Raw genomic sequence first — 47596 nt, 5'->3', positions numbered from 1 at the left:
CTTTTCAATACCCCTCGGGTACAAAAGAATGCGTTGGGCCAATAGCTCAATCAGGTTGAGCGCTCGGCTGATAACCGGGAGGTTCGCGGTTCAAATCCGCGTTGGCCCATACCGAGTTCTTCCCGTTGTTGGCTTTACCGAAACCGGAGCTACAGCGCTGTAGTTCGCTGATTTCGGCGGAATTGAAAAGTGCCGTTGAAGGAAGTATTTATCAACTCGCAAGGGAACCTTGCGGACCCTGCCGCCGTCTGGCGTTTACTACGGCTCAGGCTGTTATCACGGGTGAGCCTGCCTTCGCGATTCCGACCGGCAAAAACACACCCGGAAGGCTTTCCTTCCAGTTGTCTGTCAGTAGCTGTATGCGACGACGCCAGTTCCTCGCGGGCGGCACAGTCCTCCTCTCGGCTGCTGTCGCTGGTTGTGGCCATCCCTCCGACGTGCTGGACATGGACGACGCGACAGCGGCCGACATCGCCGACGAAGTTTCGATATCGCCTGACTCCGAATCGGCGGAATACACGGTTGTCTCAGCGGCCATCGAAAACGGCTCCGCGACGCGCCGGGGCCGAAACGAACTGTTCGACCAGATAGATACCGTCCGGATCGATGAGACCTTCTACGAAGTTTCGGAGACGCCACTTGAGAGCAACGAAGTGACAGTGTACGAGGTGCGAATCGATTTCGACCCGGCTGATTCGACGGCTGAAATCGGTGAAATCGCCTATGAGGAGCTACCGGCGGTGGACCGCCAGCGCCTTGACCCAATTATTTCAGACGACAACCCGCCCAGCGGGGACGGATACGATGTGGGTATCGGATACGGAACCGCCGCGGAAGTGGGTGACGGGTCGGCGTTCGTTCCGGAGCGCCAGTACGATATTATCGTCCACGACGGCGACCGCTACCGGGTGACGGTCAGCACACGAACGACAACAGAGACGAAATACCGGTACGAAGCGACGGAAGTTGCGTCGGGTGTCGACTCGTTTGCTGACCAGATCCGAGACCAGTACCTGTTCACCCTTACGGGCCTTTCCGAAGCCGAACGAGAAGTCGTTGAAGAAGCGATTGACGGCGGCTACTTTCAGGATGACGAGGCCTTCCGGTCAGTCACTGACCGCATTCGGGAACACGAAGGGATCGAGGTCACAGATAGCTACGGGACGTGGCTTCTGGCGTACGAACAGGTCGAGTATCTCACGTACGTCGAGTGATAGTCAGCAGTCAAGGACTAAGGCGACTCGGCCGGCGCATCGGACCGCTCTAACTTCAGCGTCTGCAGCAGGTATCGGTTATAGTAGCCACTGAAATTCAATGTACACCTGATCGCACGAGAGCAGTGCGCTCAATGTGTCACTCGTTTCAACTGATACTGCTGTCGGTGAATTCGTCGAACAGGTCGGCGACACGCTTTTCGATCGCATCTCGGATTTCCCGGACCTGTTCGATTGGCTGCCCGTGCGGGTCCTCTAGCGCCCAGTCGCGCACTGCGACATCGGCGTCGAGTTCAAGCGTCGAACATCCCATTGTCGCAACGACGGTACACTCGTTGAGTTCGTCGTTCGAAACTGCCTGCGGAACCCGGTCAGAGAGGTCCATATCGAGTTCACCCATCGCTTCGACGACCTCCGGGTGCACTTCGTCCGCGGGGTCTGTGCCTCCGGTCAGGATTTCGACCGCATCTTCGAGTCCGCGACGGGTGCGCTCCCGCTCGGCAAACGCTGCGGACATCTGGCTTCGGCCCGCGTTCTGGACGCAGACGAATCCGAACTTCAGCGGTGCATCAGTCATCGTGTAACCGTACCGAGCGAGTGGAATAATCCTTCCTAAGACCACTATTGTGGGCTATATAACTGAGACCGTCTACCGTACGGCAGTCGCGGCTGGCGAGCGGGACGCTCTCACGTGCGTATAGACCCTTCACACTGAGGGGACAGTTCCTTCGGCTATCCAAGTCCGTGCCTGAGTATATGCCGGAGTACCGCTTCACGTGCCCGAAGTGTGATGCGTGTGCAACGGTCGACGGTGGCGTCCGCGAGCGCCTGTTGGTTGTTGGATGCCCAGTTTGCGCTGGAGGTGTCGATACCCCGGCGTTTGTTGAGGTCTCGCCACACGGGACCGACCGACCCTGAGCCACGCCGTTGTCCGTGCTGAATTGGTCCAAGAGCTGCGATGTCTGGGTCGCAGCTTTCAATCATTACACAACTTATTTGAACCTATCTCAAGACTGACTGAACATGATAGAGGACGCACTTCGCTACCAGACACAGGGCGACGACTGGGTCAAACGCGTTGCCCTCGGTGGGGTTGTACTGTTTTTCGGCTTTTTGATCGTTCCGCTGTTCACGTTTCAGGGATACATGCTCAAAGTGATGCGCCGGGTCCTCAGGGGCGAGACTGACACGCCGCCGGCCTGGGACGAACTGGATCTGACCGACATAACCGTTGACGGAATTCGACATACCGTTGTCGTTATGGGGTACGGTTTGTTGCTCACGCTCGCGCTTGCTGTCCCGGGCCTGCTGGTGATCGGCGGTGGACTCGGCGGCTCTGAAGGATTGCTGCTCGTGGGCTTTCTCGTCGCCGCCTTGCTCTACCTTATCGGCGTTCTCGCAATGGCAGTGATACTGCCCGTTGCGACGGGGAACTTCGTCCGGGCGGACAGTATCGCTGCGGGCTTTGACCGTGATGTTCTCTGGTCTGTCGGCACGAGCCGAACGATGCTGATGGCTGTGGTGATGGCGTTTGGGGTCAACATCCTCATCTCCGTTGGAGCGACCGTTCTGGGATTCACCATCATTGGCTACCTTGCAGTTCCGTTCCTCGCGTTCGTCGGTCAGTCCGCGATCATGTACGTCTGGGGGCGTGGCTTCGCGGACGCATACGAGGAGGAGTACGGTGAACCGCCGCTTGCACCCACGACTGGGACTGGCGGGACACACAGGTCCGGACCAGCCACGACAGGCGTGGATGAGCCGACGGGAGACAGCTACGCCGATGACTCGAGCTGGAGTAGCGATACCGACGATGACGGATTCGGCACTTCGGCCTGGGACGATGTCAGTGACAGTGACAGCGGGCAACGCTGATAGCAGTCACCCGACATGGCTGGTCACCTGTAACGCAAAATATCGTCAGAAGTCGCTCAACTGCGACTGCAACCCGGCGACGAGTTCGGACTTGCGCCGTAACTGTCCGAGACTGACGGGGAGTTGGTCGGCAATAGCTGTCAGTGTCTCCCGGAAGGACTGTGCGGTCCCGGGTTCGCCGTCAAACGCATTCCGGACGCCCTCACGCACCTGCCAGACGCCGACTGGTGCCCAGTAGTCGTCGGTGATTTCCCGCAGTACCAGACACTTCGCCTGTTTGTCGCGCTCCTGCAGGTGTTCGAGGACACCGAGGCGTGCCGCGTAGTACGCTCCCGCAGTCTCCTCGACATAGGCGGTCCGTCCCTCGTAGCCCTCGTGAGCGCTAGACATGTAGTAGCCTGTCTCGGGACGGGGGTTCCAGACGCTCTGGGGGGCTTTCATCTCGACGAGTTCGAACTCCCAGCGGCCGGGCGCAAGCACCACCCAGTAGCGGTTTCCCATGTACTCGTTGTACCACAACTCCGGCTTGTCGATGGTGTCGGCGTTGCGTAGCGTGCCGCGGACGTACTGCCCGACCGTGTCGTCGACGGCGGTAATCGACCACCGTGTCGGCACCAGCGACCGCTCGCTGGCCTGCCCGAGCGCGCCTGCCGAGAGGATGGTGTTGATATCGTACACGTCGAACCCGCGGCGGTACAGGTACGCCATTGCACCCTCCGCGCGCCAGTCGTCGTCCGACAGCGTCTTTTCGACGGGCCGGGGGACGTGGGGGTTCTCCGCCAGGTCCGCACCCGTCGCGTGTGCCCGTGGCCCCGTTGGCGTCCCAACATCGTCGAAGTTCACATCCATCTCGGGAGTGCCGTCGAGACCGACCTCCACGTCGACGGGATGATCCGCGATGGCGACTTCCCGCTGGACGCCGACGAAACCGTTCCAGACGTCGTGGACCCCGCTGGTACCGCGCCCACCACCGGCGCTGACCGAATCGACTGACGTGGTCTGGGTGGAGTTCACCATGCCGGTCCGGCGCTGGAGTACGTCCTCGATGCCAAGCCCCTCCTGATACCAGTCGCCGCTGGTTGCGAACCCGGCAGCGGCGGCGTCGGTATCGACTGGAGAGAGCAGGCCCGTTGAGACGTTGGGGTACCCCGACCGACCGACGAATATCTCGGGGGCCGTCGATCCGAACAGGGAATCGCCCTGCACTGCTGCCTCGAACTGCTGCTCGACGTCTTCAAGGTGGTCCGTGATGGCGTAGGATTTCTCCGCCGCAAGGCGGCGCCGCTGTGCGGCTTCGTCCTCCTCGAACCCCTCGATGAACTCGTCGAGTTGCATCTGTCACGCCTTCGGCCCTCCCCGATAAGAACCTTTCCGGCGGTCCGTGAGAGAGCAACTCTTACAGGGCCGGATTGAGTAACAACAGGTGATATAAATCATGACAAATACAACGAAGTGGTTCCTGCTCGGCGCGACGCTGGTCAGCATGGCTGTCGTATTCGTCTCGGCGGTCATTCCAGTCGCGTATGAGCAGGCGCTGGTCAACCTTCTCGTCGGAGAACTTGCGGCCCTCACGCTCGCACATTCCACCTATCGGGTCTCATCGGGGAAACAGGCAAGCCCTCTCGCAGCGGCGATAGCTGTCCTGTCCGGTATTGTCCTGTTTCTCTCACCCGTCCTCATTGAGCCTGTCGACCCCATTCTGTCAGTAATGTTCGCCGCTGGTGCCGTCGTCACTGTCGGCGGGCTGGTTGGTGTTCTGGGTCGGGTGCTCGGCAGTGAGGAGAGTCGACAGACTGGTGCTGAGCGAATCAGCAGAAACGCCGGGAACTGACGGGCCGACCACAACGTCTATACCGACGGGTCAGCCACCCTCGGACGATGCCGGTTATCGAATGCGACGAGACGACGGCCCGCGAGCGACTGGCGGACGCGGGACTCGACATCCAACAGGGGAACACTGACCACGAGCGCTGGCGCGTCGAATACGGCGGCGCGACAGCGGTCGCCTACGACGGGAAAGTCGTCGTGCAGGGTGAGGGGACCGCACGACTTGAGGCCCTGCTGCGCGGCACTGACGGCGGGCGCGTCCATGCATATTTTGATGGCGCATCGCGGGGTAACCCGGGACCAGCCTCGGTCGGCTACGTGCTGGTCAACGACAGCGGGATTGTCACGGAGGGTGGAGAAACGATAGGAACGGCGACAAACAACCAGGCGGAGTACAAGGCGCTCATCCGCGCGGTTGAAGTCGCACGCGATTACGGATTTGACGATGTCCATATCCGGGGTGACTCAGAGCTTATCGTCAAACAGGTCCGTGGCGAGTGGGATACGAACGACCCCGAACTGCGCGAGCACCGTGTCCGTGTCCGCGAGCTACTGACAGACTTTGACGACTGGCAGATCGAGCACGTTCCGCGGGAAATAAACGACCGTGCAGACGAACTAGCTAACGACGCACTCGACGATGACTGACCTGCCGACAGATGTGACCGAACAGGCCGAACGGCTGACCAGGCTCGCTCGCGAAGTAGTTGATGATGCCGAGGCCGACGCCTACAGGACTGAACGCGACGAAATCCTCGCGGAGTACGACTACACTGCCCGTATCAGAAACGACGAGACGGGTGACGTACTCGTCTGCCATCCCGTCGAATGGGTCGATGATGACGTCATCCGTCCGGAGCGGGTCGACGACATCGACCGAGGCGTCGAGATACGGCTTTCAGGCCCCGGCGACCCGGACGAGTGGGCAGAGATCGACGCTGCAAACCGCGCTGTCGTTGAAGCCGTTACCGAAGCACACGGTGAGACACACGGCGCCAACGCGGAGTTGCTCGCTGATTTCATGGGTAATCACTACGCGAAACCGATCTCGGAGGCGACGCCGGACGAAATTCAGGAGTTTCGAGACGACTATGTCCGACGAAATGCGTGGCCAACTGCGGAACAGCGGTCGGTTCTCGACCAGTCGATCCGTCTCACTGTCGAAGAAGCCGGTGGTCGCGCTCCTGACGCATAATCGTCTGGTACACCTGCCGGTGAGCAGTATTTGTCTGCTGTTAAGAAGTGGTTAACAGTAGTTCGCAGGTGCCCAGGTGCGAATCTACTGCTGCGCCGCGATCAGATCACGGAGTTCGTCGGCTCGGCCGTCATCGGAGATGAACTTTCCGAACACCCATCCGAGCTGGTCAAGGACTGCATCCTTGCCCGACTCTGTCAGGGAGTACTGGTTCGTTCGCTTGTCGAGTTCGCTCTTCTCGACGAGACCCATCTCGACGAGGTCGTCGAGGTTCGGGTACAGGCGACCGTGGTTGACTTCGTCGTTGTAGTATTCTTCTAGTTCGCGCTTGATAGCGAGACCATACCGCGGCTCTTCAGCGAGTATTACTAGGATATTCTGCTGAAAAGCGGTAAGATCTTTTGCGATGCCCGGACTGTCAGTAACTGTTTGTGCCTCTGACATAGTTGAGTAAATGTCAGCAAGCTATTTAACACTTGTTAACTCTGGCGCACAACGCCTGCTGTGGGGCATTAACCACCATACAACTAGCAGCTACAGTAGTATCGGAAAAATTATATTATGCGCCCTCAGTTGAATTGAGTTTCCGATTAATTTGCTTTCAGATTGTCGTTTACAGGTGGTAAGTGTAATCTAAGAATATATCTATAGTTAGATATTATTGGGTTATATAGGGCATAATACCGAATAGCTGCGGCTATTACGAAAGGACTTTTTGACGGCGTCGCGCAGTCGCCGGTGATGACGAACCTCTGGGAAGACCTCGAAACCGGACCGAACCCCCCCGAAGAAATCTACGCCGTTGTTGAGTGCCTGAAAGGCGAGCGTAACAAGTACGAGTACGAGAAGGACATTCCCGGTGTCGTCCTCGACCGTGTCCTTCACTCGAACGTTCACTACCCGTCCGACTATGGTTTCATCCCGCAGTCGTACTACGACGACGAGGACCCGTTCGACGTGCTCGTCCTCGTCGAAGACCAGACGTTCCCCGGCTGTGTCATTGAGGCCCGCCCTGTCGCCCTGATGAAGATGGACGACGATGGCGAGCAGGACGACAAGGTCATCGCAGTCCCGACTGAGGACCCGCGCTATGACCACATCGAGGACCTCGACGACATCCCACAGCAGACCCTCGACGAGATTGACGAGTTCTTCTCCACGTACAAGAACCTCGAAGAGGGCAAAGAAGTCGAGACGCTAGGCTGGGAAGACAAAGAAGCCGCAAAGGACGCTATCGTCCACGCGCAGGAACTCTACGACGAAGAGTTCAACTGACGCGTCCGGGACCATCTTTTGCGGTTTTTGTTCCGTTGGCGGTGTATTTCCAGAAGTAATACCGGCAGGTACCTCCGATTATGTATGAGCATGGGTAATTTTTTGTCCGTGTAACCGCTATCGGTACGTGTATGGCTACTGATGACACCGACGCAGCGCTGGACCACACGACTGTTGTTCCGCGAGTCGAGCGACGGTCGACACCCGGAATCGCACATCTGACGGTGGTTCCGGAGAACGCGGACCAGTCGTCCTGACCGTTGGGCTGTGTCGATTATTTTGCCGCTTTCGGTGACGCGGCGCCGAAAAGAAGTTTCTTGTTCCTGACCTGACTAACAGACAGTATGGGATTATTCGACCGATTGAAGGGCGACGACGCACCGCGTGTTGCCTTCTTCGGCATTGACGGCGTACCGTTCAGTCTTATCGACGAACACCCCGACGTGTTCCCGAACCTCACCGAGATGGCGTCGGACGGAAGCGCCGGCCCCATTGACAGCATCGTCCCTCCCGAGTCTAGCGCCTGCTGGCCAGCGCTGACGACCGGTGTTAACCCCGGCCAAACGGGTGTCTACGGGTTCCAGGACCGCGAAGTCGGTTCGTACGACACCTACGTCCCAATGGGACGCGACGTGCAGGCGACGCGCCTCTGGGACCGCATCACAGACGATGGCCGCAATGCCACGGTCCTGAACGTGCCGGTCACGTTCCCACCCCAGCGGAACGTCCAGCGGATGGTCTCGGGCTTCCTCTCACCGGGCGTGGACAAGGCCGCTTACCCGGACGAACTCCGTGACAACCTTCAGGACAGCGACTACCGTATCGATGTCAACGCCAAACTCGGCCACGACGACGACAAAAGCGACTTCGTCGAAGACGCTCACAAGACGCTCGAAAAGCGCTACGAGACGTTCAAACACTACGTCGAACAGGACGACTGGGACCTGTTTTTCGGCGTGTTCATGACCACGGACCGGGTCAACCACTTCCTCTTCAAGGACTATGAGCGCGACGGCGAGAACCAGGACGCCTTCTTTGAGTTCTACAAGCAAGTCGACGCGTATCTCGGCGACCTGCGCGACCGGCTCCCCGACGACGTGACGATGGTTGTCGCCTCGGACCACGGCTTCACCTCGCTCGACTACGAGGTCCACTTCAACGAGTGGCTTCAGGACGAAGGGTGGCTCGACTACGCGACTGATGACCACTCCGAACTCGGCGACATCAGCGAGGACACCAAGGCCTACTCGCTTATCCCCGGCCGCTTCTACATCAATCTTGAGGGCCGCGAACCGAACGGCGGCGTCCCCGAAGACGAGTACGAGTCTGTCCGCGCGGACCTCAAAGAAAAACTCGAAGCGCTCGAGGGCCCGGACGGCAAGCCCGTCGCAGACCGTGTCGTCACCAAAGAAGACGCCTACCGCGGCGACCACGACGACATCGCACCGGACCTCACTGTCGTCCCGAACCACGGCTTCGACCTGAAGGCCGGATTCAAGGGCTCCGAGGACGTGTTCGGCGTCGGGCCGCGAAACGGTATGCACAGCTTCGACAACGCGACGCTCATGGTCGACGACCCGGATGTTCGCATCGACGACGCCGACCTCTACGACATCGCGCCGACCATTCTCGACCTGCTCGACCACGACTTCGACCGCGCAAAGTTCGACGGCAGTAGCCTCGCCTGAGGCTCCTGTTGCGACCGAGAAATTCTGCTATTTAAACCGTTAGAACAGTCCGTCCAGCTGGTCGTTCGTGAACTCGTCCGGGTCGGTCGTTCCACCCTGTGAGTTCGCCGCTTCTGTGGCGCGCTCCATGAACTCGTTGACCCGCTCGGACCGTTCGACGCCCGAAAGGACGATGAGCGACGCGATTTTATCGGAGCCGAGCGGGAAGTCCCCGCCCCGGACCTCCATACTCCCGGTCTGGTCTTCCACCCAGCGGCGCGCTCGCTCGACGCCTTTCCGCGAGAGGCGTTCGGGGTCACCCGCGACGACGAGGAGGGCGGAGTCAGCCTTGACCGCGTTGGGTAGACTCATGCTCGTAAGGAGGGCTTTCCGGGTAACGCTGGTGATAGTGTTGACGTTCTCGCCGGCATCCTCGCTGGCCTCGGCGCTGGCGTAGCCGATAGAGGCGATGCCGCCGCCCCTGAGTGTGTTGATGATCTCCGAGGAGTCGACGACGCTCTCGCCGACCCCCTCAACTGCTTCGCCGGAGGCGAACAGCAGGCCGACGCGCCGTGAGATGGCGTCATTGACGCGTTCAAAGCCGGCGGCGACGCTGTCGCCGCTGCCCCGCCAGGCGTCATTGTCGACGAGGAGGAGGGAGTCTGCCTCGCGGGCAGCGGTCTTGAGCGAGCGACCGGCGTTGGCCTGGTAGAGGCCGCCCTCGTCCCGGCCGGGAAGAATGCCGAGGACGTACACCGGCTTCTCGTAGATGCGCTTGAGTTCGCGGGCGAGCATCGGTGCGCCACCGGAGCCGGTGCCACCGCCGAGTCCAGCAACGACGACGATGGCCTCGGCTTCGGTCGTAATTCGACCGTCGAGTTCGTCGAGCACTTCGGTGGCGTTCTCCTGCATAACCTGCGCCCCGAGCTCGTTGTCACCGCCAACGCCGTGACCTTTCACGCGGTCCTGTCCGATGAGGGCCGTGTCGATATCGAGATTCTGGAGGTCGGCTCGCGCCGTATTAACGGCGAGGGCCCCCCGGACAGCGTCGAACCCCATGTCGTAATCGAACTGGGCAAGCGACTGGGTTACTTTCCCGCCAGCCTGCCCGACACCAATCAGGACGACTTTCATATCAAATGTCTCGTGAGGGTGACTAATCAACGTTGTCCTCACACTGTGAACGGGCGACAAAGAAGGTGAAGCGGCCCTTGGCGTGGAATGGCGGACGTGGTTCCTTAACCTGAAGCGCGTCGGGTGGTTACTCGACCCGGAGCGTGTAGATCCGCTTACGCGCGTCGGAAAACGAAAACCGGGAGTCGATGACGCCGACATCTTCGAGGCGAGAAAGAGCGTACCGGACTGTCCGCGGCGGCAACAGGGTCTCCTCGGCGAGCTGGCTCTGGGTCAGGGTCTCGTTGTACTCCAAGACTTTCGCGACGAGTTTTGCGCTCGGCGGGAGATCGCGGACGGCGTCCCATCCACTGTCCTCGTCCTCGCTGTCAGCATCAGCGGATTGGATATCGGATGCGCTCATGGTACTTCCATTGTATCCAATACAGAGTGATAATATTTTCTGTTCGCTATTATGCTCTGTGGAAATGTTTCGGCAAAAAACGCGGCCGCGGACGGAGTCTATGCCCGAAAGTTTACCTTCGGTACATCCGGTGTCACAGACGTGGACGAAGTCGAGGTCAGCACAGTCGTGTATGCCCCACCCGAAGAGGTGTACGAGTTTCTGCTGGATTTTCCGGGCTACGCACGATATTCCGAATATCTCGACCGCGTGGTACAGGACGGCGACGGCTCGCCGGGGACGAACTACGACCTCGTATTCTCGTGGTGGAAGCTCTCCTACACCGCTCGGTCGGAGGTGACTGACGTTTCGCCGCCGACGCGTATCGACTGGCGGATCGTCAAAGACATCGATGCCGAAGGGTACTGGGCGGTCGAGCCTGATCCGGACGACGTTCTGGCGGACGAGCAGACGGCCTCACGGGTGCGATTTCACGTTGCGTTCGACCCGGGGTCGGCCTCAGACAGCGCTATCGACCTTCCCCGACTCGTTTCGATGGACTGGGTAATCGAGAAAGTCAAGCCACTCATCCGCAAGGAGGCGACCAAAATCGTCGAACGTGTCGTCGAGGATCTTGAAGGGCAGGAGCGGGATGTCGATCTGGAGATTCATGCCGGTCCGGATTCGGTATAACGCGGCGAGGGACCGCTACTCGGGCGTCTCGTAGTCGCCGCCGTACCGGATGAAAAAGTACGCGAGTCCGAGCGTCGCGACCATCACGAACGAGGTTGCAACCCCGAGCGTCTTCGCGCTGTTTGGCACTTCGGGAGGGCCGGAACTCCCACTACCACCGCCGCCGCCGCCGGAAGACTTCGTCGGGTAGTCCGTCCCGACGACGATGGCTCCCTTCATGCCGAGCCCTTCGTGTGGCACGCAGACGTAGGGGTAGATGCCGTCCTCCTCGAAGGTGTGCTCGTAGTTGACGCCGGCGCTAGAGACGGCGCTCCCGGAGTCAAGCGGACCCTCACCGTCCGAGACGACGTTGTGGCCGCCGCCGTTGCCCGTCCACTCGAACTGGACCGTTGCACCGTTGTCAACGTGGATCGCGGGTGGGCCGAAGCCGAACGCCCCGCCGTTTGCCTGCACGCCGACTTCTACCGTCGCCGTGTCCTGTCCGGTTGCATCGGCGACTGAGCCATCGTAGTTGCCAACCTGGTCGAGGAACCCACCAAAATCCGGCGGCCCGCCGCCGCCACCTTCGGTGCCTTCCTGTGCGGTCGCGGTGCCTGCTGCGGCCGACGCAGCCGTGGCCCCTGCCGCTGTCCGCAGGAAGCCGCGACGGGACACGTCCGCTCTACCGTCTGTCATACCTGACCGTTTGGGACTCCCCGTCCTGAATATGTCGGTTTCGAATCGGGGCCGTACTTTTCACAGTGGCATCACAACAGCCGCGGGTGCCGTGAAACATTTAACGCCGGTAGACCGAAACCACCGGTATGTCTACCGGAAGCCAGGGGGTCGTCGGCGGGATCCGTATCGACCTCAATCGGTTACACGAAACGTGGATGGAGCTCGTGTATCCACGCCAGCGAAACGCTAACGACACCGTTCTCGGGACGTGGACACCGGACTCCGCGTTCGGGATGGCCCTCTACCGTCTCTGGTCTGCGCTCGGTGTCCCAGTCATCGCGCTGGTGTATCCGCTGGTACTGTGTGGCGTCGTCCTGCGCTACCAGACCCGCCGCATTGACGGCACGGCGACCCGCCTGGGCGTTGTCGGTGTCGTTCTACTTTCTGTCCTCGCCTGGGGTGGCTTAGCGGCCCTTGCCCGGTTCGAGCCTGGGAGTATCGACCTCGTGTCGGGCGGGTTCACCGCTGTCGCTGTCGCCGGCGGGGTTGCGACGCTGTCGGCCGCGCTCGCTGTCACGTTCCGGCGGGTCGGCGGTCGCGGGACGACGGTCGCGCTGGCATATCCGTTTGCTATGACGGCCATCTTCCTCCCGCCGGTCGTCGCGGCGCTGTACTCAACGACTGTCGCCTCGGTCGTCATCCCCGCGAGCGACTCGCTGTCCCGGTGGTTCCTCTACGAAGTGCTGGCCACTGTCGGTGTCGCGGAGTTCTTCATCGAGAACTTCGATCGGGAAGGCATCGCCTACGTCATCATCTGGCTCGGTATCTCCATCCCGCTGGGGTGGGTGCTCGGCCTGCTGGTGACGCTTGCGGACTTCGTCCGCCCAACCGAGTGACTGCAAAGCCACCGTGTAGACGACCCTGGCTCCTGTTCTTGATGGGATGGAAGCCGGCAAGATGTTTCTGAAATAGTGGTGTATGGCCGGAACTTGTCCGAACCGCGCGTGATGGAGACAGAGGACGTACTGGGTAGTACAGTGACCAGCATCAGCAGCCCATAGTTGTAGAAACTGTCTGAGAATCGATGTTTCCGGTGTCGTCAATACGGACTTCTGCAAACCGGGAATTACAGTCGAAATGATCAGTCGTTACTGGGTACGTACCAGTCGTCTGTGTTGATTCGTCGGTTATCTTGAGAAGGTAGCCCGGAGACCGAATTTCTAACCAAAGTGTCCCGTTCGGTGGAAGTGTTTCTGTCTGGGTTACGACTGAGGAGGAACTCTCATTATGCAGTAATTCGACAGAGACAGTTCGGCTCGCCGGGCTATCATTCCAGATCTGAATTGGCAACCTATCTCCAGCTCCATCAACTCGGATGACGGTCGTGGGTTCCGCTTTCGTTCCCTGATACGGGGCTGGAACGGATGGATCAATCGTTAGCGTGTCAGATGTCGTTACGTCGGGCGGGCCACTGAGGTGTGAGAGAGCGGGAAACAAGAACGCTGAAACGACGATGCCGGCAACAATGATGAGAATGACCGTAAGAAGCGGACGGATATTCACACTACAAGGGACTTCCTTCTGTGCGTATCTGCCTTCTGGTTGTCACATCGACGGCGCGTACCGGTCACATCAGTCACTTTGAATCGGCGCAACTCGGGGTTGCGGTGACTTGCCCTGCGGGCTGTGTGAACCGAAAAAGACCGCTACGGACTGGCGCGGAATTCGCCGTGCTTCATTCCGAGGAAGAACGCGACGACCGAGAACACAATCATCGAGGGCAGAACCATCATCAAGACCGTCGAGAGAGTCATCACAGACGTGAGCCCGACCGTTGCGATAGCGACGATTACGACGAGCGGGGCCACTGCGGGCACAAAGTCAAAATCCATACATCCGATTGTAGCCGGACAAATAAATTCTTTAAGAAAGCAACAGCGTCGATCAACTGACTGGCCAGCGGTTCGGTTCTTCACCCGCACCAACACGATGAGTACTGCGTACCCGTGAAGTACACTGCTGACGAACGTCTGCCCGGTCGCTACGACGGCGTCGCGTCGTCCGGCCGAACAACGGTTTCCTCGGGCGCGTCTCCATCGGCAACAGCGATATCCGCAGTCTCGTTGCCGCCGAACACAACCGTCGCACCGGTCCGCATCGGTGCAAGCAGTCCGACGACAACCGCGCCCGCAGTCGTCATCGGTGCCCGAAGCGCGACGGTCGTCTCCGCGTCGATATCGTAGTCGGCAACGACACGGCCGCTTTCGGCCATGAGTTCGCCGTGCGTGTATGTTCTGTCGGCCGCCAGAACAGCGTCGTCGGGCGCGACCTCGCCCGGCGGCTGAAGTGGGTTCTCGCTCCACAGTTCTCGCTCGAACTGGGCAATGGTGGGGTCATCGACCGGGCCACCGTAGGCCAGCCCCTTGGTCCCCGGTCCCTGCGTGTAGCGGTCGAGCCACGCCGCTGGCGCGACGAGCGCCGTCGCGTCGACTGCATTCGGCGGGTCCATATCAACGACCGCGCCGTCGAGCGCCGCTGCGAGAAAGGCAAGCAGTGCGTCCGGGGCGTCCCGAAGGTAGCCCGGTCGGTCCTCGTCGGTCGGCTCTTTCGGACCGACGACGACGGCGACCCGCGTCCCGTGCCGGACCCCGTAATGTCGCAGCAGATTCCCGCCTTTCCAGGCGTTCGTGGCGAAATCGGAGTAACTGTACGGCGCCGCCCGCTCCGGCGAACGAAAGAGGACGCCGTCGCGGTCGCGGGCCTGCGCGACAAGGTCACCGAGTACCTGCATATGTCGTCGTTCGGCCCCACCGATGAAAAACAGCGCGGCCACAAAGCCGATGTGGGTGGCTATCCCCACGCTCTAGAAATGAAACGACAGCAACAGGTTGCCGACGTGCTCAGGCACAGCGACATCGACACGCCGCCCGCGTACCGGTTGCTTGACGTGGTGGCTGAACTCGGCGACATCGCGGCACAGGTCAACGAAACGACCGGCTACGGCACCGATTTGACGGCACTATCGATACGGGAAGACGAACTCGGCGACGCTCTATTTGCACTACTCGCGCTATGTGAACAACTCGATGTCGACGCCGATGCCGCGCTCTCGTCGGCGCTGGCGAAATACGAGGGACAATCAGGCACAAGCGGGACGCCGGCAAGCGGGGACTGACTACAGCGAGTTCTTCAGTTTCTCGAAGAAGCCTTCATCGACATCGACCTCTTCGCCGCCGGCCTCCGCGAACTGTTCGAGGGCCTCCTTCTGTTCGGCGTTGAGGCTGTCGGGTGTGACGACCTGTACCTGCACGTAGAGGTCGCCGTGGCCGCGGCGGCGGAGCCGCGGCATCCCCTTGCCCTCCAGTCGGAACACTTCGCCGCTCTGGGTGCCGCTTGGCACGTCGACTTCCACCTCGCCGTCCAGCGTCGGGACGGTGATGGTGTCACCGAACACTGCTTGCGGGAACGAGATGGCCTGCTGGTGTTGCAAGCTGTCGCCGTCGCGCTCGAAGTCCGGGTGGTCGCGGACCTGTACCTCGATGAGCAGGTCGCCGTTCGGGCCGCCGTTTTCCCCGGGCGCGCCCTCGCGCTCCATCCGGAGTGTCTGCCCGTCGGCGATGCCGGACGGAATCTCGACTTCGAGGCTCGCATCGTTCTGGACAACGCCGTTGCCCCGGCAGGTCGAACACGTTTCGTCGTACAGCGTCCCCTCGCCGTCACACCGGCGGCAGGTCGTCCGCTGCTGCACCCGCCCCATCGGTGTCTGCTGGACCTGCGTCGTCTGGCCCTGGCCGTTACACTCCGGACAGGTCTCCGAGTCGGCTCCCGGCGGATGCCCGGCCCCGTCACAGTCGTCGCAGGCTTCCGGCCGGGTGACGTTCAGTTGCTTCGTCGCGCCGTTGTAGGCCTCTTCGAGGTCGATTTCCAGTCGCGTCTGGAGGTCCTGCCCCTGCCGCCGTCGGCTGCCACCGCGTCCGCCGCGGCCGCCGCCCCCGAAGAACTGGTCGAAGATATCCTGCATATCGAAGCCGCCAGCGCCGCCACCGAACGGGTCTCCACCCATCCCACCGCGGCCGCCGCCACCACCAGCGCCGCCGCGCTTCTCGGCCTGTTCGAAGCGCTCGTGGCCCATCTGGTCGTACATCTGGCGCTTCTCCTCGTCGGTGAGGACCTCTTTGGCCTTCTTGGCCTGCTTGAACTTCTCTTCGGCGTCGGGGTCGTCGCTCACGTCCGGGTGGTATTCCCGGGCTTTCTCCCGATAGGCCTCCTGAATCTCGTCTTCGGAGGCGTCTCGAGAGACACCCAGTATCTCGTAGAAATCCTGACTCATTCGTTGTACAAGGCTTAGACGATTGAGCTACTTCAAAAGAACGGGTTGCCGACTAGTCGTGTTCGACCCGTACCGGGGCGCTTATTTTTGTGCCGGGGGAGGATTCGAGCAATGAGTCCTGAGTCGTCTCGTGGGCATCGGGGTCTCGTCACGGTCGAGCGAGTCGCAGTCTGGGGGCTCGCGGCGCTGGCTGTCGTCGGGCTTGTTGCACTCGTCGTCGGCCCCGGTGCGGACCTGCGGACGGCGTCGCCGTCGGTCACCGTCGACAGCCAGTTCGACGCCGAGGCGGGAACGGTCACGCTTACCCACGCCGGCGGGGACCGGCTCACGGACACCAGTACGCACGCGCTGGCGCTCATCGTCACTGACGCTGACCGGAACCGCTCTACCACACTAACGTGGGCCGAGGCAGAACGGCTGCCCGTCGTGCCCGGCGACAGCGTCGTTGTTGACGACCCGCGCGTGGACTCGAATGGTGACGGAAATTATCTCGACGGCGACGCCTCGGTCGGCTTCTACCTCGACAGCGGCGACACCGTTGCGGTCCGCTGGACTGGCCGGCCACTCGGTGCACCGGACGAGCGGACAACGACGCTCGATACAGTAACGCTCGGTAACAAAACTGGCTGACTGTTCCCCCTCCTCAGGTGGCCCGTTATGGCATTTCTGGGAAGCGTCCCCGGCCGTTTGCGGCGGTGCTCCTGTTCCGTGTGTCGTCACGGACCGACGGGTCCAGTGTGGACATACACGTCTCCGGTTCCGGTCACAGTCACTCCGTAATCACCCAGCTGAAACGAGAGTGATACGGCGCTGTCCGGCCCTGACGAATGGACAAATAGCTGGTCAAGCGCGTCCGGATCGAGCGTTTCGATGAGGGGTGATAGCTCTATCGCCTCTTGCCCAGCTGCGATTGCAACCGTTTGTACGACCGCTACTGACGGTGAGACTGTGTTCCAGTCGAACTCCGCGTGGAGCGTGTCCGGATTGTCGGATGTCCCGTCGGGCCGCCTGTCGGACCCACTCATTACTAGCAATATGTTGACCAAACAACTTAATTCTACTGTCAATCAATAAGTTGTAATTATGATATGTGAAGTGTCTACCTAATTATCGAGTAAACGCTGATAGAAAGCTTTCACTGCTGGATGTGAACAGTCCTTTATGATTGCAAGCTGATACAGTAGCTGTCCGCTAAACTTGTATTTCTCTGTCGGCCGTTTCCGCCAAGAAATGACACTACAGACGAAATACTGCCAGTGAAATAGCTGCTGTAGCGTGTCTGACACGACTGCGTCCGGCTGAGTATCACTCTAAACGCACTCCCTGATGCCTGTCTGGGCAGTTTTTCTGAAAGAGGCACGCAGCAGATGTGGTTGGGACACATAGGATGCCGCGTGCCAAGTACCTCTACTCCGGACCGAGGTATAACAGTTGTGTGATTAACTGAGTAAACAAGGGCAGGACGCCGACGCGACCGACACGTGGATCAGCACGTGCGACAACCGAGTCCGGACTGCCACAATACGCTCTGTGGCCCCATCAAGCAGCGCTAACTCCGATGAGAGCCGGCAATGTAGCAGTAACAACGTCTTTTACCTGTGGGCGTCATCTTCCTACATATCCTCGGCTTCCACCGAGATGAAGGTTGGGACACATGACATCTGATGCAACACACGAAGAAGCGGTAAGTTTACTACAGGAGTTGGGTTTGAAAGAGTACGAGGCGAAGTGTTTTGTGGGGCTCTCTCGGATGTCCAGCGGCACGGCGAAAGGATTGAGCGAGGTAACTGAAGTCCCGAGGACGCGTGTTTACGATGCCGTTCGGATTCTCGAAGCGAAGGGGCTTGTCGAAGTCCAGCATTCGAGCCCCCAGCAGTTCCGGGCCGTCCCGCTCTCCGAGGCCACCGAAACGCTCCGCGATCAGTACGAAGAGCGTATCGAGCGCCTCCAGTCCGCACTGAGTGAGATGGGACGCATCGAAGCCGACAATGACGAGGCTGAGCTACAGGAGGTCTGGTCGCTTTCCGGGTCCGACGCTATTGAGAACCGCGCTGCGGCGATCAGCGCGGACGCGACCGACGAAGTGGTCCTCGTCATCGGCTCCGAAGCGGTCCTCACCGAGCCGCTAATCAAGCAACTCAATTCGCTCGACCCGAATGCAGACCTCATTGTCGGGACTGGGTCCGCCTCGATACGGGACCGCGTGGAACAGGAAATCCCACGCGCCACTGCGTTCCTGTCCGAACTGGACTGGCTCCACAGTGAAATGATACCTGAGGAGGACGCTGCTGTCGGACGACTCCTGCTTGTCGACCGGTCGACTATGCTCGTCAGCTCAATCAACCCACAGACTGGCGACGAACAGGCCATCTTCGCGACCGGGCTCAGAAACGGGCTCATCGTCATCGCACGCCGTCTCCTCTCGCAGGGCGTCGTGGAGATGACCCCACTAGAGCAAGACTAACAAGCCATGTGCGCGGGCCGTCACCGCCCGCTTCTCTCACTCGTCGTAATGATCGGAGAGAAACGCAAGGAGCGGCCGGACCCGGTCGTACTCCGGGCCCCGTGTTACCCAGTGCGTTTCCCGGTCCCACTCGATGAGCCCCATCTCTGCCAGTTTCGGGAGCTGCCGATGATAGAGTTCCGCCGGGATTGCCGGCTCTCCCACTGGCGTCCGACCGCCGTCAAACTCGGAGACAGTTGGCCGCCACCGCTCCGCATCACATAACGCGAATAGTACCTGACGGCGGTCCTCGTGTCCCACCGCGTCGAGTTGCGCGCTCAAACACTGTGGCTGAATCTGTTTTTGATTGCTCACTGCGCGGCCGTACGCTCGGCTATCGAATATATGTGTGACATTTTCATTATGTCTTATTGTTTTGAATATCAGGGTGAACGAAACGAATCCGGGGCTTCTGTGTCCGGATCACACAATAGAGGCTCGGAACGGCCGCTGTTACCGATTCACCGCATGCGTGGCAAATGTCGATCCCTTCCGAGAAAGATAGTCTGTCTATTCTGCGAGCTCGGCGATTGGGTTACACCGCTGAGCGGACGACGCCGATTACCCGTCGTCGCCGTCGTCCGCGCCTTCAGCCGACGTCTACCGGGGGAATGAAACCGACTTACTCTTCGTCGTCTTCGTCAACGTCCTCGAAGTCGGCGTCGACGTACTCCTCGCCCTGCTCGGCCGCGCCGCCTGCTGCGCCGCCCGGTCCGGCAGCGCCACCCGGACCAGCGCCCGCGGCACCGCCTGCGGCCTGCTGGGCCTGATCCTGATACATCTGCTTGCCGATCTCCTGCAGTTCTTCGCTCAGGGTCTCGGTGACCGCCTCGTAGTCCTCTTTCGTGGCGTCCTCGTCTTCGAGGACTTCCTCGACGTCCTCGATTTTCGCCTCGATATCGGACTGGAGGTCCTCGTCGATCTCCTCCTCGTTTTCGTCGAGGAGTGTCTCGGCGCGGCGGACGGACGCCTCGGCCTCGTTGCGCGCTTCGATGCGCTCGCGGCGCTGCTCGTCCTCTTCGGCGTGCTGTTCGGCCTCCTGTTGCATCTCCTCGATCTGGTCGTCGGAGAGGCCGGCACCGCCTTCGATGGTGATGTCCTCCTTGTTGCCCGAGCCCTTGTCCTCGGCTTCGACGTTGACGATGCCGTTCTCGTCGATGTTGAACGACACCTCGATCTGAGGCGTGCCTGCGGGGGCCGGTGGGATGCCCGAAAGCGCGAACGCGCCGAGCAGTTCGTTCTCCTCGGCGATTTCACGCTCGCCCTGGAAGACACGGATCTGGACCTGTGTCTGGTTGTCCTGAGCGGTTGTGAAGATCTTCGATTCCTCGGTCGGGATGGTGGTGTTCTTGTCGATGAGTCGCTCGAACAGGCCGCCCTTGACCTCGACACCCAGCGACAGCGGCGTCACATCGAGCAGGACGATGTCGTCTACATCGCCCGAAAGGACGCCAGCCTGAATGGCTGCGCCCAGCGCGACGGCTTCGTCGGGGTTGACGTTCTTTTTGGGCTCCTGCCCGGTCATCTCTTCGACCTGGTCCTGCACCTGCGGCATCCGCGTCGAGCCACCGACGAGAATGACTTCGTCGATGTCGCTTTTGGTGTAGTCCGCGTCGGCAAGCGCCTGCTCCGTCGGGCCGACGGTGCGCTCGATGAGATCCTCTGTGAGGGACTCGAACTTCGCGCGCGTGATCTTTTGCTCAAGGTCCAGCGGACCGTCGTCGGTGGTCGCGATGAACGGGAGGTTGATTCGGGTCTCCTTGCGCGAGGAGAGCTCGATCTTGGCCTCCTCGGCAGCCTCGGTCAGGCGCTGGAGCGCCTGCCGGTCGTCGCGGAGGTCGATGCCGTGTTCGGCCTCGAACTCGTCTGCGAGGTAGTCGATGATGGCGTGGTCCCAGTCGTCGCCACCGAGGTCGTTGTCCCCGTTGGTCGCGACAACTTCGTAGACGCCCCCACCGAGGTCGAGGATGGAGACATCGAAGGTGCCGCCCCCGAGGTCGTACACGAGGACGGTCTGGTCGGATTCATCATCGAGCCCGTAGGCCATCGCGGCCGCCGTCGGCTCGTTGACGATTCGTTCAACCTCGAAGCCGGCGATCTCGCCGGCATCCTTGGTTGCCTGGCGCTGTCGGTCGTTGAAGTACGCCGGGACCGTAATAACGGCCTTCTCGATCTCGTCGCCGAGGTACTCCTCAGCGTCGTGTTTGATCTTCTGGAGGATCATCGCCGAGACCTGCTCGGGTGTGTACTCCTCCCCGTCCAGTTCGACCGAGTAGTCGTCTTCGCCCATATGGCGCTTGATCGACTGGATGGTCTCGTCGGGGTTCTTTACCGCCTGGTTCTTCGCCGGTTTCCCGACAAGCCGCTCACCGTCGTCGAACGCAACGACAGAGGGTGTCGTCCGCTCGCCTTCACCGTTGACAATGATTTCAGGGTCGCCACCTTCCATGACCGCGAACGCGCTGTTCGTGGTCCCAAGGTCGATACCCAGAATCTTGTTGCTCGCCATCTTACCCGCTCATAGCGGATTGGGCCGGTTAAAAGTTGCTAGATGTACTGATTGGAAAAACGGACAAAGGGGCCTCCTCCGGGCGGTTTTATACTCGGTGGACTTCCCTGACCGGTGATTATTTAATGTACCGCAATACGACCGCTATACCGCCGGAGTGCCCGCTACTCCTCGCTCTCGCTGACGGTCACCTGTGCCTCGCGCAGCACTTTGTCGGCCATCTCGTAGCCCGGCCGGTGGACATCGGCGATTGCCCCGTCCGGCTGGTCGCTGTCGACGCGGGCGAGCACCTGATGCTGTGTCGGGTCGACGTCTCCGCCGGGGTCGGGGTCGATGACTTCGACGTTCTCGGCATCGAGGACATCGTCTAGCTGGCGAAGCGTGGATTCGACTCCACCTCTGATATCGGTGTCCTCGTCCTGTCCGAGCGCACGCTCAAGATTGTCTCGAACGTCGAGCAGGCGCGTCACGAGGTCCTCGGTGGCACGCTTCTGTTCCTGTTCGCGGCGCTTGTCCATCCGCTTCTTGTAGTTCTGGAACTCCGCTTGCTTGCGCTTGAGCTTCTCCTCTAGCTCCTCGATGTCACCGTCCTGCTGTTCGACCTGCGATTCGAGACTGTCTACGCGCGTCCGTAGCGCGGAGAGTTCCCGAGCGATGTCTTCGGGGTCCGATTCGGCGACCCGGTCGACCAGGTCCTCGTCGGTGTCGAACTCGCCTAGGTCAACCTCGTCCGCGTTGACGTCCTCGGGCACGTCCTCGAGATCCGCGTCACCGTCCGCTTGCGCCTCGCTCGCGGTCGACTCCTCCGTCGCGGCCGTGTCGTCGGCTGCGTCCTGCTCGGTCATACCCGATAGAAGTCGTCACGTGGATAAAAGGATTCAGAAACGGCGTGACGCTGACACTCCGAACCGAAGCTGGTGTCACAGGAGGAAGCTAACGACCATCAGAACGAGGAAGACGACGACGAGGATCTTCGCGATTCGCATACTGAGCCCCGCAACGCCACGCAGCCCGGCCAATCCGGCGACAACAGCGAGGACGAGAAACAACAGCGCCAGTTCGAGGAACCCGCCGCCGGACTGGAGCGGGACCACTGTTAGTATGTGCTTCATGACGGTATGTAGCGCCCCCATCTCAGTTTATTATATATCCCCTAATCAGGGACCAACAGCAAACGCGCTTGGGTCGTACTGGAACCGCGTCCGGTAGGTCGCCCACTCGTCGAACTCTTCGAGACGGTACTTGCTGAACGACGGGTTCCGAACTAACTCCAGTTCAGCGAGCCGTTCTTGCACCGGGTCGAAAAGGGCTGTCCAGTCGAGTTCCCGGAGCGACTCGTCCGGCTCCGCCTCGTTCTTCGTGAAGGTCAATCCGTCGTCAGTTCGCTCGATGGTCCCGTACTGGTACCGACTCCAGACGGTATATTCCCCGAACGGAACGGTCTCAGTCGGTGGCGGCGGTCGGCGGTACTGCGCCTGGAACCGCTGGTGTGTCTCACCGCCGCCCCACAGCACTCCGCGGGTGAGGAGTTTGATCCGCTGGTTGGCGTCTACGCCACTGTTGTAGATGATACGTGCATGCTCGTACTCGCTGGACCGGAACTGTTCGGCGACGCCGTCGTCGTGGTGGATGTCGACCTCGTGTTGATACGGCAACGGCGTCCGGAAGGCGCGTTCGAGCACCGAGACCGTCTCAGCGCCCCGGCGCAGGTCGTCGTACGGCCCCGTTCCACGCCACTGCGCCGGGTCGGCCTCGTTGGGATCGACCCATCGGTCCATGCTAGCAATATGTGGGAGACGGTCTTAGTTTTTCCCGCGGGGCGGCTGGGGCCGCCGTTCTCACACCAGCACGCGGTCGAGTTCGACAACGAGGCCGCTGTCGGCGTCTGGGTCGCTGACGAGCGTCCCCAGGCAGACCGCAGCCCCGTCGGGCGTGACAGAGACGACCTGTGAATCTATCTCAGGCGTCGCGTCGCCCACTTCTGCCGGGCCGGTCTCGATGACGCCCGGCGCATACACCGGCGCGCCTTCGGCGACTTCGCGGGCGGCGCTGGGCGCAATTGTGACCCGTGGCAGGTGGGACAGCGCACGCTCTGCGGGCTGGATAATCTCGCGCAGTTGCGCTTCGTCCCCGTCTGCAGCAAAGGCCAGCGCGTCCACGAGGTCGTGCATCGTCGACAGCGATCCGTCGTCAAAGGTGCCGGTCGCCGTCCGGCGGAGGTCGCCCATGTGTGCGCCGGTCCCCGCCGCCAGCCCGATATCGTGACACAGCTTCCGGATATAGGTCCCCGACGCACACCGGACCCGCAACAGCAGTCTCCGGTCCCCCTGTTCGAGGATACCCAGTGAGTGAATCCGGCGGGAACGCAACTGGCGCTTCACTGCGCTCTTTCGAGGAGGTTTCTGATAGATGTCTGTCTCGAACTCGGCGACGATATCCGCAATATCGGCCGGCGCTTGGTCGTGGAGTTCGAGCACCGTCACGTACTCCTTGACGGCGTTGTCGAACACTTGCGCCATCCGAGCGGCGTCGCCGAGCAACACGGGCAGACAGCCGGTCACCTTTGGGTCGAGCGTTCCGCCGTGGGCGACCCGGTCCTGGCCAGTGGCGTCGCGAATCCAAGCCGCGACCTGATGGGCTGACGGGCCCGGTGGCTTATCGAGGTTGACGACGCCGAACGAGCGAAGCGAATCGAGGTCCCGTTCGTCGGGCGGGGCACGGAGTGTCATCGGCTCAGAACTCGTACCGGACGTTCTCGACCGGTGCCTTCCCCTCGTCGCCATCGGGGCTGTATGATTCGACAGCGTGGAGCGTCACGCTCAGGACTCCCTGTGGGTCCCAGCGAGCGGTGTTGACCGACAGGTCGTAGATAGAGAGGTCGTCGAAGTCGATGTCGTAGTAGTCGCTGTAGCGCTGGGCCTCGCTGTCGCCACGCTCTCGGGTTTCGGTCTTTGCCTGTTCGAAGGGCTTGTTCTCCCGTGTCGCGATGCGGTCGGCGCGTACGTCCAGCGGCGCAGTCAGCCACAGTTTCATGTCGGCGTACTCGCCCGCCATCCAGCCAGCGAGTCGGGACTCCAGCACGAGGTCATCGCGCTCGGCAGCAATATCACGCAATCGGCGGTCCAGATCACGGTCGATCTGGTCGTCTTCCTCGGCGGCTTTGTTCAGCTCGAGCGGTGTCATCCCGCGCTCTTCGGCCAGCGAGCGGAAAATATCGCCGCCACTGACGTGCTCGTAGTTCAGGGCGTCGGCCAGACTCTTGGCAAGTGTGCTCTTGCCGCTGCCGGCCGGGCCGGAGACGGTAATCAACATAGAGATGTTCGGGGGGCCCCGATAGAAAGGGCTGTCTCTTCGCGCCTACCCAGTCGGCGTCGTCTCGACGTTGAGCGCCTTCCGGATGATCTGGGTGAACGACAGTGAGCACAGGAAGTACCAGACAATCCACGCCTGGACCGGGCCGGCGACGCTGTTGCTCCACGCTTCGACCTCGCCGAAGATGGGGAGCGTAATCACCGGGCTCGCGTCGACGCCGGCTCCGAAGACAATCCAGTAGAGCCAGAGGAACAGCGGGATGTTGACCAGCATGATCCACACCATCGGTCGGAACTGCTGTTTGAACATCCCCATCTGGTCGGTCATCAGCTCCATCTGCTCCTCTTCGAGGCGGTCAAGCGCTTCTTGATCGTCGCGTTCCTTTGCGGCTTTGCGGCGCTCTTTCAGGTCCTCCATCTTCTCCTGGTGGTCGCCCATCCCCGACATGTCCATGAGGTTGTCCTGCAGAATCGTCGAGGTGGTCCCGGTGATAATTGCAAGCACCAGGATAACGACGTAAAACGGCAGCATGTCGTTGAGCGGCCCGAGGACGATGTCGATGACGCCGCCTGCGATAACGTCCCGGACTGAAGTCAGAGAGTAGCCGGCAAACAGGCCGAGCGTCCCGAGGCCGGCGAGCTTGTCCCATTTCGACCAGCCGCTGCCCTCGTCATCATCGCTCGGGGCCGCGTCGGACTCTTCGAGCGCCTCACGGACGCCATCAGGGTCGTCGATAACGAACCCCTCGCCATCGGCGTCGATGAGCAGGCCGGACTCGATGAGCCGGCCCCACTCGCCGCTCGTGAGGTCGTCGCTCACGTCGCCCCAGGTGACGGTCCCGTTCTCTTCGGCCGCAGCGAGCACCGTCGAGAGCGCATCAGTCATTGCCTCGCCGTCTTCGGCGAGTCGTTCTACCTTCGGCGCGGTACGTGCCATTGTGTGTGCTTGAGTTGCGACGGCATATCAACGTTTTACTCTGACTGTCTCGACGGTATCGGACTCGAACGGCGGTTCCGTCGCGTTTCAGGCCGTGTGTGCGTCGACGGCGTCCTGAATCTCGCTCCAGACCTCGTCGGGTGTCTGCTCGCCGTCGATGGCGACGAAGCCGTCGTGGTCCCCGTAGTGGTCGATGACCGGTGCGGTGTTGTCGTCGAACACGTCCAGTCGGTTGCGGACGGACTCCTCGTTGTCGTCGTCGCGCTGGATGAGGTCGCCGCCGCATTCGTCACAGACACCGTCTTCCTCGGGCTGATTGAACTCGACGTGGTAGTTCGTGCCGCAGTCGTCACAAACCCGCCGGCCCGTGAGTCGGTCGACCAGTTCCTCCCGCGAGACATCGAGCGAGAGGATCACGTCGAGGGCGGTCATCCCTTCCAGTTCTTCGGCCTGTTCGAGGTTACGCGGATAGCCGTCGAGCACGAACCCGTCAGCCTGTGAGAGGGCTTCGTCGACGATAGCGTTAACTACCGCGTCCGGCACGAGGTCGCCCGCTTCCATGTACTCACGGGGCGTGTCGTACTCGGTGTCCATGTCGCTGATATCCATGTCCTTGTTCGCCCGAAGGGCGTCACCGGTCGTGATGTGTTCGACGCCGTACGCTTCGGCGAGGTTGGCGCTCTGGGTTCCTTTGCCGGCTCCCGGCGGCCCGACAATCAGGATTCGTGGATTCGACATAGTCAGGGTTTCCAAGGGGTCGGTTAAATGGTTGTCCAAATCACGCTGGCGGGTCACGCTGCCGCCACCCAAAGGCGTGTAGGCGTCCCGGGCCAACACAGAATAATGCTTGAACCCGGCGCGCCGACCCCCGACATCAGCGCACAGAATCAGTTCGGTGAGACTGTCTCGCCCGACTTCGATGCGCCGACCGTGCTGTACTTCTATCCCGAAGATTTCACTGGCGGCTGTACCATCGAGGCTCGGGATTTCCAAGAACAGCTCCCGCAGTTCCGCGAGGGCGGCATCACCGTCTACGGCGTTTCGATGGACGATGTGGCGACCCACGATGAGTTCGCCGAGGAGGAAGGCCTGCTGTATGACCTGCTTGCCGACCCCGACGGGACCGTCGCCGAAGCGTTCGGCCTCGACACCAGCGGCGGCCGGACGGACCGCCGAACGTTCGTGCTCGCCGATGGCGAAATCAAGTCTGTCTACGACCCGGACATCTCGGACCCCGACGGGCACGCCGAGGCAGTGCTCCACGACGTTCGTAACGAGTTCGTCCAGGGCGGCTGACCTGCCTTTCGTTTTCGGCTTCTTGGTTTGAGTATCTGCCCGACCACGTCTCGCAGTCGAGGACTGGCGCGCTACTGCTGGTCGTCCGGCGGGTCTCGTGCCGGTAAATAAAAAAAGACGGCGTTCCCGTCACCGCTCCGCTCGAATCAGAGTTCACCGCCGAGAGACTCAATACACCACTTCATCACGAACAGGCCGACGCCGGTACCGTGCGCCGTTTCTGTGGCCTGCGTCGGGTCGAAGAGCGCGCTGATCTCCGTATCTGGAATCGGGGGGTTCGAATCGCGAATGCAGATCTCCACTCGGCCGGTGTTCGGTGACGGACCGACGGATACCTCGACTGACGGGGTGACAGTCTCACTGTGAATGATTGCGTTCTCGATGGCGTGGGTGAGTGCGTATGTGAATGCGTCATTGCTGTCTACCCACAGCTCCGCCCGTTCGGTAACGGTAATCTCTGAAGTAGGGTAGTCGGTCAGGATGGTGTTCACGACACCTCGTACCCTGCGCGTGACGTGACAGCGGGTGTAGTCTGTGCCGGGGCGCGCGACTGCCCGTTCGATCTGCTTGACGGATTCGACGATGTTCGTGAGGTTTTCGACGCGAGACCGAATCGTCTTGCTGGCGTCCCGCACGGCCTCAGTCCCGGCCGAAGCTGTGATACGGGCTGTGTTTCCGGCGATGACTGTCGCTTCGTTCCGCAGGTTGTGTCGCAGTATCCGCCAGAGGAGCTCCTCGCGGTGGTGTGTCTCGAAGTACTCCGTGATGTCACGGATCTCCGCACAGACGTACGTCCTCCCGGACACGACCCGCTCCAAGAGGTGAATCCGGGCCCAGATGAGCTCGCCGTCCGCCCGTTTGATCCGCCACGTGAACTGGCGCGACCCGCCTGCGGCGCTGTCTTGCAACCGGGACCTGAAATCGGCGACAGAGTGGACGAATGTGTTTGCGGTGTACTCGCTGATCGACCGCTCGCGCAACTCCGAAACTGAGTATCCGAATATCTCTGCTAGCCGTTCGTTGCCGTCCAGAATAGCACCACTGTCGGGGTCGTACAGTGCGATACCGATGTTGAGCGCGTCGTATGCTGCTGGAAGCGCGTGCCCCGTCTGAGATGCCATTGCTATTCAGGTAGCGCGGCGAGACGCCTTGCTGTTACTAATAGCAGTACATAGTGCTATAACGCGGTACAGACGTCTCATCGCCCGACGGGGGTATCTCTCTTCGTCGACGACTGACCGCGTGCGGGATGAACAGCCCGGTCTTCTCGCTGATCCCCCGGCACGATATGGAACGAAGTAGTCCCTGTCATCCCCGGTGCACCCACACCGCCTGCATACCGGCCAAGTGCCCCAATCCCACCTGTAGACACCGCTGACGAGATGCTCCTTCCCGCTTTTCCGCGACTGCCTTCGAAACGGACCTGTCCGCTAGTCGCGGAGCGTACCGTCGCGGACCTGCGGACGGTCTCAGAACACTTCAGCGCCGCCGCCGATTCGGGTCTGGTACACCCGGGCGTCGACCCCGCGCTCGCCGAAGGCGTCGAGCATCGTGCTCGCAATCTTTCGGCGGTCTTCCTCAGCACACGCGGCGATGACTGTCGGGCCGGCCCCGGAGATAGTGACGCCGGTGGCACCAGCCGCCAGCGCGGCTTCACGAACCTGTTCGTAGCCGTCGATGAGCTTCGCGCGGGCCGGCGTCACCACGGTGTCGTGCATCCCCTGGCCGACGAGTTCGGGGTCGTCGCGGTGCATCCCGGTCGTTAGTGCCGCGGCGTTACCCACTGTCTCTACCATCTGGTCGACGCGGGCGGTCTCCGGGACGACGTTACGCGCGTCTCGCGTCGAAACCACGATATCGGGCAGACACGCCACGAGCGGGATGTCGGCGTCGACCTGCGTGACGCCCTTGTCGGTTGCGATGGTGAACCCGCCCATGATCGAGGGGGCGACGTTGTCGTCGTGGGCGTCTCCGGAGACAACAGCCTCGCCCTTGGCGGCGATGGGGACCAGTTCCTCGCGGGAGTAGCCGCGGTCGTACAGTTCGTTCAGCCCAACGGCCGCTGCGGCGGCGCTGGCCGCGGAGGAGCCAAGCCCTGATGCGGGACGGACACCCTTATCTATCTGAATGCGTGCCGGCGCGTCAAGTGCGTCAGCGACCGCGCCGACGGTGTTCTTGTCGGGGTCCTCCGGGATGTACTGGCTGCCAGCACCGGTTACGTCGATGGTCACCCGGTCAGCTTTCTCCAGACGGACAACGTCGGCCGGACGCTCCAGTGCAACGCCGAACACGTCGAAGCCGCTCCCGAGGTTCGCACTGGTAGCCGGCGCCCGGACTGTCAGCATGCCTGCGAATTTCAGCAGTGTAGGCAAAAAGGTAGCGAACCGACACTGTGGCCGTTTCCCAGTACTGAGAACGCGGCCCAAAGGCATAATGCTGGGAAACCTGACGTTGGGATAGGTATTGCTATCGATGTCGACATTGCAACGGTCGCCATCCTCGGGAACGCGGGTGGGGCGCTCGTCGGTTTCGTAGTTGCGGTTATTGCCACCCGACACCGGGATGTCCCCGGTGCTCGCCAGTACGGCTGGCTCGCACTGGCTGGTGGGTGCTGGTGTGCCGTCTCTCTTTGGCGAGTTGTCGCTACCAACCCCACCGTCGCAGAAACGGTGTACGTGCTGGCACGAACCACTTCGGCACAGCTACTCGGGCTCTGGGCCGTTTTCGTGCTCGTCTACACTGGCCGGCGCTCGTGGCTTCGCCCGACCCGTCTCGTTCCCCTTTTGTTTGCGGCGAATGCAGACGTGCTGCTACTGCTTTTTGGCCAGGGTCGCTTCGTCGAAGCCGTCCCCATCACCCAGAGCGGCGTGACGCTGTTCGCCGTGCAACGTGGGGCCGCCTACACGACGACGCTTGCAATCTCTTACATCCCGTTATTTGTCGGCTATGCTCTCCTGATCGAGTTCTTGTTCCGGTCACAGAACCTCTATCGGCGGCAGACAGCGACAATCCTCATTGGAACCATCCTCCCGGTACTCGCCGCCGTACTGTATGATTTCGGCTACACGCCACATCCGGCCATCGACTTTACGCCGGTGGCGTTCTCGATCAACGCGGCACTCGTCGGCTGGGTCCTGTTCGAAGACGAGTCGCTATCGGTAAGAACGGTGTCGGGTGACGGCCTCGTCGACAATCTCCCCGACCCGGTCATCGCTCTCAACGACGACTGTGTTATTATCGATTACAACGCCGCGGCGGCCAGCGCGCTAGATCATCCAGAGCCTGATGGGGAGTCACTCGACGACCTTGCCCCGGGTCTCGTTGGCCACATTGAGCGCGGCGAGGTGTTCTCGTTCGGGGATTCGTTCACCTACTATAACCCACAGACGACGAGTCTCACCGACCAGTCCGGGACGGAACGCGGTCGCCTCGTCGTGCTCAGGGACGTCACCGGACAGCAGCGCCGGCAGGACCGACTCGAAGCGCTACAGGCCGCGACCCAGCAGTTCATCGAGGCAGAGACAGCCGAAGCGGTTGCGGAGATGGCCGTCGAGTTCGCAACTGCCGTGCTCGACCAGAACGCGGCGGGCGTGTTCCTCGAAGAGGATAGCGTTCTTGAACCGGCCGTCATCAGCGAGACGATCGAAAATAACGTTGAGGAAGAACTGCTATACGGGTCACCGACTGACAGGCCCGAAAGCAAACTCTGGCAGACGTACGAAACCGGTGAGATACAGACTGTCTCGCTGGAGCAGGACGGACTCGACCCGCTCGACAACGCGCTTATGCTGCCGCTTGGCTCCCACGGCGTGATGGCGATCACCGCATACGGCAGCACCTTCGCCACGGAGGACAGGCGATACGCCGCGATTCTCGCACAGACGACGCAGGTCGCCCTCGATCAGGTCGAGCGCGAGCGCGAACTCCGACAGAGCCGGAGTTCGGTCAAGCGACGCCGCGAACAGATAGAGTTCTTCAACGGCATCCTCAGACACTCGCTGCACAACGCGATGGTCGTCATCCGCGGCCGCGCGGAGCACATCAGGGATGATGTCCCGTCATCAAAACAGCGCCATCTCGACAGCATCAGCGACTGGTGTGGGACGCTCACAGAGATGAGCGAAACGATCCGGGATATCAACAACACGGTGACAGCAAGCGAAGCCGAGCGGCTGGACACCGTCGATCTTAACGCCACACTCCGGCGCTCAATTGAGTCGCTCCGAGTCGAGTACGATTCGGTATCGGTCTCCTGCGAACTGGACGGTGAGTACAGCGTGCAGGCGAATGAACTGCTCGAAGAGGTCCTCCTGAGCATCCTCCGGAACGCGGTCGACCACAACAACGCCGACACCCCGCAGGTAACCGTCTCAGTCCAGCAGGCCGGCGACTGGCTGCAAGTCCGCATCGCTGACGACGGCCCCGGTATGAGCGATGAATTAAAGACGAAAGTGTTTGAGCGCGGGCTCTCACCCGACCAGACCGCCGACGGGTTCGGCCTCTACTTCGTCTCGGTCATGATGGAGCTGTACGGCGGGACGCTCTGGTTCGAAGACAACCGCCCGACGGGGACGGTCGCTGTTCTCGAACTCCAGCAGGCGGTGACGTCCAGCAAAGCCGGCGACGACCCCCAGTCCGGCGACACCGAGACGGCGGCGACCGAAGCGCAAACTAAATCCCACAACCGCTGATAGGTCGGGGTATGATTGGCGTCGTCGGTGGCGGTATCGCCGGCCTCTCGGCAGCGTACCGGCTCCAGCAACGTGGTCACGAGGTACGTGTCTTCGAGGCGAGTGAGGACCTCGGCGGCCTGGCAGCGACCTACGAGACGGCCGGAGACCCCATCGAGAAATTCTATCACCACCTCTCGAAATCCGAGGAAACAATCGTCGACCTCGCCGAGGAACTGGGCCTCGGTGATGCGGTCGAGTGGCACATCGGGGAGAACGCCTACTACGTCGACGGCGTCGTCCACCCAATGGACAAGCCCTGGGAAATCCTCTCGTACCCGCACCTCTCGCTGTACGACACGTTCCGGCTGGGGATGCTCGTCCTCGATATCGACGTTCGCGGCGGCGTCCCGTCGTTCGACACCTACGAGCGGCTGGAAGACTTCGAGGACGTGCCCATCGAGGAGTTCGTCATCGACCACACTACCCGGGGCGTCTACGAGAACTTTTTCGAGCCGCTGCTCGATGCGAAGTTCGGCGACCGGAAAGACGACGTGAGCGCCGCGTGGCTACTCGGCCGAGTCAAATTCCGCGGCGAGCGGGACATCCTGAACGGCGAGATTCTGGGCTACTTCGACGGCGGATTCGGTCGCCTGCTCGACGCGCTGGTCGACGCCGTCGGCCGCGACAACATCGCCACTGGCACGCGCGTCTCCGACATCGATACGAGTGGCGGGACCGTCTCGTCGCTGACGGCCACGGACGGAACCGAGACGACGGTTCACGACGTTGACAGCGTCGTCGTCGCGACGATGCCGAATGTGCTTGAAGCCCTGACCGGCTACACTTGCGACATCGATTTCCAGGGGACGGTGTGTTCGGTCATTAGCATGGACGAGCCCCTGCTGGATACGTACTGGCTGAACATCGCCGACGACGCTCCCTTCGGCGCGCTCATCGAGCACACCAACTTCGTCTCCGCGGAGCGGTACGGCGGCGAACATCTCCTGTACGTCGCCCGCTACATTCAGGACGAATCCGAAGCCATCTGGCAACAGAGCGACGACGAGGTCGCCGAGACGTGGCTGCAGGGCATCGAATCGCTCTTCCCTGATTTCGACCGCGACGCCGTTAACTGGATTCGAACAGGGCGCAATCCACGGACTGCGCCGGTCTACGAACGCGGGTATCTCGACATGGTCATCCCGTACGACCTGAGCGACGCCGTCGCGGACGGCCTCTACTACGCCGGGATGGCCTCACGTGCACAGTACCCGGAGCGCTCGCTCAACGGCGGTATCGTCGCGGGCTTCGAGTGCGCCGACCGCATCGCACGCGACCCGTCTGCGGCGACGAAAACCGACGATTCGCCGCTTTCGGAAGCCCAACGCTGAGGGCTTTGCTGCCCGAGTCGATATCCTACGCTCCGGCCATATGTTGGCTGCCCCTTCTGATTACGGCTGATACAGCGAAAAACAGGCCTCCGACCGCCGTCTAGCTCAGTCGCCGGCCGCGCTTTCCACGTCGTCCTCGTCGATGACCGGCGCGTCGGTCGGGCTCACGTCGTCCGGTTCCTCGCGGCCGCCACCGACTACCATCTCGCCGTCCTCGGTTTCGACGTAGACGTCGTCAGCAAAGCCACCGACGGCGTGGGGGTGTTCCGGCTCGTCCAGTCGCTCTGGCGTCGACGGCGCGTCGGTGACGCCGCCGGCCGGCCGGAACGTCCCGAGCGGGTCGTCGATGGTGATGCTGTGCGCGTCGAAGAAGTCCGCGTACCGCTCGTAGTGGGCTTCGAGTTCGTCGGCCGGGAACTCCATCATCTCCGTCCAGCCGTGGTTGTAGAAGTCGAAATTCGCCTGAATGTGGGTGATTTCCCGAGCCTCAGCCTCCGAGTAATCTGCCTGGAGCGCGGCCACGTAGGTGTCCATCGTGCCGTCGAAGAAGTCATCGAGGTGGTCGCGCCGCTCCTCCCGGTGTGCCTCGTCGGCCTTCCCGAGGAAGATTTTGGTGTGGAGTTTCACCAGCCCGTAGTTGGCCACCGACCGGACGCCGGGTGTGGTCAGCGCCTTCTTGCTTGCCCAGTGGCGCGGGTTCTGGTAGATTTTCATTTCAATTTCGAATACGGGCCCCAGCGCCTTCAAATCCCCGACTATCGGTGTGTTCAGTTCGCTATCGGAAACGATACGCAGATAGCAATCCACATTAGGCCTGATTTCGTACCGGCCGTACATGAGCACGTCGCACGTAATCATCGGTGACGGCATCGCGGGTGCGTCCGCAGCCGAAACAATCCGGGAAGCGGACCCGGATGCGTCGGTCACAGTCCTGACCGACGAGGGGGAGGCACTGTATAACCGGATTCTCATCAAGGAGTTCGCCAAGGGGAAGCTGCCGGAAGCGCCGATCTCGATCCACGAGCCGGAGTGGTATGACGAACGCGACATCGACCTCCAGCTGAACACCCACGTGACGGACATCGATCCCGATGCCCACGAGATCCAGACCCACGAGGGGGACACCTACGAATACGACAAGCTGCTGGTGGCCACGGGTGGGACGCCGGCACAGGTTCCGGTCGAGAACAGTGACGCCGACGGCATCCACCACTTCTGGACGTTCCAGGATGCACGTGGCATCCGTGAGCACGCCGACGAGGCCGACCAGGGTATCATCGTCGGGGCTGGACTGCTCGGCATCGACCTCGCGGCGGTCTGTGCCGCACAGGAAATCGACGCGAAGTACCTGATGCGTGGCAACCGCTGGTGGCGCTACGCGCTCTCGGAGGAGGGCGCAGAGATCATCCACGAGGCCCTCGAAGAGAACGGTGTCGAACCCGTCTTCGAATCCGGCGTCGACCACTTCGAAGTCGACGACGACGGTCACGTCACCGGCGCGGTCGACCCCGACGGCAACCACTACGAGGGCGAATGGGCCGGCGTCGCTATCGGCCTCGATTTCAACACCGAGTTCCTCAACGGGACCGGGCTCGAACTCGACGACGGCGTCGTCGTCGACGAGTACATGCAGACCAACGTCGAGGACATCTACGCTGCGGGTGACCTCACCCAGTTCTACGACACCATCCTCGACTCTCAGGCGCAAAACGGCGCGTGGGGTTCAGCCAAGGAGCAGGGGTCAGTCGCCGGGACGAACATGGTCGCGGACGCCGAGGAAAAGGAGTTCCGCTGGGTCTCCTCGTACTCCATCACGCACTTTGACTTCCCGTTCCTTTCCTTCGGCCATCCGACCCGTGGCGACGACGAAGCCGAACGGAAGTACTCCGACAGCGAGTGGCGGCGGCTCGCCTTCGAGGACGGACAGCTCGTTGGTGGCGTGCTGATCGGCGACCTCTCACAGCAGTCGGCGTTCAAACAGCTCATCCGCGAAGAGCGGCAGGTCGCCGACAAAAAGGAACTGCTGCTGGAGAAGGAAGTCGACCTCGAAGAAGTCAAGGCGCAGACGCCCGCACCGGCCGAATAAGGCCAGCCGACACCGATATTTTTACGCGCTGCGGACGTAGCAGCATGTATGCGCAACGCCCTCTCCCGCGTCGTTGCTTGGCTCAGCCGCCGCAGCGACCGGTCGGGTGAGGCAGACAAAACGGGCGACGAGAGCGGCGGCTTCGCCGGCTCGCGGCTCGATGCGTTGGTCAATCAGGGGCACGGTCAGGGCGACCCACGGGCCGCCAGCGAGATGGCGGCGGTCCAAGCGGAGGCCGACCGGCTCACACAGACGGACCAGCACCGCGAATAACTGCCAGCGGGAGAACGACGCTCTTTTTTCGCCCTAAGGCAGAGAGTCGCGTATGGATGGCGGCAGCGGCGATATGACACTCGCGTTCGACCTCGACGCCCTCAAGCAACTGGCCTACCCGGACAGCGTGTTCAACGACGCGCGCCAGTGGTCCGAGTACGTCGGCGTCATCTCCGAACAGCCCACCTACGTCGTAACCAACTTCACCCGGAAACACCGGATCAGACAGGACTTCTTCTCCGGGCCGCGCGGCCGCGAGGAGAGTCTCGAAAACGTCAGAGAGCAGTTCGACACCGACCGGCACGTCTTTGTCGGTGCGGGCGACGAGGACGCTGACCTCGCCGAGGCGGCGGGCTGGGAGTACCTCCCAGTCACGCAGGCCGCAGAGGCGGCCGACTGGGGCCTTGGCGAACCCGAGACGCCGGACACAGCAACTGACGAGGACGAGCAGCGCGACGACTGGCCGTAAGCGGCACAGTCCCGCCGTCGGCGGGTATCTACGATTCGACTAGTTTTATATTTTCCCGGAGAGCGACTGAAGATATGGCCCTCCAGATCGGCCGTGCTTTCCAGGACGGTATTGACGAACTACTCAGCGAACGTGGGGCGATGTTTGCCGGCGTATTCATCGTCTATGGATTGCTCAGCTCTGTTGTCTGGGCGTCACTTTCGCAGGCGTTCACAGAACTGTTTCTGGGGCGACTGCCGAGCGATGCACAGGTAAATCAGGCAGCAATGGCCGGGGGTACCCCACTGGCACTCGACCTGCCGCTTGCAGTTGCTGGCGTCGGTGCGCTCGTGTTGCTTATCTTCAATGAGGCGCTGAACATCGTCGCAATCCGTGCCTTTGCCAGTGATGACCGCGAACCGATTCCCGACAATGTGGGCCGACGGCTCGGGAGGACCGTTGTGGTCGCGATCGCAGCCGGCATCCTCACCACTATCGCAGTGGGTATCGGCCTCATTCTACTCATCATCCCCGGACTGGTGTTTGGACTCCTGTTCTTCTTTGTCCGACAGGAGATTGCACTGAACGACAGCGGCGTTATCGAATCAATTAGCAACAGTGTCAGAGTCGTCACCGACAACCTCCTCGCCACGTTCGTTCTGGCTATTGTGCTCGTGGTGCTTGGATTCGTTCTCGGAGGTGCCGTCAGCTTCCTCCCGATCTCGTTGCCGCCAATGGTGTTGGCGACAGTCTCTACTGTCTTCTCAAGTGTCGTCAGCGTCTTCTCAATCGCTGTGACGACTGTCGCGTACCTCCAAGCAACGGGGTCCAGCTACACACAGGATACAGAGTCCATCGGCGGGCTCTAACCCGCTGTAGTCCGTATCGCGGCCTTTAACCACGCGAGCGACCAATCATGGGTAATGGCTGAACCGCGCGTGCCCGGTGGGCGCGAGTCCGAACTCGAACTGGCCTGTGGCGAACTCGTCGACACGCATGACCTCCATCTGGGGATGCGGGAGTTCGCGTGTGACTGCGGGCAGACTCACGGCGTCGTGCTTGACCCGCACCCGCTGGCACGGTTCGTGCCGGAGTTTCTCACCGAGGTGCTACACGCGACTATCGAGACCAACGACGACTACGATGAGTTCACCACCGTCCACCTGATGGGCGTCGTCATGGAGGAGTTCCCCGAGAAGGTCGTCGCCGCCGACACCAGCGAGGACGGGTCAGTTGGCTTCTCGCTGGCATGGGTGAGTGACTTCGATTCCCGCCGCCTTCACGAAATCGTCGTCGAACTGCTCGTGGAACTGATGGAACACGCTATCAGCCACGCCGAGGACGATGACGTGATGGCGGAGTTCGAGGAGCAGATGCTCCAGTTCGATGTTGACGCATTTGTCGAACAGTACCGCGACGAGCGAAACTTCGACGGCCGATCTGATACCGCGATCTGAGACCGACTGCGACCTGAGCACTTAGTAGGGCGGGCTCGCATACCCACGCATGGCGGGTCGTATCGCGGTCCTGCTTGTCCTCTTGCTTTTTGCGGGCTGTGGAGCCTTCGGCGGGGCGGAGCGACAGACGGTGACCCCAGTTCCGGTGCCCGAGCAGTCACAGGACGACCGGGCCAACCCCGCCGTGACCGAGGACGCTGTCGACGCCAGGCGACTCGCGGCGGCCCACCGGCGCGCGACGCGGAATCGCTCGTACGTGCTGGGAATGCGGTTGTCGCTGGAATGGGGGACACAAATCGTCAGTCTCGTCGTCGAAGACAGGTATCGCTACCAGTTTCGGACCGAAATCATCAACAAGAATTACACCAAGCAGGTGTACACCAACCGGAACCGACGCTATGTCTACGACGAGCGAGCACAGGGAGCCTGGACCGCAACGCGGCGGCCAACCCCGGTCAGCGGGGTACTCGACCCCGACCCCGCTCGACTCATCGAAGCCTACCTCGCCACGAACGTCAGCGTCGACCGTCCGAGGGACGACTGTGACTCCTGCAGCGTGACGCTCATGGCTACGGACCCGCCGGCGGCGTTTGAACCGGCCGATAATTACAGCGTGCAGGCGACTGTCCGGCCGGACGGCCTCGTCCAGTCGCTCACCGTCTCGTACTGGGACCGCTCCAGAAAGGCCCCGGTCAGCTACGAAATTCGGTACTCCGCGGTTGGCGATACAACCGTCTCCCGACCGGCGTGGGTCCGAAAGCGCTGGGGGAACGCGACAGACAGCGACCCTGAACTGTCCGACAGCCAGTGACACGCCGCCGTCGGTTGATTTCCCGAAATCAGCCGTCTGACTGTTGTCTGACGGTGTTATATGGTGGAAGCGGTGCTGTAACTGTGTATGGCTATGCGTGAGGGAGAGTTCGGGCGCATCCTGACAGTGCTCGAAGAAGCCGATGTCAACGGCACACTGACGGCACGCGAAATCTGTGACCTGCTCGAAGAACATGACGAGGCGTTCGGGAGCGCCCACCGTGTTGCCACAGTCCTTGGTCGTCGTGCTCAGTCCGGCGAGGTCGAGGTTATTCAGGGCCAGCCCTACCGGTATCGCGTTCCCGACCGCGACAACTGACCGTTCTCAGCGCCGCTACCGTCTGTCTGCTATACCGAGACTCGTCTGTGAGAGTGCTGACTATGTGACGCAGACGCATTACGATATTCGAAATTAGGCTTCGAGCTTCGCATTGTTTCGCCGGGCTTATTACGATGTGTAGACTCCGCTCGTACAATGACAGCGGACGAGGACCGTACAATCCTGCTCATCGGCAGTGGCCCGATCAAGATCGGACAGGCGGCCGAGTTCGATTACTCCGGCGCACAGGCGTGTCGTGCCCTTCAGGAAGAGGGTGCCCGCGTCGTGCTCGTGAACTCGAACCCGGCGACGATTATGACTGACCCGGAGATGGCGGACAAGGTGTATCTCGAACCTATCAACACCGAAGCTATCTCTGAGATCATCCGGAAAGAAGAACCCGACGGCGTCATCGCCGGTTTGGGCGGCCAGACTGGACTGAACGTCACCGCCGAACTTGCCGAGGAGGGCGTCCTCGACGAGTACGACGTGGACGTGATGGGGACGCCACTGGACACCATCTACGCGACGGAGGACCGCGACCTGTTCAAACAGCGGATGGAGGACATCGGTGAACCGGTGCCGCGCTCGACGACCATCACGCTCGACGACGGTGAATCGGTCACCGACTTGGACGAGGACTCGCTCATCGACCGCGTCGAATCCGCCGTCGACGAGGTCGGCGGGCTCCCCGTCATCGCACGCACGACGTACACGCTCGGTGGCTCCGGCTCCGGCGTCGTCGACGAGATGGACGAACTCATCGAACGCGTCCGCAAGGGCCTGCGCCTCTCGCGCAACAACGAGGTCCTCATCACCGAATCCATCTCCGGCTGGGTCGAACTCGAATACGAGGTGATGCGCGACGCCGACGACTCCTGTATTATTATCTGCAACATGGAGAACATCGACCCGATGGGGATCCACACCGGGGAGTCGACCGTCGTCACCCCCTCGCAGGTCATCCCCGACGAGGGCCATCAGGAGATGCGCGACTCCGCGCTGAAGGTCATCCGCGACCTCGGCATTCAGGGCGGCTGTAACATCCAGTTCGCCTGGCACGACGACGGCACCCCTGGCGGCGAGTACCGCGTGGTCGAGGTGAATCCGCGTGTCTCCCGCTCCTCTGCGCTGGCCTCGAAGGCAACCGGCTACCCGATTGCCCGTGTCACCGCGAAGGTCGCGCTCGGCAAGCGCCTCCACGAAATCGACAACGAAATTACCGGCGAGACGACCGCCGCTTTCGAGCCGGCTATCGACTACGTCGTGACGAAAGTGCCGCGCTGGCCTATCGACAAGTTCCGCGACACGGAGTTCGAACTGTCGACAGCGATGAAATCCACCGGTGAGGCGATGTCAATCGGCCGGACCTTCCCCGAGAGCCTGCTGAAGGCGCTTCGCTCCTCTGAGTACAATCCGGCTGCTGACTTCAACGAAATCGACGACGCGGAACTCGAAACGGAGTACCTCGAAAAGCCAACGCCTGACCGTCCGTACGCGATGTTCGAGGCGTTCTGCCGCGGCTACACCGTCGAGGAAGTCGTCGACATCACCGACATCAAAGAGTGGTACGTCGAGCGGTTCAAAGAGGTCGCCGACGCCGCTGAGGCCGCCCGCGATGGCGACTACGAGACCGCCGCGCAGGCCGGCTTTACCGACCAAGAAATAACAGCGCTGGCCGGCGGTGAGTTCAACGATACGCACGTCTCCTGGCTCCCGGCGGATCTGGATGAAGACGGCGGCGACGAGCCGGAAGTCGAAGCGGCGACCGATGGCTCCGGTGTCACAGTCGACACCGTCGAGACGGAGACGACTGACCGCGACTTCAAACTCGTCGACACCTGTGCCGGCGAGTTCGAGGCGACGACGCCGTATTACTACTCGACGCGGGACCCGCTGTCGGGTATCGACCGCGACGAACTCCAGATCGACCCGGACCTCGAAAGTGTCGTGGTCGTCGGTGGCGGCCCCATCCGTATCGGGCAGGGCGTGGAGTTCGACTACTGTTCGGTCCACGCGGTCCGCGCGCTGGAGAACCTTGGCATCGACGCCCACGTCGTCAACAACAACCCCGAGACGGTGTCGACCGACTACGACACGTCCGACGGACTGTTCTTCGAACCAGTCACTGCAGAGGAGGTCGCCGATGTCATCGAAGCGACCGACGCGGACGGCGTGATGGTCCAGTTCGGCGGCCAGACCTCTGTCGACATCGGCCACCCGCTCGAACAGGAGCTCGAACGCCGCGACCTCGACTGTGAGATCATGGGGACCTCCGTCGACGCGATGGACCTCGCCGAGGACCGCGACCGGTTCAACAAGCTGATGGACGAACTCGGTATCTCACAGGCCGAAGGTGGCTCTGCGACCTCCAAGGAGGAGGCCCTCGACCTGGCCCACGACATCGGCTACCCCGTCCTTGTGCGCCCGAGCTACGTGCTCGGCGGCCGCGCGATGGACGTGGTGTACAACGACGAGGACCTCGAAACGTACATCGAGGAAGCCGTCCGCGTGAGCCCGGACAAGCCGATTCTGGTCGACGAGTTCCTCGCCGACGCCGTCGAACTGGATGTCGACGCCGTGGCCGACGAGGACGACGTCCTCATCGGCGGCGTGATGGAACACGTCGAGACGGCGGGCATCCACTCGGGCGACTCCGCCTGTATGATTCCGCCCCGGTCTCAGGAGATCAAGGACGTGATGCCGCGCATCCGCGAGGTCGTTGAGGATATCGCCGACGCGCTCGATACCGTCGGTCTGCTGAACGTCCAGCTCGCCGTTCGTGACGGCGAGGTGTTCGTCCTCGAAGCGAACCCGCGCTCGTCCCGTACCGTTCCGTTCATCTCCAAGACGGCTGGCGTCCCGATCGCCAAAATCGCCGCTAAGGTGATGTCCGGCGCGACGCTCTCGGAACTCGACGTGCAGGAGCAGATTCCGGAGCAGGTCTCTGTTAAGGAGGTCGTCCTGCCCTTTGACCGCCTGCCGGGTTCGGATCCGCGTCTCGGCCCGGAGATGAAATCCACCGGCGAGGTCATGGGGACCGCCGGCTCCTTCGGCAAGGCCTACCAGAAGGCCCAGATGGCCGTCGGCAAGGCAATCCCGCTCGAAGGGACAGCCATCGTCGACCTGCCAATCCTCGGCTTCGAGGAGCACTTCGACGTGCAGGACTTCGACGACTACGAAGACACCGACGCCATCATCGACGCCATCCAGAGCGGCAAGGTTGACCTCGTTCTCTCCCGCAACCGCGACGTGCTGGAAGCCTGTGTCGAGGAGACTGTGACGTACTTCTCGACTCACGAGAGCGCCGAGGCGGCGCTGGAAGCGATCAACTCCGCTGACCAGCCACTCGCTGTTCAGGCCATCGATGAACGGCCAAAGACCCAGCGCGAGTGGGGCGCTGAGTAACGCGGTCGGCTGTTCTCGGGAGCAGATCACCCACCGCGGTGGCACCGATTCCTGTCACTCGAACGGACAGGTACAAATACTTATTCGTTGGACACGTTCACGTACCATTCATGGCCGATGCCGTACGTGTCCTGCATGTTGAGGACGACCCCGAGTTCGCGTCGATGACGGCAGCGTTTCTCAGCCGTGCCGACGACCGGTTCGACGTGGTCTCGGCAACGTCGGCAAATGAGGGACTCACCCGGCTCAGCGAGGAACCAATCGATTGTGTTGTCTCGGATTTCGAGATGCCCGGTCAGGACGGCATCGAGTTTCTGGAATCCGTCCGAGCTATCGACGAGAACCTCCCGTTCATTCTCTTTACGGGGAAAGGCTCCGAGGAAGTGGCCAGCGAGGCGATTTCGGCCGGTGTGACCGACTACCTCCAGAAACAACAGGGCACCGACCAGTACACAATTCTCGCCAACCGCATCGCCAACGCGGTCGAGCAGTACCGGTCACAGCGGGCACTGGACGCGAGCCGGGAGCGGCTCTCGCTGTTTATCGATAAGTCACCGCTCGGCGTCATCGAGTGGGACGAGAGCTTTGAGGTGGTTCAGGTCAACGAGAAAGGCGAGGAGATCCTGCGGCGTGGGGAAGCGGCGCTCGCCGGCAAGGGGTTCGAGACGCTCGTCCCGGACTCGGCGCTGGATGCGGTCGAAGAGACAATCACGGCCCTACAGGAAGGCAGCGGGGGCTACTATACGGTGCTTGATATCGAGACCGGCGACGGCGAGGAGATCGTCTGTGAGTGGCACAACCGAATCATCCGAGAAGACGGAGAGACCGTCGCGATCTTCTCGCAGTTTCAGGAGATCACGGAGCGCCGGCAGCGACAGCAGCGTATCGAGGCACTGCACGACACAACGCGGGAGCTGATGCACGTTGAGTCACGCGAGGCTGCCGCCGAACTGGTCGTCGAAACCGCGCGTGATCTGCTCGGATTGCCACTCAGCGCTGTCTTTCTCGCCGATGAGTCGGCCGACGCTCTCAGGCCGACCGCAGTGACCGACCAGGCTCAGGCGATTATCGACGACCATCCGACGTTTAGCGAGGGCGATAGTCTGGTCTGGGAGGTGTTCGACTCCGGCGAACAGCGTGTTTTCAACGATGTCTCCACTCACCCCAACCGCTACAACCCTGACACCGACGTCTGTAGCGAACTCCTGATTCCACTGGGCGACCACGGTGTGCTGATCGCCGCATCGACCGATGCCGCCGCGTTCGAGGACGCATCGGTCTCGCTGATGCGAACCCTCGCTGCGAACACCGAGGAGGCCCTTTCCAGACTCGACCGGCAGCAGGAACTCAGAACGCTCACGGAACGCCACGAACTCGCCCTTGAGGGTGCTGAGCTCGGCGTCTGGGACTGGAACGTTCAGACGGACCAAGTCACCTTCGACGAGCGCTGGGCGAATATGCTCGGCTACACGCTCAATGAACTCGACCCGACAGTCGACACCTGGGACGAACTGATTCACCCTGAGGACCGCGAGCGGACCTACGAGGCACTGAACGCCCACCTCGACGGCGAGACGGAGATATACGAATGTGACCATCGCCTCAAGACGGCGACCGGCGACTACCGATGGATCCGCGACATTGGCAAAGTGGTCGAACGCGACGAGAACGGCGATCCGGTCCGTGCGGTGGGGATCCATCAGGACGTGACCGACCACAAAAACCGGAAACAAGAACTCGAAGACACGAGCCGCAAACTGCAGGTCATTCTCGACACAGCGCCGACGTACATCCTGATGAAAGATATCGACAGCCGCTTTCTCTTCATCAACAGTGCGGCTCGTGAGCTCTACGGGATCGACGCTGACAAATCTGTCGTCGGCCTGTCCGATTACGATATTCTTCCGGACCGCATCGCGGAGCAGACTCACGCCGACGATCAGCGGGCCCTTGAACAGAAAGAGACCGTCGAAGTCGAGACGGTGATTCCGGTCGACGGGACGGAGCGGACGCATCTGACGCGGAAGACACCGATACTCGACGATGACGGCGAGCCGTACGCCCTCTGTGTCGTTGCGACTGATATTACCGACCAGAAACAGCGCGAGCGGGAGTTGGCTCGCCTCACCGACGAGTATGCGGCGGTGTTCGAGAACACCAACGACGCCATCGCGCTCGTCGACATTGAGGAGCCGGCAGACGATCCGACGTTCCGATACGTTCGGACGAACGAGGCCTACGAGCGACAGACCGGGTTCGACACCGAGTCACTGACCGGTCAGACCCCAGTTGAGGCTGCTGGCCCGGACATCGGTCGTCGAATCGCCGACCACTACAAGCAGTGTGTCTCGGCCGGTGAACCAATTACATTCGAGGAGCGGGACCTCCACCCGACTGGCGTCTGGGAGACACAGGTAACACCGATCGCCGCTGATGGAGAGATCACCCGGCTCGTTGCCATCTCACGGGATATCTCCGACCGAATCGAGTACCGCGAGGAACTGGAGCGACAGAACGACCGGCTCGAAGAGTTCGCGAGCATCGTTAGCCACGACCTCCGGAACCCGCTCAGCGTCCTCGAAGGCTCGCTCACCCTTGTCAGAGACACCGGCAACGACGAGCAGTTCGACCGCTGTTACCGTGCAATCGACCGCATGAAGGAACTCATCGAGGATCTGCTGACTCTCGCCCGTGAGGGGGACACGGTATCCGAAACGGAGCCGCTCAACCTCGAATCGACGGCGCTGTCCTGCTGGCACGCTGTCGAGACGTCTGATGCCACACTCGAAGTCACTGCCGAGAGCACAATCTACGCCGACGAGAGCCGCGTTCGCCAACTCCTCGAAAACCTCATCAACAACGCTGTGACGCACGGCGGCCCGGCCGTCACTGTTGAGGTCGGCGATCTCGACGACCCGGGGTTTTACGTCGCCGATGATGGTGGTGGTATCCCGCCGGAAAAGCACGACACAGTGTTTGAGAGCGGCTACACCACCACTGACGGTGGAACCGGCTTTGGGCTCGCTATCGTCAAGGAGATAGCGGCGGCACACGACTGGTCGGTGTCCGTTACTGAGAGCGACGCCGGCGGCGCACGATTCGAGTTCAGGGGCGTCAGACAGGAGTCATAGAGCGGTCGGGCTGTAACGACTGTTATCCATGCACCGATTTCTCAACCATTACATGTCCGAACCGTTGAACCGAGATGGTGGTCATAGTTAGTAATCGATTAGCTACTGATGACTATCTGTCCTGTTTTGTGCCAATAATGGCACGTTCGTAACACTCATTTCTGGGGCTGTGACACTAGCAGTATGGACCGTGTTGCAATCGCTGTCGCCGCTCCGGGAATCCGATGATAGAGGACATCACTAAGCGGGCGGAGACAGTCGCTGAGATGGCTCCCAGTGACTCGGTAACGGTAGGTGTCCTCGCTGGATACAAGAGTCATTTCTCCGAGTCACCACCGCTGAACAACCCACCGCTGACGTACCTCGACGGCGCGGAAGCCCCGGCGTATCTCCTGACCAACGGGAAGCGCGGCATCGGTCGCGGAACGAAACGCAAGACCGACTCACCGGTCGGCGACCGACGGACCGTCATTCTGGTTACCGGCCGCCGGACGCTCTGTCTCATCGGGAAAGACGAGGACGACGACATCATCGAGATCCCACACGAAGCAGTTGCCGACGTTACCACCAAGACCGGGTTCCGTGCGCACCGCCTCGCGCTCCGGACCCCACGGAAAATGTACCACTGCTGGGTGCACCGCAAGACCGACAAAACAACGCTCAAAGCGGCCGCCGAGTTCATCGAGAACCACCAGCAGGACAGTCCGGACGCAATCGACGGCGACGACGACGCCAACCGAGTCATGTACCGCGGTCGCCCCGTCGCACCGCAGAACAACACGGCCAAAAGCGAAGACAGCGACCAGACGAAATACTACCGCGGGCAACCAATTGACGACGACAGCGACTGAAAGACGTGGCTCATGCGCGTCCAAACCGCGCCGCCCGCGGTTCGTTGCTGTTCACGGTTCGCGGTTCTCATCTGCTCCGCTCGCTTCGAACCGCGCTACTGCTCGCGGGTCACTCTGTTCCCCGTCGTCGGGCGGCGATACTGCCCGACTGCTTGCGGGACCGAAGGTCCTGCTCCGCTCGGAAGTCCGGGGACCCCTCCCTACGGCCAGGCTCCCCCTACTCTCCCGCCATCCCTAGCACATCATCAAAGAAGCCGAGCGAATCGTGCGGGCCGGGGTTGGCCTCGGGGTGGTACTGGCGCGTGATGATGTTCAGGTCGTCGTTTTCCAGCCCTTCCGGCGTGTCGTCGTTGACGTTAATTTGGGTCACGTCGAGCTTGTCGCCGGGGTCGGCGACGGTGTAGCCGTGGTTCTGAGTCGTCATCACGACCCGATTGGAGCGCAGGTCACGGACCGGCTGGTTCACGCCGCGGTGGCCGAACTCCATCTTCTCAGTTTCGCCGCCGAGCGCGTTGGCGACGACCTGCTGGCCGAGGCAGATGCCCGCGAGCGGCACGTCGCCGACGTAGGTTTCGACGAGCTCACCGGCCTGTTCGAAGTTCTCGGGGTCGCCGGGGCCGTTCGAGATGAACAGCAGGTCCGGGTCGACAGCGGCCACGTCGTCCTCGGTGGCGTCGTACGGGAACACGTGGACCTCGGCGTCGCGTTCGACGAGCGACTCGGCGATAGAGCCCTTCGCACCGCAGTCGACCAGCGCGACCGTCGCACCGTCGCCGCCCTCGTTGTGGACCTCCACCTCGTCGACGGAGACCTGCGCGCCGATGTCGGTGTGGTCAGACATATGCTTACACTCGTGGAGTTCGTCGAGCGCGTCCTGCTCGGTCACGTCCGGCCCGGCGGCGATCCCGCATTTCATCGCCCCCTCGTCGCGGATTTCGGTGACGATGTCGCGCGTGTCGAGATGGTCGACGGCCGGGATACCCTCGGATTCGAGCCACTCGGCCACGTCGTCGGTCATCTCGCGGGCCACTGCCGCGCGCGGGTGGACGCGGTCCGACTCGAAGCGTTCCTCTCGGACGCCGTAGTTCCCGATGAGCGGATAGGAGAACGTCAGGACCTGTTCCTCGTAGGAGGGGTCGGTAAGACTCTCCTCATACCCGGTGTACGCCGTTGTAAAGACCAGTTCGCCGCGGGCCGTCCCCGGAGCGCGAGCGCGCGCCTCGATGACGCGGTCGCCTTCGATTGCCACGTATGCGTCAGCCATTACGAGATGCGTATACTATAGTCGGCCATAAGGGTTGCTTTCGAAGACGAGTTTCGAATTTCGTAATCCTCAAGTCACGACCGGTGATACTGTCATATCTCGATGGACGACCTCGACAGGGAGATACTCTCGATACTCCGCCGGGACGCCCGAACCCCGTATACGGAAATCGCGGACCGGGTCGGCACGTCGGAAGGGACTGTGCGAAACCGCGTCGAACGACTGGTCGACGACGGCGTTATCGAACGATTCACTGTCGCGACGCGGACCGGCAACGTGAAAGCGATGATCGAGGTCAGCGTCGATGTGAACGTCGACACGGCCGAGGTTTCGGACCGCATCGCTGATTGGCAGGAGGTTGATTTCGTGTGGCAGGTCTCCGGCGAGGAGGACATCGTCGTGGTCGTTGATGCCGCTGACACCGACGCAGTCAACGGGCTCATCACGCAAGCGCGTGAGTTGGAGGAGGTTGTGGGCACGAAGACGAGGCTCATTCTGAACGAACGAGTTGGGTGACGCGCGGCAGTGCCGCGCGAGCCAACTCGGTGAATTGTAATGGTCAAGATAACTTCTGAAAGTTAAGAAATTTCTCACACCACTTCTTGGCGTAGCTGACTTGCTGCGTCACTTGTTCAAATACGTCTTTGACGAGTTCGTGAAATTCGTCCTCGTCGCCGACG

At 61.5% G+C, this 47596-nt stretch carries 49 protein-coding genes, 1 tRNA gene and 2 pseudogenes; 28 read left to right on the top strand and 24 right to left on the bottom strand.

Annotated features, from left to right (window positions below):
- Positions 1–35: 35 nt before the first annotated feature.
- Positions 36–109, top strand: a tRNA-Ile gene (locus G9463_RS10585).
- Between the two features lie 250 nt (positions 110–359).
- Positions 360–1214, top strand: a complete 855-nt coding sequence (locus G9463_RS10580; protein WP_165896667.1) for a hypothetical protein — start codon at positions 360–362, stop codon at positions 1212–1214.
- Between the two features lie 148 nt (positions 1215–1362).
- Here the strand turns inward: G9463_RS10580 and G9463_RS10575 are convergent, their stop codons facing one another.
- A complete protein-coding gene (locus G9463_RS10575; protein WP_121303775.1) occupies positions 1363–1791 on the bottom strand; it encodes a low molecular weight phosphatase family protein in 429 nt (142 codons plus the stop codon).
- 446 nt (positions 1792–2237) lie between these two features.
- Here G9463_RS10575 and G9463_RS10570 point away from each other — a divergent pair, with 446 nt between their 5' ends.
- Positions 2238–3089 carry a DUF4013 domain-containing protein gene (locus tag G9463_RS10570; protein ID WP_121303774.1) on the top strand — a complete coding sequence of 284 codons (852 nt, stop codon included), beginning with the start codon at positions 2238–2240 and terminating at the stop codon, positions 3087–3089.
- A gap of 45 nt (positions 3090–3134) precedes the next feature.
- Here G9463_RS10570 and nreA read toward each other — a convergent pair whose 3' ends face one another.
- Entirely contained in the window at positions 3135–4424 is a 1290-nt protein-coding gene (gene nreA, locus G9463_RS10565) for a DNA repair protein NreA (RefSeq protein WP_121303773.1), read from the bottom strand.
- Positions 4425–4524: 100 nt separating this feature from the next.
- Between nreA and G9463_RS10560 the strand changes: the two genes are divergently transcribed.
- The 3 genes from G9463_RS10560 to G9463_RS10550 are packed head-to-tail and all read left to right on the top strand — an operon-like array spanning position 4525 to position 6111.
- Positions 4525–4920 carry a hypothetical protein gene (locus G9463_RS10560; RefSeq protein ID WP_004964070.1) on the top strand — a complete coding sequence of 132 codons (396 nt, stop codon included), beginning with the start codon at positions 4525–4527 and terminating at the stop codon, positions 4918–4920.
- 47 nt (positions 4921–4967) lie between these two features.
- Entirely contained in the window at positions 4968–5564 is a 597-nt protein-coding gene (gene rnhA / locus G9463_RS10555) for a ribonuclease HI (protein WP_004964067.1), read from the top strand.
- Entirely contained in the window at positions 5557–6111 is a 555-nt protein-coding gene (locus tag G9463_RS10550) for a rnhA operon protein (protein WP_165896666.1), read from the top strand. Before rnhA ends, G9463_RS10550 begins: the two co-directional genes overlap by 8 nt.
- Positions 6112–6195: 84 nt before the next feature.
- Here the strand turns inward: G9463_RS10550 and G9463_RS10545 are convergent, their stop codons facing one another.
- Positions 6196–6555 (bottom strand): PadR family transcriptional regulator, encoded by a 360-nt coding sequence (locus G9463_RS10545; protein WP_007189118.1) that lies wholly within the window; start codon positions 6553–6555, stop codon positions 6196–6198.
- A 297-nt stretch (positions 6556–6852) separates the two neighbouring features.
- Here G9463_RS10545 and G9463_RS10540 point away from each other — a divergent pair, with 297 nt between their 5' ends.
- From G9463_RS10540 to G9463_RS10535, 3 genes are all read left to right on the top strand, one after another.
- Entirely contained in the window at positions 6853–7386 is a 534-nt protein-coding gene (locus G9463_RS10540; protein ID WP_007189117.1) for an inorganic diphosphatase, read from the top strand.
- Positions 7387–7517: 131 nt separating this feature from the next.
- Positions 7518–7643 (top strand): hypothetical protein, encoded by a 126-nt coding sequence (locus tag G9463_RS24330; RefSeq protein WP_004593838.1) that lies wholly within the window; start codon positions 7518–7520, stop codon positions 7641–7643.
- A gap of 87 nt (positions 7644–7730) precedes the next feature.
- Positions 7731–9074 (top strand): alkaline phosphatase family protein, encoded by a 1344-nt coding sequence (locus G9463_RS10535; RefSeq protein ID WP_165896665.1) that lies wholly within the window; start codon positions 7731–7733, stop codon positions 9072–9074.
- Between the two features lie 39 nt (positions 9075–9113).
- Here G9463_RS10535 and G9463_RS10530 read toward each other — a convergent pair whose 3' ends face one another.
- Positions 9114–10187 carry a tubulin/FtsZ family protein gene (locus G9463_RS10530; protein ID WP_165896664.1) on the bottom strand — a complete coding sequence of 358 codons (1074 nt, stop codon included), beginning with the start codon at positions 10185–10187 and terminating at the stop codon, positions 9114–9116.
- Between the two features lie 127 nt (positions 10188–10314).
- The gene (locus G9463_RS10525; protein ID WP_004964048.1) at positions 10315–10590 is read right to left on the bottom strand and encodes a helix-turn-helix domain-containing protein; all 276 of its coding nucleotides are present in this window, start codon (positions 10588–10590) and stop codon (positions 10315–10317) included.
- A 141-nt stretch (positions 10591–10731) separates the two neighbouring features.
- Between G9463_RS10525 and G9463_RS10520 the strand changes: the two genes are divergently transcribed.
- A complete protein-coding gene (locus G9463_RS10520; RefSeq protein ID WP_121303954.1) occupies positions 10732–11262 on the top strand; it encodes a type II toxin-antitoxin system RatA family toxin in 531 nt (176 codons plus the stop codon).
- A 15-nt stretch (positions 11263–11277) separates the two neighbouring features.
- Here the strand turns inward: G9463_RS10520 and G9463_RS10515 are convergent, their stop codons facing one another.
- Positions 11278–11937 (bottom strand): halocyanin domain-containing protein, encoded by a 660-nt coding sequence (locus tag G9463_RS10515; protein WP_004964043.1) that lies wholly within the window; start codon positions 11935–11937, stop codon positions 11278–11280.
- A 128-nt stretch (positions 11938–12065) separates the two neighbouring features.
- Between G9463_RS10515 and G9463_RS10510 the strand changes: the two genes are divergently transcribed.
- Positions 12066–12815, top strand: a complete 750-nt coding sequence (locus G9463_RS10510; RefSeq protein ID WP_007189114.1) for a hypothetical protein — start codon at positions 12066–12068, stop codon at positions 12813–12815.
- Between the two features lie 810 nt (positions 12816–13625).
- Here G9463_RS10510 and G9463_RS10505 read toward each other — a convergent pair.
- Both G9463_RS10505 and G9463_RS10500 read right to left on the bottom strand, forming a co-directional pair.
- Positions 13626–13811 (bottom strand): hypothetical protein, encoded by a 186-nt coding sequence (locus G9463_RS10505; protein ID WP_004964038.1) that lies wholly within the window; start codon positions 13809–13811, stop codon positions 13626–13628.
- A 149-nt stretch (positions 13812–13960) separates the two neighbouring features.
- A complete protein-coding gene (locus G9463_RS10500; protein ID WP_007189113.1) occupies positions 13961–14710 on the bottom strand; it encodes a hypothetical protein in 750 nt (249 codons plus the stop codon).
- Between G9463_RS10500 and G9463_RS10495 the strand changes: the two genes are divergently transcribed.
- The gene (locus tag G9463_RS10495; RefSeq protein ID WP_007189112.1) at positions 14711–15094 is read left to right on the top strand and encodes a MazG-like family protein; all 384 of its coding nucleotides are present in this window, start codon (positions 14711–14713) and stop codon (positions 15092–15094) included.
- Here the strand turns inward: G9463_RS10495 and dnaJ are convergent, their stop codons facing one another.
- Complete coding sequence (gene dnaJ, locus G9463_RS10490) at positions 15095–16249, bottom strand: molecular chaperone DnaJ (protein WP_004964030.1); 1155 nt, start codon at positions 16247–16249, stop codon at positions 15095–15097.
- A 111-nt stretch (positions 16250–16360) separates the two neighbouring features.
- On the opposite strand from dnaJ, the gene G9463_RS10485 reads away from it, so the two are divergent.
- Positions 16361–16879 carry a hypothetical protein gene (locus tag G9463_RS10485; protein ID WP_165896663.1) on the top strand — a complete coding sequence of 173 codons (519 nt, stop codon included), beginning with the start codon at positions 16361–16363 and terminating at the stop codon, positions 16877–16879.
- A gap of 86 nt (positions 16880–16965) precedes the next feature.
- On the opposite strand, the gene G9463_RS10480 is transcribed toward G9463_RS10485, so the two are convergent.
- Positions 16966–17274 (bottom strand): HalOD1 output domain-containing protein, encoded by a 309-nt coding sequence (locus G9463_RS10480; RefSeq protein WP_004964021.1) that lies wholly within the window; start codon positions 17272–17274, stop codon positions 16966–16968.
- A gap of 629 nt (positions 17275–17903) precedes the next feature.
- On the opposite strand from G9463_RS10480, the gene G9463_RS10475 reads away from it, so the two are divergent.
- Positions 17904–18713: a TrmB family transcriptional regulator gene (locus G9463_RS10475; protein WP_165896662.1), complete on the top strand. Its 810-nt coding sequence runs from the start codon at positions 17904–17906 to the stop codon at positions 18711–18713.
- A 36-nt stretch (positions 18714–18749) separates the two neighbouring features.
- Here G9463_RS10475 and G9463_RS10470 read toward each other — a convergent pair whose 3' ends face one another.
- The 9 genes from G9463_RS10470 to G9463_RS10430 all read right to left on the bottom strand — a co-directional run bounded on the left by G9463_RS10470 (position 18750) and on the right by G9463_RS10430 (position 26247).
- Positions 18750–19067: a hypothetical protein gene (locus tag G9463_RS10470; protein WP_370457908.1), complete on the bottom strand. Its 318-nt coding sequence runs from the start codon at positions 19065–19067 to the stop codon at positions 18750–18752.
- 307 nt (positions 19068–19374) lie between these two features.
- Complete coding sequence (gene dnaK / locus G9463_RS10465) at positions 19375–21261, bottom strand: molecular chaperone DnaK (RefSeq protein ID WP_165896661.1); 1887 nt, start codon at positions 21259–21261, stop codon at positions 19375–19377.
- 164 nt (positions 21262–21425) lie between these two features.
- Positions 21426–22106 (bottom strand): nucleotide exchange factor GrpE, encoded by a 681-nt coding sequence (locus G9463_RS10460; RefSeq protein ID WP_007189108.1) that lies wholly within the window; start codon positions 22104–22106, stop codon positions 21426–21428.
- A gap of 75 nt (positions 22107–22181) precedes the next feature.
- Entirely contained in the window at positions 22182–22373 is a 192-nt protein-coding gene (locus tag G9463_RS10455; protein ID WP_165896660.1) for a DUF1328 family protein, read from the bottom strand.
- Positions 22374–22418: 45 nt separating this feature from the next.
- A complete protein-coding gene (locus G9463_RS10450) occupies positions 22419–23039 on the bottom strand; it encodes a hypothetical protein (RefSeq protein ID WP_165896659.1) in 621 nt (206 codons plus the stop codon).
- 60 nt (positions 23040–23099) lie between these two features.
- Complete coding sequence (locus G9463_RS10445; protein WP_165896658.1) at positions 23100–23990, bottom strand: RNA-guided pseudouridylation complex pseudouridine synthase subunit Cbf5; 891 nt, start codon at positions 23988–23990, stop codon at positions 23100–23102.
- A 4-nt stretch (positions 23991–23994) separates the two neighbouring features.
- Positions 23995–24573, bottom strand: a complete 579-nt coding sequence (gene cmk, locus G9463_RS10440; RefSeq protein WP_121303759.1) for a (d)CMP kinase — start codon at positions 24571–24573, stop codon at positions 23995–23997.
- Positions 24574–24618: 45 nt separating this feature from the next.
- The gene (locus G9463_RS10435) at positions 24619–25509 is read right to left on the bottom strand and encodes a DUF106 domain-containing protein (RefSeq protein ID WP_004963999.1); all 891 of its coding nucleotides are present in this window, start codon (positions 25507–25509) and stop codon (positions 24619–24621) included.
- An 87-nt stretch (positions 25510–25596) separates the two neighbouring features.
- The gene (locus tag G9463_RS10430; RefSeq protein ID WP_011224746.1) at positions 25597–26247 is read right to left on the bottom strand and encodes an adenylate kinase; all 651 of its coding nucleotides are present in this window, start codon (positions 26245–26247) and stop codon (positions 25597–25599) included.
- 105 nt (positions 26248–26352) lie between these two features.
- Between G9463_RS10430 and G9463_RS10425 the strand changes: the two genes are divergently transcribed.
- Positions 26353–26805, top strand: coding sequence for a peroxiredoxin (locus G9463_RS10425; protein WP_165896657.1), 453 nt, complete (start codon positions 26353–26355; stop codon positions 26803–26805).
- Positions 26806–26876: 71 nt separating this feature from the next.
- On the opposite strand, the pseudogene G9463_RS10420 reads toward G9463_RS10425, so the two are convergent.
- Positions 26877–27926, bottom strand: a pseudogene (locus tag G9463_RS10420) (PAS domain S-box protein).
- A 348-nt stretch (positions 27927–28274) separates the two neighbouring features.
- Complete coding sequence (locus tag G9463_RS10415) at positions 28275–29150, bottom strand: homoserine kinase (RefSeq protein ID WP_004963992.1); 876 nt, start codon at positions 29148–29150, stop codon at positions 28275–28277.
- Between the two features lie 123 nt (positions 29151–29273).
- Between G9463_RS10415 and G9463_RS10410 the strand changes: the two genes are divergently transcribed.
- Both G9463_RS10410 and G9463_RS10405 read left to right on the top strand, forming a co-directional pair.
- Complete coding sequence (locus G9463_RS10410; RefSeq protein ID WP_165896668.1) at positions 29274–31496, top strand: histidine kinase N-terminal 7TM domain-containing protein; 2223 nt, start codon at positions 29274–29276, stop codon at positions 31494–31496.
- Positions 31497–31507: 11 nt separating this feature from the next.
- Positions 31508–32869 (top strand): NAD(P)/FAD-dependent oxidoreductase, encoded by a 1362-nt coding sequence (locus tag G9463_RS10405; RefSeq protein ID WP_165896656.1) that lies wholly within the window; start codon positions 31508–31510, stop codon positions 32867–32869.
- Between the two features lie 105 nt (positions 32870–32974).
- On the opposite strand, the gene G9463_RS10400 is transcribed toward G9463_RS10405, so the two are convergent.
- Complete coding sequence (locus G9463_RS10400; RefSeq protein WP_165896655.1) at positions 32975–33583, bottom strand: DUF6149 family protein; 609 nt, start codon at positions 33581–33583, stop codon at positions 32975–32977.
- Between the two features lie 121 nt (positions 33584–33704).
- Between G9463_RS10400 and G9463_RS10395 the strand changes: the two genes are divergently transcribed.
- The 10 genes from G9463_RS10395 (at position 33705) to G9463_RS10350 (ending at position 45652) form a co-directional block, all read left to right on the top strand.
- Entirely contained in the window at positions 33705–34955 is a 1251-nt protein-coding gene (locus G9463_RS10395) for an NAD(P)/FAD-dependent oxidoreductase (protein WP_011224753.1), read from the top strand.
- A gap of 48 nt (positions 34956–35003) precedes the next feature.
- Positions 35004–35228, top strand: a complete 225-nt coding sequence (locus G9463_RS10390; RefSeq protein WP_165896654.1) for a hypothetical protein — start codon at positions 35004–35006, stop codon at positions 35226–35228.
- A 52-nt stretch (positions 35229–35280) separates the two neighbouring features.
- The gene (locus G9463_RS10385; protein WP_165896653.1) at positions 35281–35697 is read left to right on the top strand and encodes a hypothetical protein; all 417 of its coding nucleotides are present in this window, start codon (positions 35281–35283) and stop codon (positions 35695–35697) included.
- Between the two features lie 74 nt (positions 35698–35771).
- Positions 35772–36545: a hypothetical protein gene (locus tag G9463_RS10380; RefSeq protein WP_165896652.1), complete on the top strand. Its 774-nt coding sequence runs from the start codon at positions 35772–35774 to the stop codon at positions 36543–36545.
- A 54-nt stretch (positions 36546–36599) separates the two neighbouring features.
- Complete coding sequence (locus G9463_RS10375; protein ID WP_011224755.1) at positions 36600–37133, top strand: DUF5815 family protein; 534 nt, start codon at positions 36600–36602, stop codon at positions 37131–37133.
- A gap of 49 nt (positions 37134–37182) precedes the next feature.
- Complete coding sequence (locus G9463_RS10370; protein WP_004963961.1) at positions 37183–37944, top strand: hypothetical protein; 762 nt, start codon at positions 37183–37185, stop codon at positions 37942–37944.
- An 87-nt stretch (positions 37945–38031) separates the two neighbouring features.
- A complete protein-coding gene (locus tag G9463_RS10365; RefSeq protein WP_004963957.1) occupies positions 38032–38262 on the top strand; it encodes a hypothetical protein in 231 nt (76 codons plus the stop codon).
- Between the two features lie 156 nt (positions 38263–38418).
- Positions 38419–41670 carry a carbamoyl-phosphate synthase large subunit gene (carB, locus tag G9463_RS10360; RefSeq protein ID WP_011224757.1) on the top strand — a complete coding sequence of 1084 codons (3252 nt, stop codon included), beginning with the start codon at positions 38419–38421 and terminating at the stop codon, positions 41668–41670.
- Between the two features lie 110 nt (positions 41671–41780).
- Positions 41781–44801 (top strand): PAS domain S-box protein, encoded by a 3021-nt coding sequence (locus G9463_RS10355; protein WP_165896651.1) that lies wholly within the window; start codon positions 41781–41783, stop codon positions 44799–44801.
- Positions 44802–45025: 224 nt separating this feature from the next.
- A complete protein-coding gene (locus G9463_RS10350) occupies positions 45026–45652 on the top strand; it encodes a hypothetical protein (RefSeq protein WP_165896650.1) in 627 nt (208 codons plus the stop codon).
- A gap of 217 nt (positions 45653–45869) precedes the next feature.
- Here G9463_RS10350 and carA read toward each other — a convergent pair whose 3' ends face one another.
- A complete protein-coding gene (gene carA, locus G9463_RS10345; RefSeq protein WP_007189090.1) occupies positions 45870–46916 on the bottom strand; it encodes a glutamine-hydrolyzing carbamoyl-phosphate synthase small subunit in 1047 nt (348 codons plus the stop codon).
- A 102-nt stretch (positions 46917–47018) separates the two neighbouring features.
- Here carA and G9463_RS10340 point away from each other — a divergent pair, with 102 nt between their 5' ends.
- Positions 47019–47432: an Lrp/AsnC family transcriptional regulator gene (locus tag G9463_RS10340; RefSeq protein WP_004518577.1), complete on the top strand. Its 414-nt coding sequence runs from the start codon at positions 47019–47021 to the stop codon at positions 47430–47432.
- A 43-nt stretch (positions 47433–47475) separates the two neighbouring features.
- On the opposite strand, the pseudogene G9463_RS10335 reads toward G9463_RS10340, so the two are convergent.
- A pseudogene (locus tag G9463_RS10335) lies at positions 47476–47596 on the bottom strand (IS630 family transposase); the annotation flags it as partial.

The organism is Haloarcula sp. JP-Z28, from assembly GCF_011440255.1.
Lineage (GTDB): Archaea > Halobacteriota > Halobacteria > Halobacteriales > Haloarculaceae > Haloarcula > Haloarcula marismortui.
This window is presented reverse-complemented; position numbering and strand designations above follow the sequence as displayed.

Bases quoted from the DNA above. Each gene is read 5' to 3' on its own strand.
- G9463_RS10505 (WP_004964038.1), bottom strand. From the start codon at position 13,811: ATGGATTTTGACTTTGTGCCCGCAGTGGCCCCGCTCGTCGTAATCGTC.
- carA (WP_007189090.1), bottom strand. From the start codon at position 46,916: ATGGCTGACGCATACGTGGCAATCGAAGGCGACCGCGTCATCGAGGCG.
- G9463_RS10385 (WP_165896653.1), top strand. From the start codon at position 35,281: ATGGATGGCGGCAGCGGCGATATGACACTCGCGTTCGACCTCGACGCC.
- G9463_RS10350 (WP_165896650.1), top strand. From the start codon at position 45,026: ATGATAGAGGACATCACTAAGCGGGCGGAGACAGTCGCTGAGATGGCT.
- dnaK (WP_165896661.1), bottom strand. From the start codon at position 21,261: ATGGCGAGCAACAAGATTCTGGGTATCGACCTTGGGACCACGAACAGC.
- G9463_RS10510 (WP_007189114.1), top strand. From the start codon at position 12,066: ATGTCTACCGGAAGCCAGGGGGTCGTCGGCGGGATCCGTATCGACCTC.
- G9463_RS10525 (WP_004964048.1), bottom strand. From the start codon at position 10,590: ATGAGCGCATCCGATATCCAATCCGCTGATGCTGACAGCGAGGACGAG.
- G9463_RS10480 (WP_004964021.1), bottom strand. From the start codon at position 17,274: ATGAGTGGGTCCGACAGGCGGCCCGACGGGACATCCGACAATCCGGAC.
- G9463_RS10545 (WP_007189118.1), bottom strand. From the start codon at position 6,555: ATGTCAGAGGCACAAACAGTTACTGACAGTCCGGGCATCGCAAAAGAT.
- cmk (WP_121303759.1), bottom strand. From the start codon at position 24,573: ATGTTGATTACCGTCTCCGGCCCGGCCGGCAGCGGCAAGAGCACACTT.
- G9463_RS10370 (WP_004963961.1), top strand. From the start codon at position 37,183: ATGGCGGGTCGTATCGCGGTCCTGCTTGTCCTCTTGCTTTTTGCGGGC.
- G9463_RS10575 (WP_121303775.1), bottom strand. From the start codon at position 1,791: ATGACTGATGCACCGCTGAAGTTCGGATTCGTCTGCGTCCAGAACGCG.
- G9463_RS10570 (WP_121303774.1), top strand. From the start codon at position 2,238: ATGATAGAGGACGCACTTCGCTACCAGACACAGGGCGACGACTGGGTC.
- G9463_RS10395 (WP_011224753.1), top strand. From the start codon at position 33,705: ATGAGCACGTCGCACGTAATCATCGGTGACGGCATCGCGGGTGCGTCC.
- G9463_RS10415 (WP_004963992.1), bottom strand. From the start codon at position 29,150: ATGCTGACAGTCCGGGCGCCGGCTACCAGTGCGAACCTCGGGAGCGGC.
- G9463_RS10560 (WP_004964070.1), top strand. From the start codon at position 4,525: ATGACAAATACAACGAAGTGGTTCCTGCTCGGCGCGACGCTGGTCAGC.
- G9463_RS10455 (WP_165896660.1), bottom strand. From the start codon at position 22,373: ATGAAGCACATACTAACAGTGGTCCCGCTCCAGTCCGGCGGCGGGTTC.
- G9463_RS10405 (WP_165896656.1), top strand. From the start codon at position 31,508: ATGATTGGCGTCGTCGGTGGCGGTATCGCCGGCCTCTCGGCAGCGTAC.
- G9463_RS10390 (WP_165896654.1), top strand. From the start codon at position 35,004: ATGCGCAACGCCCTCTCCCGCGTCGTTGCTTGGCTCAGCCGCCGCAGC.
- G9463_RS10495 (WP_007189112.1), top strand. From the start codon at position 14,711: ATGTCGTCGTTCGGCCCCACCGATGAAAAACAGCGCGGCCACAAAGCC.
- G9463_RS10355 (WP_165896651.1), top strand. From the start codon at position 41,781: ATGGCCGATGCCGTACGTGTCCTGCATGTTGAGGACGACCCCGAGTTC.
- G9463_RS10380 (WP_165896652.1), top strand. From the start codon at position 35,772: ATGGCCCTCCAGATCGGCCGTGCTTTCCAGGACGGTATTGACGAACTA.
- G9463_RS10445 (WP_165896658.1), bottom strand. From the start codon at position 23,990: ATGACACTCCGTGCCCCGCCCGACGAACGGGACCTCGATTCGCTTCGC.
- G9463_RS10530 (WP_165896664.1), bottom strand. From the start codon at position 10,187: ATGAAAGTCGTCCTGATTGGTGTCGGGCAGGCTGGCGGGAAAGTAACC.
- rnhA (WP_004964067.1), top strand. From the start codon at position 4,968: ATGCCGGTTATCGAATGCGACGAGACGACGGCCCGCGAGCGACTGGCG.
- G9463_RS10435 (WP_004963999.1), bottom strand. From the start codon at position 25,509: ATGGCACGTACCGCGCCGAAGGTAGAACGACTCGCCGAAGACGGCGAG.
- G9463_RS10485 (WP_165896663.1), top strand. From the start codon at position 16,361: ATGAGTCCTGAGTCGTCTCGTGGGCATCGGGGTCTCGTCACGGTCGAG.
- carB (WP_011224757.1), top strand. From the start codon at position 38,419: ATGACAGCGGACGAGGACCGTACAATCCTGCTCATCGGCAGTGGCCCG.
- G9463_RS10535 (WP_165896665.1), top strand. From the start codon at position 7,731: ATGGGATTATTCGACCGATTGAAGGGCGACGACGCACCGCGTGTTGCC.
- G9463_RS10515 (WP_004964043.1), bottom strand. From the start codon at position 11,937: ATGACAGACGGTAGAGCGGACGTGTCCCGTCGCGGCTTCCTGCGGACA.
- G9463_RS10400 (WP_165896655.1), bottom strand. From the start codon at position 33,583: ATGAAAATCTACCAGAACCCGCGCCACTGGGCAAGCAAGAAGGCGCTG.
- G9463_RS10365 (WP_004963957.1), top strand. From the start codon at position 38,032: ATGGCTATGCGTGAGGGAGAGTTCGGGCGCATCCTGACAGTGCTCGAA.
- G9463_RS10500 (WP_007189113.1), bottom strand. From the start codon at position 14,710: ATGCAGGTACTCGGTGACCTTGTCGCGCAGGCCCGCGACCGCGACGGC.
- G9463_RS10460 (WP_007189108.1), bottom strand. From the start codon at position 22,106: ATGACCGAGCAGGACGCAGCCGACGACACGGCCGCGACGGAGGAGTCG.
- G9463_RS10425 (WP_165896657.1), top strand. From the start codon at position 26,353: ATGCTTGAACCCGGCGCGCCGACCCCCGACATCAGCGCACAGAATCAG.
- G9463_RS10375 (WP_011224755.1), top strand. From the start codon at position 36,600: ATGGCTGAACCGCGCGTGCCCGGTGGGCGCGAGTCCGAACTCGAACTG.
- nreA (WP_121303773.1), bottom strand. From the start codon at position 4,424: ATGCAACTCGACGAGTTCATCGAGGGGTTCGAGGAGGACGAAGCCGCA.
- G9463_RS24330 (WP_004593838.1), top strand. From the start codon at position 7,518: ATGGCTACTGATGACACCGACGCAGCGCTGGACCACACGACTGTTGTT.
- G9463_RS10580 (WP_165896667.1), top strand. From the start codon at position 360: ATGCGACGACGCCAGTTCCTCGCGGGCGGCACAGTCCTCCTCTCGGCT.
- G9463_RS10450 (WP_165896659.1), bottom strand. From the start codon at position 23,039: ATGGACCGATGGGTCGATCCCAACGAGGCCGACCCGGCGCAGTGGCGT.
- G9463_RS10430 (WP_011224746.1), bottom strand. From the start codon at position 26,247: ATGTCGAATCCACGAATCCTGATTGTCGGGCCGCCGGGAGCCGGCAAA.
- G9463_RS10550 (WP_165896666.1), top strand. From the start codon at position 5,557: ATGACTGACCTGCCGACAGATGTGACCGAACAGGCCGAACGGCTGACC.
- G9463_RS10475 (WP_165896662.1), top strand. From the start codon at position 17,904: ATGACATCTGATGCAACACACGAAGAAGCGGTAAGTTTACTACAGGAG.
- G9463_RS10340 (WP_004518577.1), top strand. From the start codon at position 47,019: ATGGACGACCTCGACAGGGAGATACTCTCGATACTCCGCCGGGACGCC.
- G9463_RS10540 (WP_007189117.1), top strand. From the start codon at position 6,853: ATGACGAACCTCTGGGAAGACCTCGAAACCGGACCGAACCCCCCCGAA.
- dnaJ (WP_004964030.1), bottom strand. From the start codon at position 16,249: ATGAGTCAGGATTTCTACGAGATACTGGGTGTCTCTCGAGACGCCTCC.